52 protein-coding genes, 1 tRNA gene and 1 pseudogene (1 of these 54 running past the window's edge) are annotated in these 57,399 nt (G+C 63.5%); 20 read left to right on the forward strand and 34 right to left on the reverse strand.

Annotation, left to right across the window (positions count from 1 at the left end):
• The first annotated feature begins 6 nt into the window (after nt 1-6).
• Nucleotides 7-549: a hypothetical protein gene (locus VLT15_07175; GenBank protein HSR44996.1), complete on the forward strand. Its 543-nt coding sequence runs from the start codon at nt 7-9 to the stop codon at nt 547-549.
• Nucleotides 550-631: 82 nt separating this feature from the next.
• A complete protein-coding gene (locus VLT15_07180; protein HSR44997.1) occupies nt 632-2,212 on the forward strand; it encodes a diguanylate cyclase in 1,581 nt (526 codons plus the stop codon).
• 22 nt (nt 2,213-2,234) lie between these two features.
• On the opposite strand, the gene mgtE is transcribed toward VLT15_07180, so the two are convergent.
• Both mgtE and greA read right to left on the reverse strand, forming a co-directional pair.
• A complete protein-coding gene (gene mgtE / locus VLT15_07185; GenBank protein HSR44998.1) occupies nt 2,235-3,641 on the reverse strand; it encodes a magnesium transporter in 1,407 nt (468 codons plus the stop codon).
• Between the two features lie 145 nt (nt 3,642-3,786).
• On the reverse strand, nt 3,787-4,263 hold the full coding sequence (gene greA, locus VLT15_07190; GenBank protein HSR44999.1) for a transcription elongation factor GreA: 477 nt from the start codon (nt 4,261-4,263) through the stop codon (nt 3,787-3,789).
• 19 nt (nt 4,264-4,282) lie between these two features.
• On the opposite strand from greA, the gene VLT15_07195 reads away from it, so the two are divergent.
• The 5 genes from VLT15_07195 to VLT15_07215 all read left to right on the forward strand — a co-directional run bounded on the left by VLT15_07195 (nt 4,283) and on the right by VLT15_07215 (nt 9,196).
• On the forward strand, nt 4,283-5,179 hold the full coding sequence (locus VLT15_07195) for an EamA family transporter (protein HSR45000.1): 897 nt from the start codon (nt 4,283-4,285) through the stop codon (nt 5,177-5,179).
• 399 nt (nt 5,180-5,578) lie between these two features.
• A complete protein-coding gene (gene selD, locus VLT15_07200) occupies nt 5,579-6,625 on the forward strand; it encodes a selenide, water dikinase SelD (protein HSR45001.1) in 1,047 nt (348 codons plus the stop codon).
• A 27-nt stretch (nt 6,626-6,652) separates the two neighbouring features.
• Complete coding sequence (locus VLT15_07205) at nt 6,653-7,834, forward strand: MFS transporter (GenBank protein HSR45002.1); 1,182 nt, start codon at nt 6,653-6,655, stop codon at nt 7,832-7,834.
• Between the two features lie 7 nt (nt 7,835-7,841).
• Nucleotides 7,842-8,291: a ferredoxin gene (locus VLT15_07210; GenBank protein ID HSR45003.1), complete on the forward strand. Its 450-nt coding sequence runs from the start codon at nt 7,842-7,844 to the stop codon at nt 8,289-8,291.
• On the forward strand, nt 8,288-9,196 hold the full coding sequence (locus VLT15_07215; GenBank protein HSR45004.1) for an alpha/beta hydrolase: 909 nt from the start codon (nt 8,288-8,290) through the stop codon (nt 9,194-9,196). Before VLT15_07210 ends, VLT15_07215 begins: the two co-directional genes overlap by 4 nt.
• 131 nt (nt 9,197-9,327) lie before the next feature.
• On the opposite strand, the gene VLT15_07220 is transcribed toward VLT15_07215, so the two are convergent.
• The 4 genes from VLT15_07220 to VLT15_07235 all read right to left on the reverse strand — a co-directional run bounded on the left by VLT15_07220 (nt 9,328) and on the right by VLT15_07235 (nt 14,351).
• Nucleotides 9,328-9,840, reverse strand: coding sequence for a DUF1684 domain-containing protein (locus VLT15_07220; protein HSR45005.1), 513 nt, complete (start codon nt 9,838-9,840; stop codon nt 9,328-9,330).
• Nucleotides 9,841-9,923: 83 nt separating this feature from the next.
• Entirely contained in the window at nt 9,924-10,805 is an 882-nt protein-coding gene (locus tag VLT15_07225; protein HSR45006.1) for a hypothetical protein, read from the reverse strand.
• Between the two features lie 137 nt (nt 10,806-10,942).
• Nucleotides 10,943-13,459 carry a penicillin acylase family protein gene (locus VLT15_07230; GenBank protein HSR45007.1) on the reverse strand — a complete coding sequence of 839 codons (2,517 nt, stop codon included), beginning with the start codon at nt 13,457-13,459 and terminating at the stop codon, nt 10,943-10,945.
• A gap of 37 nt (nt 13,460-13,496) precedes the next feature.
• Nucleotides 13,497-14,351, reverse strand: coding sequence for a PfkB family carbohydrate kinase (locus tag VLT15_07235; protein HSR45008.1), 855 nt, complete (start codon nt 14,349-14,351; stop codon nt 13,497-13,499).
• Nucleotides 14,352-14,456: 105 nt separating this feature from the next.
• Here VLT15_07235 and VLT15_07240 point away from each other — a divergent pair, with 105 nt between their 5' ends.
• Entirely contained in the window at nt 14,457-15,554 is a 1,098-nt protein-coding gene (locus tag VLT15_07240; GenBank protein HSR45009.1) for a hypothetical protein, read from the forward strand.
• A 61-nt stretch (nt 15,555-15,615) separates the two neighbouring features.
• On the opposite strand, the gene VLT15_07245 is transcribed toward VLT15_07240, so the two are convergent.
• From VLT15_07245 to coxB, 5 genes are read right to left on the reverse strand one after another with little or no spacing between them, the layout of a single operon-like run.
• A complete protein-coding gene (locus tag VLT15_07245) occupies nt 15,616-15,987 on the reverse strand; it encodes a VOC family protein (GenBank protein HSR45010.1) in 372 nt (123 codons plus the stop codon).
• 5 nt (nt 15,988-15,992) lie between these two features.
• Nucleotides 15,993-16,307 (reverse strand): cytochrome C oxidase subunit IV family protein, encoded by a 315-nt coding sequence (locus VLT15_07250; GenBank protein HSR45011.1) that lies wholly within the window; start codon nt 16,305-16,307, stop codon nt 15,993-15,995.
• Nucleotides 16,308-16,316: 9 nt separating this feature from the next.
• Nucleotides 16,317-16,916 carry a heme-copper oxidase subunit III gene (locus tag VLT15_07255; GenBank protein HSR45012.1) on the reverse strand — a complete coding sequence of 200 codons (600 nt, stop codon included), beginning with the start codon at nt 16,914-16,916 and terminating at the stop codon, nt 16,317-16,319.
• Nucleotides 16,913-18,883 (reverse strand): cytochrome c oxidase subunit I, encoded by a 1,971-nt coding sequence (gene ctaD / locus VLT15_07260; protein HSR45013.1) that lies wholly within the window; start codon nt 18,881-18,883, stop codon nt 16,913-16,915. Before ctaD ends, VLT15_07255 begins: the two co-directional genes overlap by 4 nt.
• Entirely contained in the window at nt 18,883-19,908 is a 1,026-nt protein-coding gene (gene coxB, locus VLT15_07265) for a cytochrome c oxidase subunit II (GenBank protein ID HSR45014.1), read from the reverse strand. Before coxB ends, ctaD begins: the two co-directional genes overlap by 1 nt.
• 313 nt (nt 19,909-20,221) lie before the next feature.
• On the opposite strand from coxB, the gene VLT15_07270 reads away from it, so the two are divergent.
• The gene (locus VLT15_07270) at nt 20,222-21,127 is read left to right on the forward strand and encodes a heme o synthase (GenBank protein HSR45015.1); all 906 of its coding nucleotides are present in this window, start codon (nt 20,222-20,224) and stop codon (nt 21,125-21,127) included.
• A gap of 287 nt (nt 21,128-21,414) precedes the next feature.
• Here VLT15_07270 and VLT15_07275 read toward each other — a convergent pair whose 3' ends face one another.
• From VLT15_07275 to VLT15_07285, 3 genes are read right to left on the reverse strand one after another with little or no spacing between them, the layout of a single operon-like run.
• The gene (locus tag VLT15_07275; GenBank protein HSR45016.1) at nt 21,415-21,816 is read right to left on the reverse strand and encodes a hypothetical protein; all 402 of its coding nucleotides are present in this window, start codon (nt 21,814-21,816) and stop codon (nt 21,415-21,417) included.
• Entirely contained in the window at nt 21,813-22,535 is a 723-nt protein-coding gene (locus tag VLT15_07280; protein HSR45017.1) for an ABC transporter permease, read from the reverse strand. The genes VLT15_07275 and VLT15_07280 overlap by 4 nt, the downstream gene beginning before the upstream one ends.
• On the reverse strand, nt 22,532-23,440 hold the full coding sequence (locus VLT15_07285) for an ABC transporter ATP-binding protein (GenBank protein ID HSR45018.1): 909 nt from the start codon (nt 23,438-23,440) through the stop codon (nt 22,532-22,534). Before VLT15_07285 ends, VLT15_07280 begins: the two co-directional genes overlap by 4 nt.
• Before the next feature lie 114 nt (nt 23,441-23,554).
• On the opposite strand from VLT15_07285, the gene VLT15_07290 reads away from it, so the two are divergent.
• Nucleotides 23,555-24,403 (forward strand): alpha/beta fold hydrolase, encoded by an 849-nt coding sequence (locus VLT15_07290; GenBank protein HSR45019.1) that lies wholly within the window; start codon nt 23,555-23,557, stop codon nt 24,401-24,403.
• 250 nt (nt 24,404-24,653) lie between these two features.
• Nucleotides 24,654-25,706, forward strand: coding sequence for a bifunctional 3-deoxy-7-phosphoheptulonate synthase/chorismate mutase (locus tag VLT15_07295; GenBank protein ID HSR45020.1), 1,053 nt, complete (start codon nt 24,654-24,656; stop codon nt 25,704-25,706).
• Between the two features lie 41 nt (nt 25,707-25,747).
• Here the strand turns inward: VLT15_07295 and VLT15_07300 are convergent, their stop codons facing one another.
• From VLT15_07300 to gnd, 12 genes are all read right to left on the reverse strand, one after another.
• Entirely contained in the window at nt 25,748-26,665 is a 918-nt protein-coding gene (locus VLT15_07300) for a universal stress protein (GenBank protein ID HSR45021.1), read from the reverse strand.
• 13 nt (nt 26,666-26,678) lie between these two features.
• Nucleotides 26,679-27,740, reverse strand: coding sequence for a calcium/sodium antiporter (locus VLT15_07305; GenBank protein HSR45022.1), 1,062 nt, complete (start codon nt 27,738-27,740; stop codon nt 26,679-26,681).
• 26 nt (nt 27,741-27,766) lie between these two features.
• Nucleotides 27,767-30,316, reverse strand: a complete 2,550-nt coding sequence (locus VLT15_07310) for a M1 family metallopeptidase (protein ID HSR45023.1) — start codon at nt 30,314-30,316, stop codon at nt 27,767-27,769.
• A gap of 284 nt (nt 30,317-30,600) precedes the next feature.
• Nucleotides 30,601-31,629 carry an SIS domain-containing protein gene (locus tag VLT15_07315; GenBank protein HSR45024.1) on the reverse strand — a complete coding sequence of 343 codons (1,029 nt, stop codon included), beginning with the start codon at nt 31,627-31,629 and terminating at the stop codon, nt 30,601-30,603.
• 27 nt (nt 31,630-31,656) lie between these two features.
• Nucleotides 31,657-33,234: a glycoside hydrolase family 3 N-terminal domain-containing protein gene (locus VLT15_07320; protein HSR45025.1), complete on the reverse strand. Its 1,578-nt coding sequence runs from the start codon at nt 33,232-33,234 to the stop codon at nt 31,657-31,659.
• Complete coding sequence (locus tag VLT15_07325) at nt 33,231-34,130, reverse strand: carbohydrate ABC transporter permease (protein HSR45026.1); 900 nt, start codon at nt 34,128-34,130, stop codon at nt 33,231-33,233. The genes VLT15_07320 and VLT15_07325 overlap by 4 nt, the downstream gene beginning before the upstream one ends.
• Complete coding sequence (locus tag VLT15_07330; GenBank protein HSR45027.1) at nt 34,127-35,530, reverse strand: sugar ABC transporter permease; 1,404 nt, start codon at nt 35,528-35,530, stop codon at nt 34,127-34,129. The genes VLT15_07325 and VLT15_07330 overlap by 4 nt, the downstream gene beginning before the upstream one ends.
• Nucleotides 35,531-35,597: 67 nt before the next feature.
• Entirely contained in the window at nt 35,598-37,067 is a 1,470-nt protein-coding gene (locus VLT15_07335) for an ABC transporter substrate-binding protein (protein ID HSR45028.1), read from the reverse strand.
• 50 nt (nt 37,068-37,117) lie between these two features.
• Nucleotides 37,118-37,975, reverse strand: a complete 858-nt coding sequence (locus VLT15_07340) for a PIG-L family deacetylase (protein ID HSR45029.1) — start codon at nt 37,973-37,975, stop codon at nt 37,118-37,120.
• Nucleotides 37,975-39,384 carry an ROK family protein gene (locus VLT15_07345; protein ID HSR45030.1) on the reverse strand — a complete coding sequence of 470 codons (1,410 nt, stop codon included), beginning with the start codon at nt 39,382-39,384 and terminating at the stop codon, nt 37,975-37,977. Before VLT15_07345 ends, VLT15_07340 begins: the two co-directional genes overlap by 1 nt.
• Nucleotides 39,384-40,559: an ROK family protein gene (locus VLT15_07350; GenBank protein HSR45031.1), complete on the reverse strand. Its 1,176-nt coding sequence runs from the start codon at nt 40,557-40,559 to the stop codon at nt 39,384-39,386. The genes VLT15_07345 and VLT15_07350 overlap by 1 nt, the downstream gene beginning before the upstream one ends.
• Before the next feature lie 192 nt (nt 40,560-40,751).
• Nucleotides 40,752-42,221 (reverse strand): decarboxylating NADP(+)-dependent phosphogluconate dehydrogenase, encoded by a 1,470-nt coding sequence (gnd, locus tag VLT15_07355; GenBank protein HSR45032.1) that lies wholly within the window; start codon nt 42,219-42,221, stop codon nt 40,752-40,754.
• A 75-nt stretch (nt 42,222-42,296) separates the two neighbouring features.
• Between gnd and VLT15_07360 the strand changes: the two genes are divergently transcribed.
• The 3 genes from VLT15_07360 to VLT15_07370 all read left to right on the forward strand — a co-directional run bounded on the left by VLT15_07360 (nt 42,297) and on the right by VLT15_07370 (nt 44,281).
• Complete coding sequence (locus VLT15_07360) at nt 42,297-43,022, forward strand: ROK family protein (GenBank protein HSR45033.1); 726 nt, start codon at nt 42,297-42,299, stop codon at nt 43,020-43,022.
• 165 nt (nt 43,023-43,187) lie between these two features.
• A complete protein-coding gene (locus VLT15_07365) occupies nt 43,188-43,559 on the forward strand; it encodes a hypothetical protein (protein ID HSR45034.1) in 372 nt (123 codons plus the stop codon).
• Nucleotides 43,556-44,281, forward strand: a complete 726-nt coding sequence (locus tag VLT15_07370; GenBank protein HSR45035.1) for a hypothetical protein — start codon at nt 43,556-43,558, stop codon at nt 44,279-44,281. Before VLT15_07365 ends, VLT15_07370 begins: the two co-directional genes overlap by 4 nt.
• A gap of 29 nt (nt 44,282-44,310) precedes the next feature.
• Here VLT15_07370 and hflX read toward each other — a convergent pair whose 3' ends face one another.
• Together hflX and VLT15_07380 are read right to left on the reverse strand one after the other, a co-directional pair.
• The gene (gene hflX, locus VLT15_07375) at nt 44,311-45,624 is read right to left on the reverse strand and encodes a GTPase HflX (protein HSR45036.1); all 1,314 of its coding nucleotides are present in this window, start codon (nt 45,622-45,624) and stop codon (nt 44,311-44,313) included.
• Entirely contained in the window at nt 45,621-45,917 is a 297-nt protein-coding gene (locus VLT15_07380; protein ID HSR45037.1) for a hypothetical protein, read from the reverse strand. Before VLT15_07380 ends, hflX begins: the two co-directional genes overlap by 4 nt.
• Before the next feature lie 203 nt (nt 45,918-46,120).
• On the opposite strand from VLT15_07380, the gene VLT15_07385 reads away from it, so the two are divergent.
• Nucleotides 46,121-47,098, forward strand: coding sequence for a LysR family transcriptional regulator (locus VLT15_07385; GenBank protein HSR45038.1), 978 nt, complete (start codon nt 46,121-46,123; stop codon nt 47,096-47,098).
• 14 nt (nt 47,099-47,112) lie between these two features.
• Here the strand turns inward: VLT15_07385 and VLT15_07390 are convergent.
• A tRNA-Sec gene (locus tag VLT15_07390) sits at nt 47,113-47,204 on the reverse strand.
• Nucleotides 47,205-47,267: 63 nt separating this feature from the next.
• Here VLT15_07390 and VLT15_07395 point away from each other — a divergent pair.
• Entirely contained in the window at nt 47,268-47,981 is a 714-nt protein-coding gene (locus VLT15_07395) for a helix-turn-helix domain-containing protein (GenBank protein HSR45039.1), read from the forward strand.
• A gap of 392 nt (nt 47,982-48,373) precedes the next feature.
• On the opposite strand, the gene VLT15_07400 is transcribed toward VLT15_07395, so the two are convergent.
• The 3 genes and pseudogenes from VLT15_07400 to VLT15_07410 form a co-directional block, all read right to left on the reverse strand.
• Nucleotides 48,374-49,525, reverse strand: coding sequence for a cystathionine gamma-synthase (locus tag VLT15_07400; GenBank protein ID HSR45040.1), 1,152 nt, complete (start codon nt 49,523-49,525; stop codon nt 48,374-48,376).
• 11 nt (nt 49,526-49,536) lie between these two features.
• A pseudogene (locus VLT15_07405) lies at nt 49,537-50,478 on the reverse strand (pyridoxal-phosphate dependent enzyme).
• Nucleotides 50,475-51,095, reverse strand: a complete 621-nt coding sequence (locus tag VLT15_07410; GenBank protein ID HSR45041.1) for a hypothetical protein — start codon at nt 51,093-51,095, stop codon at nt 50,475-50,477. The pseudogene VLT15_07405 and the gene VLT15_07410 overlap by 4 nt, the downstream one beginning before the upstream one ends.
• 97 nt (nt 51,096-51,192) lie before the next feature.
• Here VLT15_07410 and VLT15_07415 point away from each other — a divergent pair, with 97 nt between their 5' ends.
• A complete protein-coding gene (locus VLT15_07415) occupies nt 51,193-52,107 on the forward strand; it encodes a COX15/CtaA family protein (GenBank protein ID HSR45042.1) in 915 nt (304 codons plus the stop codon).
• Between the two features lie 53 nt (nt 52,108-52,160).
• Here the strand turns inward: VLT15_07415 and VLT15_07420 are convergent, their stop codons facing one another.
• Entirely contained in the window at nt 52,161-54,173 is a 2,013-nt protein-coding gene (locus tag VLT15_07420; GenBank protein HSR45043.1) for a thioredoxin domain-containing protein, read from the reverse strand.
• A 46-nt stretch (nt 54,174-54,219) separates the two neighbouring features.
• Entirely contained in the window at nt 54,220-55,056 is an 837-nt protein-coding gene (locus VLT15_07425; protein ID HSR45044.1) for an NAD(P)-dependent oxidoreductase, read from the reverse strand.
• Between the two features lie 101 nt (nt 55,057-55,157).
• Between VLT15_07425 and VLT15_07430 the strand changes: the two genes are divergently transcribed.
• From VLT15_07430 to VLT15_07440, 3 genes are all read left to right on the forward strand, one after another.
• Nucleotides 55,158-55,772: a VOC family protein gene (locus VLT15_07430; GenBank protein HSR45045.1), complete on the forward strand. Its 615-nt coding sequence runs from the start codon at nt 55,158-55,160 to the stop codon at nt 55,770-55,772.
• 171 nt (nt 55,773-55,943) lie between these two features.
• A complete protein-coding gene (locus tag VLT15_07435; protein HSR45046.1) occupies nt 55,944-56,969 on the forward strand; it encodes a sigma-70 family RNA polymerase sigma factor in 1,026 nt (341 codons plus the stop codon).
• Between the two features lie 200 nt (nt 56,970-57,169).
• Nucleotides 57,170-57,399, forward strand: the 5' portion of a protein-coding gene (locus tag VLT15_07440) for a CBS domain-containing protein (GenBank protein ID HSR45047.1). Its footprint extends 160 nt past the window's final position; 230 of the gene's 390 nt are visible here — the first part of the coding sequence; its start codon is at nt 57,170-57,172; the stop codon falls past the right edge of the window.

Below are 57,399 nucleotides of genomic sequence, written 5' to 3' on the forward strand. Positions count from 1 at the left end.
AGGGTCATGCGAACTCGAATTCTGATTCTGGGCCTCAGCGGATTGCTCGTGCTGGCCGCGTGCAGCGGTGACGGCGAGGAAACCACCACGCTTCCCGAGGACGGGTCGACAACCGCCACCAGCCCGGCAAGCGGCGGAGACTCCTCCGCAAACGGATCGGCGGACACGCCCGACACGACCGAACCGGAGGACACGACGACCACGACCTCGGGCGAGGCATCGCTGCCGAAGTACGACATCGCTCACAGGAGTCCCGGAGACAACGGGGATCTGCTGGTGGTCGTTCTCGAAGGTGTCGGTGATGGTGTATCCGACCACGATCTGGAACAGGTCATTCTCGACGTTGTCGACACCTTTGGACCCGTTGCAGAAGCACACATCATCGATGATGCGTCTGTTCTCGATCTCGTGCTGGCCGATCCGGCCGATCTGTCGGACGAGCAGAAGGCAGATCTGGATGCGCATTATCTGCTGAAGCTCGTCGACGGGACGTCTGTGTCCTTCCAGGGACCGTTCCAGGATATCCCTGGTTACGAAATCGGTTCGTAGAGTTCCTCAAAGAAGAGCCGGTTCGCGCCGATAGTCATGTTGAAGCTATCGGACGCGGAGGGCCGCTCTGGACATTCGAGTGATGATCGTCGACGGCGATGCTACCGCCCGTGCAGCCACGGCAAGTGTGCTGGTCGGTTCGGGGTTGGATGTTGTCGTTGAAGCCTCCACCGGTGAGGAGGCTCTGCAGCGGGCGCGGGTCATGTCCCCGACTGTGGCCGTCATCGACGTATCCCTGCCCGGAATGGGGGCCGTCACTGCCGCCAGACGGCTGCGCGATCTGTCGCCGCACCGGCTCGAAATAGTGGCCATAGCTTCCTTCGGCGATGTGGCGCGCTTGGGAGAGATGGTATCGACCGGAACCGCCGCCTACGTGGTGAAGGGCAAACCGGCCGATCTGATAGGGGCAATTCGCGCGGTGGCCAGCGGGTCGGGGCTGCTCTCGGCCGAAGCCAGTCGGCCCGTCCTCGAGGAGATCAGCCGCCTCTACGAGCGTGAGCGGGAGCGCAACGAGGAACTCGAACAGTCGGTCACACAGCTGCAGGCTCTGTCCGTGACGGATTGGCTCACCGGCCTCAAGAACCATGGTTATTTCTTCGACCGGCTCGGCGAGGAACTCGAACGAGCCCGCCGCTACGACCGCCCGCTGGCGGTGGTGATGGCCGACATCGACGACTTCAAAGCGATCAACGACAACTACGGCCACAGCACCGGCGACGCCGTGTTGCGAGGCATGGGTGAGGCATTCCGACGGCAGATTCGAGAAGTCGACATCGCCTGCCGTGTCGGGGGTGAGGAGTTCGGGATCATCATGCCCGAAACGGATGCCGAGGGTGCCATCCAGGCTGCCGAACGGATCCGGCTGGCCGTTGCCGACCAGCCGATGCCCGGTGTCGGCAGGGTGACCATCAGCCTCGGGGTCTCGGTGTTTCCTCACGATGCCCAGTCGGCCAAGGACATCGTCGAAGCATCGGACCGTGCGCTCTACTCGGCGAAGCGCGCAGGCAAGAACTGCACCAAACTCGCCGGCGGAGCTCCGGCGTTCGCCGGGTCGGGCCGAGCTCTGGCATCGATCACACCGGTAGTGGGAACGTTGCTGGCCGCTCTGCGCATGCGGGCACCATGGCTGGCCGACCATTCCGTCCGGGTTGCAGAGCTGGCCACGCAGATAGGCACCATTCTCGAACTGCGGGTCTTCGAACTCGAGCGCCTGCGGTTGACGGGACTCCTGCATGATGTCGGGATGCTCGCCGTTCCGGATTCGGTGCTGCTCAAGACCGATCCACTCACCCCGGCGGATTGGGCGACCATCCGCTCGCACGCCACCAACGGATTCCAGCTCATCGCCGACGCGGTCCACGAGGATGTGGCCGACGGGGTGTTGTGCCACCACGAGCAGTTGGACGGCGAGGGATACCCTCGCAAGCTGTCCGGCGATGACATTCCCCTATTCGCCAGGATCGTTCTGGTGGCCGATGCATACGATGCGATGGTGTCCGAACGGCCGCACCGACCTCCGCTGACCTCCGACGAGGCTCTCTCGGAACTGCGCGCCAACGCGGGCGGACGGTTCGACCCTGAGGCTGTGCGGGCGATGATCGAGGTCGACCGGCAGATGAACACGACCGCCACCGTCTTGGAGTTCCCGGGCAAGACGGGCTGAGTTCCGCCGGCAGTTGCGGTATCTAACCCAGCAGTAGTGCGGCGACGGCCAGGAAGCCTCCGAAGCCGACGATGTCGGTGATCAACGTGAGGAAGATGCTCGACGCCTGCGCGGGGTCGAAACCCAGCTTCCTCATCAACAGTGGGATCCCCGATCCTGCAAAGCCGGCGATCGTGACGTTGCCGAGAGCCGCGATGCCCACGGCCAACCCGACCAGGATCGATGAGGAGGTCGATTGGAAGACGCCGGTACCGAGCAGCAGAATTGCCAGGGCGCCGGCGGCAACCGCCAGGGCGGCACCGTTCATCACGCCGATGGCCAGCTGACGGCGGAGCACCGGAAGAACCTGTGTTCCCGGCACATCATCGGTTGCAAGCGCCCTGATGACGACGGCCAGGCTCTGGAACCCGCTGTTTCCCCCGAGTAGGGCGATGACCGGCATGAGCGCGGCCAACACCGGCTCGTCCTCGATGATGCCGGTCTGTGCCTCGATCACGAACGTGACCACCAGTGCGAGCATGAGATTGAGGCTGAGCCAGGGCAGCCGCATGCGAACGGATCCGAGAACCGAGCTGAACACGGTCTCGTGCGCTCCGGCACCGGTGGCGAGGGCGAAGTCCTCGGAAGCTTCCAACTGGATTGCCTCCATGATCTCCTCGTTGGGGAGCCTGCCGAGCAACCGGCCCTTGTCGTCGACAACCGGAAGGCTGTAGAGGTGGTAGCGCTGGGCCAGTTCGACTGCCGTCTCGCGATCGGTTAGCGGGGTGACGGCGACGGGGTCGGGGATCATGACCTCACCGAGATCGGCACCCGGACGCTTGAACACAAGTTCTCTGAATGACAAGACCCCAAGCAGCTTGCCGTCGTCATCCACGATGTAGACGTAGGACAGATCCTCGAGTTCCTCGTTCATCTGACGGATCCGCTCTATCGCTTCCCCGGCCGTAATGCCGATAGGAAGTGAGGCGAACGAAGACGTCATATGGCCGCCGGCGGTGTCTTGCGGATACTCGAGGAGCAGCCGGACCTCATCGGTGAAGAACGGCTCCAGTTTCTCGATCAGCTCTCGCTGCGCGTCCGGCTGGAGCCGGTGGATGATGTCGGCTGCCTCATCGGCAGGCATTTCCTCGAGCAGGTCGGCGGCGTCCTCCGGGTCGAGCTCCTGGAGGATGTCGGCGGCGAGGTCGTCGTGCATCTCTTCGAGGACGTACGCCGCGTCGTCTGGGTCGAGGTCGGCGATGAGGTCGGTGGCTGCTTCCTCGCCGAGTTCCTCGAGGATGTCGGCTGCGTCGTGCGGATCGGCTTCGGCCAGCGCCTCCCACTCTTCGTGGTGGGTATCGAGGTACTTCTCTACCTCCTCCGGACTGCGGCGAGCCAGAAGCCTGAGTCTGGTGGCGAGTTCGCGCGGACTATGAAGGCGGAGTTTCATGCTGGCCTCGGGGCGATGGTTGGATCAGTTGTCAGGCTAACCCGGCAGGGAATCGGCAATTGGCAATTCGGGCGGGGCTGCTTCCCCGACGGCGGGGGAGCGGACCAGTACCCAGAACTCAGAGTTGAAGTTGTACCTCTGAGAGCTACCCCTCGAAAGGTCTGACCGCCTCGACCCGCATTGTGAAGACTCCCCCCGGAGCCTCGTAGCTGACCTCATCGCCTATGGCGGCCCCGAGCAGGGCGCTGCCGAGCGGGCCGGATGGAGAGGCCAGCAGGAAGCCGGGAACTCTGTTCTCGGTCGGTGCAACGAAATACTCCATCGAATCGCCGTCGGAGTCGACGACCGTAACGATGGTGCCGACCTGTACAACTCCCGTGTCCTCGGCCTCGCGAACTTCGGCGGTGTCGAGCAGGTGCCTGATCTGACGTATCCGGGCTTCCATCATGCCCTGCTCGTTCTTGGCCGCGTCGTAGTCGGCGTTCTCGCGAATATCTCCGTGGGAGCGTGCTTCGGCGATGCGCTCCTCGATGTGGATCCGGCCTTCGGTTGTGAGGTATTCGAACTCTTCTCGCAGCTTCTTGTGTGCCGCAGGAGTGAGCCAAGTGGTCTGATTGGTCATGGCGGGGCAGGATAGCCCCATGCAGAGGACTAACAACAGGGGTTCGGCCTTCGCGCTGGCCATAAGCGCAGCATTGCTGTTCGGCATAAGCGGGGCAATTGCGAGCGATGCGCTGTCGGTCGTGAGTCCGGCGCGGGCGGCTCAATCGAGGGCGATGGTCGCCGTGGTCCTGTTGTTGCCGTACGCCTGGTACCGACGCAAGCTGGCGAGCCGGGGGCCGTGGTCGGTGCTGCTCCTGTTCGGGGCAAGCCTGACCGCGGTCAACGTCGCCTACTACGAGGCCGTGGATCGAATCGGGGTAGGACCGGGCATGACCTTGCAGTTCCTCGCTCCGATGATGGTGCTCGTCTGGATGCGGACCGCAGAACACAGATCGATTCTCCGGTCGGCCTGGCTGGCTGCTGCCGTTGCCGTCGCCGGCACTGCGCTGATTGCGGATGTATGGCAGGGGAGTTCGATGGATCTAGTCGGCGTCGGGGCCGGCCTGGCGGCCGCGGCGACCTTCGCCGTCTATCTAGTGATCGGTGAGCGGCTGGGAACCACCATGGCTCCGTCCGGCATCATGGCCTACGGATTCACCATCTCGGCGCTCATGTGGGCAGTAATCCAACCCGTCTGGTCGTTTCCCACGGACCTCCCGGTGAAGGTCTGGGGAGAACTGATCTGGATGGGGGTTCTCGGCACTGCGATCCCGTTCATGCTTGAGTTGCAGGCCCTGCAGCGGGCTTCCGCCGGCTTGGTGGGGGTCATCGCCACCGCCGAGCCGGTGATTGGTGCCGTTGCGGCGCTGCTGATGTTCTCGGAGAAGATGGCCCCGGTGCAGGTGGTCGGCATGGTGCTGATCGTTGGTTCGGTCGCGTCCGTCCAGCGCCGTGGGGTGGCGGAGGTGGAGGTGCCGCTGGATGCGGGAAGATGAGGCGAGGAGGCAGTTGGCGGCTCGCGCACTGCGAGAAGCACCGGGCCACAGGCGAGGAGACTGTGCTGCGGCAGAGCCCGGTGGTCCCCCTTCCGCCGGGCCCCAGACCGTCTAGCGATAGCCGTTGTGCGGCGACCACTGGTGGCTGATTATCTGCAGTTCGCCGTCCACCGACTCAGACAGCACGAAGGTGGAGAACCCCTTGATTTGCCTGCACCTCTGGCTCTCCTCTCACTATTGGAGAGCCCCGGGTCCGTCGAATTGGTGACATGGCATCACCAGGTTCTCGAGGACCGGAGAACACGAACAGAGTCGAATGACCGCGGAACTCTGTGATCCTGCAAAACTGTCACGCTGACCGGCGATTTGCGATTCGCCAATCCGGAAGGGGGTGAAGTGATGAGCGATACACCGCGTCTGACGCAGTATTCCCACGGCAGCGGCTGAGCATGCAAGCTCGGTTCTGACGAGCTGACGCAGGTTCTGCGCCGTTTGCGAAACTCACCGGTCACCCGCCATCCGGATCTTCTGGTCGGCCTCGAAACCAACGACGATGCCGGCGTCTACGTCGCGCCCGGCGGGACGGCCCTCGTGCAGACGGTCGACTTCTTCACGCCGGTCGTGGACGGCCCCTACGACTGGGGCCGGATAACAGCCGCCAACGCCCTCTCCGACGTATACGCAATGGGCGGAACGCCGCTCACCGCGCTGCAGCTGGTCGGCTGGCCGCGCGACACCCTCTCGTTCGACCTCCTCGAAGAGGTCATCGCGGGTGGTGCGAGCGTGATGGAATCCGCCGGCTGTACCATCGTCGGGGGACACTCGATCGACGATCCGGAGCCCAAATACGGTTTCGCGGTCACCGGAATCGTCGAGCCGGACCGACTCGTCACCAACGCAGGCGCTCAACCCGGCGACGCGCTCGTTCTCACAAAGCCGCTGGGGACCGGCATCATTGCCACGGCAATAAAGAGAGGCACGGTCGACCCCGACGTTGAGCGTGCCGCCATCGAGGTGATGGCACAGTTGAATGAGGGCGCTTCTCGGGCAATGACCTCCGTCGGCGTCAATGCTGCGACCGATGTGACCGGTTTCGGCCTGCTCGGGCACCTGGCCGAGATGATGGATGCCGCCGGAGTTGGAGCGGAAGTCCAGGTCGGTGCCGTGCCGCTGATCGATGGAGTGGTCGACCTGGCGAACCGCGGCCTGCTTCCCGGTGGCTCCAAGCGAAACTTGAAATCGATCGCCACCAAGGTCGATTTCGGCCGGGTGGGTTCCCCGCTGCGCGAGATACTGGCCGACGCTCAGACCTCCGGCGGTTTGCTGATCGCCGTCCATGCTGATCGCCTCGACTTCCTGCTCGCTGCTCTGCAGGCCGAGCGCACCGAGGTATCTGCGGTTATCGGCTCCGTTGTCTCCGGAAACGGTATTCGCCTTCTGAGCTGAGCGAAACCCCTCCTACACTGATCGGCCATGCCTTCCGCCGACTCCCGCCAGGTCTGGGTCATCGCCATCGGTGTCGGCTTCGTGATGGCAGGTCTCACTCTCGTTGCGCCGATCCTCCCGCTCTATGCATTGGAGTTCGGTGTCTCCTACACGGCCGCCGGAGCGCTGATCACAGGGTTCGCGGTTGCCCGGCTCTTCTTCAGTGTGCTCGGCGGCGTCGCCGGTGATCGGTGGGGAGCCCGAAGAGTCACCGTGTTCGGTACCGCGCTCCTCGCCGTGTCGAGCGTTACCGCCGCCCTTGCTCCCAACTACGCCGTCTTGCTTGGTTCGCGGTTCATCGAGGGTATCGGGTCGGCCGTATTCGCCACTACGGCTTTTCAATACTTGTTGCAGATAACCCCGAAGGAACGACTCGGCCGTGCCACCGCAGTCTTCCAGACCGGTTTGCTCGTTGGTGTGGCCGTCGGGCCGCTCGTCGGCGGGTTCCTCGCAGAACTCGGCGATTTCAGGACTCCCTTCTGGGCCTATGCCGGGCTGGCCGGCTCTGTATCCGTCATGGCCTGGTTCTTCATCGAGGATCTCCCCTCCCGTGGAACCAGCGCCAGGCAGGTGTTCTCGGCTGCAGGACGGTTGATCCGCTCGCCCTCCTTCCTGGCTCTGATGCTGGTGGGGTTCTCGATGATGTTCATGCGAGCCGGCGCCCGGGTGACACTCCTGCCGCTCTACGCGGAGCAATCGCTCGGCTTCGGGGCGGGCGACATCGGCATCCTGTTGTCGGTCTCGGCCCTCACCAACCTGCTCATAGTGAACCCGGCCGGGCGCCTAATCGACACCGTCGGACGCAGGCCGGTGGCCATGATCGGATTGACCACCGCCGGCATAGCCACGGCCGGATACGGACTCTTCGAATCGTTCACGGGGCTGCTCATCGTCTCGATGGTGTTCGGTCTCACCTCCGGCCTTGCCAGCATTGCCCCGCCGACGATGGTGGGCGATCTGGCGCCGGAGGGAGCAGAAGGTTCTGCAGTCGGCGTCTACCGGATGGCCGGAGACCTCGGCTTCGTGGTGGGCCCGCTCGCTCTCGGCGCTGTGGCGGATGCCGGGGCCTTCACGGCCGGCTTCTTCATCACCGGAGCAATAATGATCCTGGCCGCCGCGATACTCTCGTTCATGCCCGAAACGCGGCGCAGTATTCAGCCGGTATCGTGAGCCGCCAATGACCGATCGCTCCCCTCACCTCGACGAACGTCTCGAGAAGATCGCCTCGGCCCTTTCTATCGGAGGGCTGCGTCGACATTTGTTTCTGTGCGCCGAGCAGACATCCCCTCGGTGTTCGACTTTCGAGGAGTCGTCGGAGGTCTGGACCTACACCAAACGAAGAATGAAAGACCTGGAACTGGCGAGCCCACCACCACGGTGGCGGGGATTCACCGATCAGCTCCCACCGGCGGATTCCTCCGAGGGCGGAGCGATTGCCCTGCGGACGAAGGCCGACTGCCTGCGCATCTGCGAGCAAGGGCCCATCGCCGTCGTTTATCCGGACGGCGTCTGGTACCGCTCGGTCACAACAGAGGTCATGGAGCGGATCATCCAGGAACATCTCATCGCCGGACGGCCGGTCGAGGAGTTCGTCTTTGCCAGAGACCCTTTGGACGGAAGGTCATGAAGGGCTGGCTGAAGAGGCTCATCCTCATGTGGCTCGGTTGGAGAGTGTTCGGCCCCGAGCCGCAGCCCAAACCGCCCGAGGATCAGGAACATCCATTCCGCCTACCAGGCCGATCGGTGTTCGTCGGGGACAACGAGTTCTTCGTCCGGGAAGCAGGCAACGCCGACGCTCCTGCCTTGTTCCTGGTGCATGGATGGGGGGACCACAGCCTGGTCGTCTGGTGGAAGCTGATCGGCAAGCTGGCGGCGAGATATCGGGTGATCGTGCCGGACAGCCGCAACACGGGGAAATCCGACCAGTTGCGCCATCGCTACGAGATCGCCGACATCGCCGACGATCTGGCCGGGATCATGACCGCGCTGGGAATCGATCGAGCCCACGTTGCGGGTTACTCGATGGGCGGTTTGGCAGCGCTCGAACTGGCGCACCGTCACCCCCATCGGGTAGACAAACTCGTTCTGGCCGGGACATCTGCCGGGCCTGCGCGATCGACCATCGAGCGGCTTGTCGGTGGGTTCGTGATCGTCGCCGCGCGTGGATTCAGCCGTCTGAGCCGAACGGAGTTCTCACGGGCCAGGATCGCGTATCTGGTGAGAGTCGGAGCGGTGTTGCCGAGACACTTCCGGTGGTTCTACGAGCAGCACCACAACCGTGACCCGGACTTGTATTGGATGGCAGGGTCCGCCGTGAACCGGTTCAACGCTCGCCCCTGGATCGGAAAGGTTCGCCAACCGACGTTGGTCATCATCAACACCGAGGACCAACTGATGTTCGCGGAACTGCAATACGAACTGGCCTCACTGCTCCACGATCCTGAGGTAGTCGAGCTGGTCGGCGCCCGTCATGAGGCCCCACTGACCCACGCCGGCCACATGATTCGGGCGATGCAGAAGTTTCTCGGGTGAGACCGGACTCCGGTTCGAGCCGGACGCTCTCCGACCGGCGGAGTTCCGGGTAGTCACCCGGGCCGGGAAACGCATCACCGAAGGAGTCCGGACCGACGGTCCGAGGGAACGGGCACTACGGCCGGCTGCCGCTATCTGTACGTCTTCTCGCCGGCACGGATCGGGACGGTCAGCCAGTTCTCATAGGGCGGCAGGGCGCAGGAGTATCCGTCCGAGTATGCGCAATAGGGGTTGTATGCGAGGTTGAAGTCGACGCGGAGCATCCCGTCCACAGGCTCCTCGAGATCCAGGTACCTGCCCGCCCCGTAGGTCTCGCGACCGGACGTTCCGTCGCGAAAGGGGAGGAAGTAGCCGGGGTGACCGGGTGTCTGCAGCGCGGTCAATCGGACGAGTTCGCCGTCGATGTCGAACTCGATCCTGCCGGCCCGGAAGTACGTCCGGACCCGGCCGTCCGATGTGCCGATCTCAACCGGGGACGGCTCCTCGGGATGGAGTTCCAGCTCGAGGTCGAGGGCTTCATCGAGATCGAAGTACTTGAGACCCTCGAACCCGTGCCGCAGTTCGTGGGGCAGGGGCGATTGGCGGCTTCCTCTGAAGAACTCGTCCTTGTTGCGGCGGAACTCCGCCAACGTGTGTGCATCCATGACCGGGACCAACGCAGCACCCGGCGCCGGCATTCCGGTCGGGGTGTGAGAGGTCGTAGATCTGAGGGGAGCAGGCTCGTTCGCTACCGGCTACCGCGTCTGGTGTTGCTCCGCGGTCCGCGAAACGACGAGAGGGTCCGTTCGATACGATCGAGGATCGTTTCGTGGACGCGATTGACCTGGGGGAGACGGATGGCGTCGAGTGCTCTCCTCAGGCCTTTGCGGACGCGGCTCGTCCACAACCGCGCCGTTGTGAGGGCGATACCGCCGAAGAGGGCGAGCGTGCCGGCACCGCCCACCGGTGCCAGCCAACCGGCTCCAAGGATGCCGAGTACGACGCCCAGCACCACGGACAGTCCTGCACCTGCTGCCAGCAGGACCTTGGCCGTCTTGCCGATGATGCTGGTGTCTGCTTCGAGGGTGACGAGGTGCTTGGCCGGCTCGAGACTGTGTATGTGGTGGATGACCGGGCCGACCGCCCGCATCGCACCGCTGCCTTTGCCGACCCCGAAACCCATTCGCAGCGAAGCTACCGGGGAAGGATCCTTCTCCCAGACGACACCGTGACCGTGCAGACGTCGTTTCTGAAGTCCCTCGTGTTTCTCGAGCCACGTATCGACTGTGTTGGTGACGTCGGCGAGGTTCCCTTCGACGATCGTACGCTCTTTCATTCTGACGGGGGCGAGGAACCGGTCGAGCGGCGTCATCTCGACTTGTTCGGAGGCGGTCGCTTCTTCGAACAGTGCCCGCCGGACATGAGCAGCACTGATGCCGATCTCCTCCGCGATTCTTTCGATGTGCTCCGGGTTCAACCGGTCCGGGCCGTGCTCATCGTCGAACTGGAGCTCGATGGCGCGTCGAAGCACCCGTTCCACGGACTCCATGTTGAGAGAGTCGAGCCGTGCGGCCAGATCGGACGCACCATCGGCTTGCTCTTCCGGTTGTCGAGATCCGAACTCACGCACCTGCCAAGTATGGCGCATCGAGGAGGCTGGTGGATCCGGGCTACCGTCCGGCTCTGCCGCCGAGCATGGAGTTGGTGTTTCACCCGGAGCGCATGGAGGGGAGAGTCACCCGGCTCCGGCGCTCCTGCCGCCGGAGCTCAGGGCCTCAGAACCAGGGTTCCCTCAGCATCGGCTGCGATGGCGTCGTGCTCCCAGTGCATCGGGTGGAGATCGTTGGCCACCCACGATTCGGCCATGTCTATGTAGTGCTCGTGAAAGATGTGGCCGGATTGCCCGGTGGGATGAATCGAACGGGATCGTTCGAAGTTGGAGAGGTCGATGATCATCCGCATGGACGGAACCGCAACGACTTCGTAGCTCTTGGAGGCATCCCAACTCGTGGCGTTGACGATCGAGGATCCTCCATCGACCTCATACGGCCCGCGGTTGAACAGCCATTCGAGGGGCGCGATTCCGGATTCACCGAATGTGGCGTTGCGGAAGGTGGCGGTGTGCAGGTCTCCCCACCGCCAATCGGCCGGATCGTCCCCCAGCTCGTCCGTCAGCTCCGCAATGGCTGCCAGCAAGGACAATTCGAGGATGTCGTCGCGGCTCTCTGTGGTCGAAGTTGAAGTGATGTCCCACCATTTGTTGCCCGGCTGGTCGAGCAGATCGGCGACGACCTCCGACCAGCGGCTCCCTCCGGCCGGCCAGAAGCGTTCGGGCAGCTCATCGTGGAACGTCAATCGGAGTATGTGTCGCCAGACGGACGCATAGAGGGCGGCTCCCGGTAGTTCGGCGCGCTGCTGGAACGCGTCCTCACCGCCGGCCCACTCCCGAAGCAGATGCTGAGCGTCACCGACGACCGGCTTGTCGGTCTGCAGTGACAGGAGTGACGGGACGACCAGCTCTGCATTGAGGTTCCGGCTGTCTCTCTGCAACTCCTCGATGAAAGCGAAATCGACGCCGACCGCACCGTCCAGCACATCGACGATGCGGTCGCCGCGATAGCCGTAGGCAAGATCGAAAGCCAGGAAATAAGGAAAGGAGGAGTCGGCGACGTGCTGGTTGGCGCTGTGCAGGAATCCCTCCGGCGGGTTGAACACGGTCGGCATGCTCTCGAAGGGGATGAAACCCGTCCACTCGGTTGAGCCTTCCCAGCCGGATGAGGGCCAGCGGCCGTCGCCGGAGGCGCGGATGGGAACCAACCCGGAACTCTGGTAGCCGATGTTGCCGTCGATGTCCGCGTATACGAAGTTCTGTCCGGCAATGTCCCACATTCCGACGGCCGTTCGGAACTCGTCCCAGTTACCGGCCTGGTTTACTCCGAGTACGGCTTGCACCAGACGGCCGGGCTCCAGCGCCGTCCATTGCAGGGTTACTGCATAGTTGATCGGGACCTCGATCCCCGCTTCCGTCCCGAAGTCGTCCAGGGGACCGTATCGATCGGAGATGATCGGCCCGTGCCTCGTGGACCTCACCTCGATCCGTTTCGGGTTCGTTCCGGCGATTTCGATCGTTTCGGTGCGGACCTCGAGATCAACCCAATCCCCCTCGAACTCGTATTGATTGGGGTTGTCCGGGTTCATCCGTTCGACGTACAGGTCCTGGGTGTCTGCGGCGAGGTTCGTGACTCCCCAGGCGACGCGATCGTTGTGGCCGATGATGACGCCGGGAACGCCCGCGAATGAGAAACCCACCACATCGAACGGACATTGCCCGTCGCAGTGAAGACCGATCTCATACCAGATAGAAGGCATCTGGATGCTCAGGTGCGGGTCGTTGGCCAGGATCGGCAAGCCCGTCGACGTCTTCGATCCCGCTACCACCCAGTTGTTGGAACCGATGTCTGCACCCGGCTCCCCAACGACCTCGTTGAGTGTTGCGACCCGGTCGGCGGTCGGGCCCAACAGTGCAGCCAGATCGAGGTCCCCCACCGCCGCGGTCGGATCTGCACCGACCGCCGGCCCTCCTCCATACGGAGAAGACTGCGGCAGGATGAAAGGCCGATCGGACGGGTAGGGAGGGAACAACTCGTCGACCCGACTGCGAGGAAGGGATCCTGCGAGGATCGCCCGCTCGATCTCGCTGCCCATGTTGGCGCCGAGATCCCAGGCCATCATCCGCGCCCACGAAAGCGTGTCGACCGGATCCCACGGCTCAGGCTCATATCCCCGTGTTTGCAGGACGAGCGTCGCGTATTCGAAGGAGAGCTTCGTGCCGGAGTGATCGGCCAGGTAGGCATTGACCCCTTCCGAGTAGGCCTCGAGAATCGCCCTCGATTCATCGTCTAGTTCTTCGAACTCGACTTCCGAGAGTTCGGTGAACCCGAGCGAGCGAAGGAAGATGTCGTTGTCCACCTGGGACGAACCAAACAGCTCAGCCAGACGACCCTGTCCGATATGACGCCAGAAGTCCATCTGCCAGAAGCGATCCTGTGCGTGAACGTAGCCCTGGGCGACGAACAGGTCGTGTGTCGTCGATGCAAAGATGTGCGGAATCCCGTTCGAGTCTCTGATGATCTCCACGGGAGCGTCGAGACCGGCGAGGCGTACCTCACCGTCCACCAGGGGGAATGATCGTCGAACGAGGTACAGGCCGATCACTCCGACCACGAGTCCGGCGATGAGGAGGAAGGTGATCAACCGGAAGAGAGTTCGACCTACGGCGCGCATGCCGAGCAGAGTAGACGCCCGAGCGCTTCCCGGACGTTCAGTCGGTAATGGAGTTCGCCAGAGCCGTTATCGCCCCCAGGTCGGAGACCGGATCTCCTCGTTCGAGTCCCACCGACAGCGAAGCGGCGGAGACGGCCATCCGGAGGGTGCGGTGAGGGTCCCAACCTGATCCGACTCCGAATGCCACCATTGCCGCCAGAGTGTCGCCGGCTCCGGTCGGGTCGATCGGGTCGACTTCCGGTGGCCGTACTTCGAATACCACCTCTCCCCCGGAACACCAAGCCGCCGCCTCGCTTCCGCTCGTGAGCACGACGTCCGGGCCAGACCGGGACAACGCCAGTGCATCCTCTCTGGCATGCTCATGGCTCGACCACACGCAGACCTGCAGCGGCGCCGAGGCGCGGCCTGCCACATCGATTCCCACAACGGGAACCCCTGCTTCGGAGGCCTGCCGGATGACTTCGGCCCCCCATCCAGCCGAATAGGCATCGACAACTGCTACCGAACGTCCGAGCCAGGCATCGGGAGCAAGTGACTGCCAGATGGCGTTTCCATATCCGCTCGAGATGATCGTTCTCTCACCGTCCTGCCCGACCAGCACCACACAGTGGGGGGTCGTCGCCGAAGGCGAGATTTCGATCATGGAAATGTCGACTCCACGGGCGGCGAGGTCATCGACCAGCCAGCGCCCCAGCGGATCATCGCCGAGCGCGTTGCCGACGACGGCGGTCGTCGCCCCCCAGGCGGCCAGCGCGACTGCGGGATTGGCACCGCCGCCGCCGTAGGTGATCCGGGACCCGATCGAGCGCACATCGTCTCCGGGTTCGGGGAACTTGGCGATCCGGTGGGTGAGGTCCGGATTGAGCGATCCGTAGCAAATGGCAGAGATCATGGTTCTCACAGGTTCTGGGTTCGACGTTTGTCCAGTCCAGATTGGCACAGATCAAATGCGCCGGCCGCAGCCAACGAGAGCTCACTCCACTATCATCCCGGCCTCATGAGTGAGTTGCTGTCCGCGGTTGCGGCCACCCTGGGGGCCCCTGAAGAGCTTATACGCCGTTCGGCCGACGCTCGCGCCGCTGCGCAAGGTGTCGAAACGGAGCAGGTCTTGCAGGCGTGGGCGGGTGGTTCGGCTCCCGTCGCCCCTTCACGGCCGGCGCCTCCGCCCACCCCTGCCGAGGAACCATCGTCGGCCGTGGAAGCCGCGCCGGCCGAAGAGCAACCGGAACCTTCGGTGCCCGTAGTGACAGCCGCCACCGCAGTGCTGGAGCCTCAGGCCCCGGTCGAGCCCGGGGTCGAGCCGGCGCCTCTGTCGAAGCGGGTCGGCCTGCCGGCCGCGCTGGGTGCGGCACTGGGCGTCGGGTTCGGTCTGGTGACAGCCGCGTATTCGGCCGTCTTCTTGGTCGACAACGCGTCCTCTGTTGAGCGGGCGGATGGGTTCGGGGCGGCAGTGGAGCTGCAAGTCCTGCCCGTGGTGATCGGGATGGCGGCCCTGTGGGCCGTCTTCGGAGGTTTCCTGGCGGTTGTCGGCCGGCGGGCTCCGGCGTTCTTCCGTGCCGACCTGGCCGTTCTCGGAGGGGCCGGAGTCTGGATCGGGGCGGTTATCGGAGCGGTTCTCGGGGCGAGTGGTGGGGGTTTGCTGGTGGGCGTTCTCGGGATCGAGACGATCAACGAGGGAATCGTCGCCGTCCCGGTCTCTTCGGCGCTCTGGTGGTTGGTGATCGGCGGTGCGATTCTTGGAGCCGGAACAGCGGTGCTCGCACACGTGACCGCGGTGCCTGCCGGCCTGACCGCCGGAGATCGTGCTGATTCGAGCGAGGTGCGGACCAGGCTGAGCAACTCCTTGATGGTTCCGCTGGTGTCGCTGCTGACCCTCGTTGCGGTGATCGCAGTGATTGCGACACTCTTCGTCATGTTCCACGAGGCGGCTTCGATGCTGGCGATCGTCATCTCCGCCGGGATCCTGCTGTTCGCATTCCTGGGTGGCTACCGCCCCAGCATCAAACTCCGCTATACGGAGGTCATCGCCGCACTCGCGGGGATAGCGACCGTCGTGATCGCCATCGTGATGGTCTTCCTGGTTCGCGGGCACTGAACTGCGGTGTTTCAGCTGAAGAATGTGAGTTATCCGGCGGGTAATTCCAACGGCTGCCGGTTCAGGCTTCCACCCGCATTATGTCGAACTCGTTTCCCTCGGGATCTGCGAATGTGATCCATGAATACTCGTCCCACGTTTGAGAAGCGAGCTTGCGGCCGCCCATCGAGAGGATCCGGGATTCTGTGGCCTCGAGATCGGCGACGGCCAGGTCCAGGTGCACCCGGTTCTTGACGGTCTTGTCCTCGGGAACCTTCTGAAACCAGACCGTCACCTTGCGATCCGGAGCGTAGGCCAGGAATGCCCACTGCTCGTCCCGGTGGGTTATCTCCACGGACAACAACGATGCCCAGAAGTCTGCCAGCCCAAGACTGCGGCAATCGATGGTGACCGCGGCGAGAAGCGGTATGTCGTTGCCTTGAAACGCGGGCACGCCGCTCAACCGCCGATGGCGGACAACACCCCGAAGGTGCCGAGCACCACCGTATAGAGCATCAGCGCCCCGACGAAACCCACGGTGAAGAAGCGGCTGATGATCCCCTTCTCGTAGCGGGTATGCATGTAGAAGGCGACGACGATGACGAACTTCAGGATCGCCAGGATGATCAGAGTCGGATAGACGACGATTTCCGAAACACCTGCTTCTTCTATGTAATAGAGGGCGACTTCGACGGCGGTGAGGACCGCCAGCAGGACTGCTATCTGTACGTACTGTTTGGGAGATGGATGCGCTTTGGTCTGTGCCCCTGCCATTGCCGATTCCTACTTGATCAGGTAGACGACCGTGAAGATCACGATCCAGATTATGTCGACGAAGTGCCAGTAGAGCGCAACGTTCTCGAGATTGAGGCCGGTCGCGGTCGACAGTCGCCCCTTGCGGAACGAGATGCCGACCAGGGTGAGCAGCATGATCACTCCCACCAGCACATGTGTGCCGTGGAACCCGGTGAGCGTGAAGAAAGCCGATGCTGCGGGGTTGGTGGAGATCTTCATGCCTTCATCCACTACGAAGGTCGTGAACTCATAGGCTTGCCCGGCCAGGAACACCATGCCGAGCAGGGCGGTGGCGATGAGCCACGTTCTGGTGGAGCGCTGGTCATCGCGGTGGATGGCGTGGTCGGCGAGGACCATCGTCAATGAACTCATCAGCAGCACGAACGAACTGACCGACGTGAACGGGATGTCGAAGATCTCGGCCGGGTAGGGCGCCGTGTATCCGACCCGCCCCTTGAACAGCAGGTAGTTGGTGATGAGGGCCCCGAAGAACATGAACTCGCTCGACAGGAAGACCCACATGGCGAGTTTTCTGGTTTCAACGCCGGTGCTCTCGTGCACATGCTCTTCGTGAGCGACATCGCTCATGCGTGCACCTCCTCGTGTTCCTCTTCGAGTGGTTCGAGTGACCAGCCGATCAGCGAGGAGAGCAAGAGAACGACGCCGAAGATCAAGAGAGGCAGTCCCCAGCCCCGAGTGTGATAGATGACTCCATATCCGACGGCGAGGAACGATGCGCCTGCGAAGAACGGGAAGTACGAAGGCGTCGGCAGGTGGATAGGTGCCGGCGGGTTCACGCCCTGATCGTGGAACAGGGCGATCGTGGAATCGGCATCCGGCCTGCGCACCGGACGACCGTCCTCATCCTCGTCGTACTTGCGGTGCCACCAGTCATCGAGCGAATGCACGTCGGGGTTAACGCCGAAGTTCCACTCGGGGGTGGGGTTGGGGATACTCCATTCGATCGTGCGGGCGTCCCATGGGTCCATCCCGGCTTCGACACCTCTCCGCTTCGACTTGGTCCAGTTCAGCATGAACACGAGGATCGACGAGGCGATGATGAAGGCACCGACCGTCACCACCATGTTCCAGGTTCCGAAGTTGTACTCCGCCGGGTATTTCCAGGTCCTCCGCACCATGCCCTGCAGTCCCAACCAGTGCATCGGACCGAAGGTCAGGTTCATTCCGATGAACATGAGCCAGAAATGCAGCTTGCCGAGCTTCTCGGACATCATGCGGCCGGTGAGTTTCGGGAACCAGTAGTAGAGCCCGGCGAAGATCCCGAAGATGGCGCCTCCGAACAGCACATAGTGGAAGTGCGCAACGATGTAATAGGTGTCCGTCTGCTGCCAGTCGGCCGGAACGATCGAGTGGGTCACCCCGGACAGTCCGCCGATAACGAACAGGGCAACGAATCCGAGTGAGAACAGCATCGGAGTGGTGAACTTGATCTTCCCCATCCACATCGTTCCCAGCCAGTTGAAGATCTTGATGCCGGTCGGCACCGCGATCGTCATCGTTGCCAGTCCGAATGCCGCCTGGGCTACCGGCGTGATACCGGAGGAGAACATGTGGTGAGCCCACACACCGAATCCGAGGAAGCCGATCGCGGCACCGGCGAAGACCACGGCCGGATAGCCGAACAGAGGCTTGCGAGAAAAGACGGGCAGGGTCTCCGAAACGATGCCCATCGCCGGGAGGATCAGGATGTAGACCTCGGGATGGCCGAACAGCCAGAAGAGATGTTGCCAGAGAACGGCATCACCCCCCTGGAACGTGTCGAAGAAGAGCGTTCCCAACTGACGGTCGAAGGTGACCATGAAGAGAGCCACGGCGATGATCGGCAAGGAGAAGAGGAGGAGGAAGGCGACGACCAGCGTCATCCAGATGAACACGGGCATGCGCAGGAGCTTCATGCCCTTGGCTCGCATGTTCAGGATCGTCGCAATGAAGTTGACGGCCGAAATCAGCGACGCCAGGCCGAGGATCTGAAGTCCGATTGCCCCGTAGTCGAGGACCGTGCCGGTCGAGAAGCGCGGTCCGGCGTTGGGCTGGTACATGAACCACCCGCCGTTGATCGTGCTGCCGAGCCAGGAAGCATCGGTGGCGCCGCCGGGGAGGTTGCCGCCCGAGGGGGGTCCGGTCGTGCCGAACAGGAACGACGAGTAGAGGAAGATTCCGCCGAAGATGAATATCCAGAAGCTGAGTGCGTTCATGCGCGGGAACGCAACGTCCCGCGCTCCGATCATCAGAGGCAACAGGTAGTTGAAGAACGCCGCGCCGACCGGCATCACGAACAGGAACACCATGGTGGTTCCATGCATCGTGAACATGGCGTTGTATTCGGCCGCATCGAGAACTGTTCCGTCGGGGCCCGCCAGCTGCAGCCTGAGAATCAGGGCCTCGAGACCTCCGAGGATGAAGAAGATGAAGGCCGAATAGCCGTACATGATTCCGATCTTCTTGTGATCGACCGTCGTGATCCAGCTCATCCACCCGGAGGTTTGCCTGGGCCGGCGGAAGATGGTCGACGCGGGAGATGCCGGGGTCGCCATCAGTTCTCCTTCGTCGGATCGAGGCTCTGCAGAAACGCCACCAGCTCATCGATTTCATCGGCAGTCAGGTTCAGGTTCGGCATGAAAGAGCCGGGCTTGATGGTTGGGGGGTCGGCCAGCCAATCGGCGAGTTCCTCTTCCGTTCGCTCGAGTGAGGCGCCCGCGAAGACATTTCGGTAGGGATCGGCGAAGTGAGTGAGGTTTGGCCCGATCGGGTTGTCGAGCTGGTTCACGCCGTCGATCACGTGACAGGTGCTGCAGATCCCCTTGAACTGATCCAAACCCGCTTCTGCCAGACGTTCCTCCGGGTTCCTCCCTGCGTCGGGGAGTTCGGCGGGCTGCTGCATTCTGGCAACCCAGGCGTCGTAGTCCTCGACGTCGACGGCGCGCACCCGGGCCCGCATGAGGGCATGGGACAACCCGCAGAACTCTCCGCATTGTCCCCAGTACTCGCCGGGTTGATCGGCCTCCAGCGTCAAGACGGTCTGCTGGCCGGGCACGAGGTAGCGCTTGCCGTTCAGTTTCGGAATCCAGAAGTTGTGAAGTACGTCCTCGGAGGTCATGTTGAGGCAGATCTCTTCGCCGGCCGGAATCACCATGACGTTGGCCGTCGTTATGCCTTCCACGGGATACCGGTATTCGAACCACCACTGATGGCCGATGACGTCAACCTCCATGGCGTCGTCGGAACACTCGGTGAGGTCGAAGATCGTCTGCACGGTCGGCACTGCGAGTCCGGCCAGCAGCATGATCGGAATGGCGGTCCAGACCACCTCGAGCACCGCGTTGCCGTGGATTTGCCTCGGCTCTGCCTGGCCGTGATCGCGGTAGCGGATGATGGCGAAGAGCATGCCGCCCAGGACGATGGCGAGGATGATGCCGGCGATCAGGAAGACCGGGTTGGAGAGCTCATCGATCTGCCGGGCGGCCGGCCCCTGCGGGTCCAGCGCATCGAGAGGTGAGTCGGCAATGCAAGAAGTCAGGCCGAGAATGAGACTCGCAGAGAGAGCGAGCTTCAGCCACATTCGTGGTGCCCCAGACGACACGGTGCGTAGTCCTCCCCGCGGATTCTGCCGGTACTTACGGTCGGGACACTCTAGACGTTGGGACTCACTAACCGCAAGGTAAGGACTTTCGCCTCTAGCGGAGAACGGATGTTCCGCAAATGGTTTGTACTCGATTGGCGGTCGGTCCAGGGCGAACCACGATCCGGGTCGACCCGGTGCGGTTCCTCGCCCTGATCGGGTGTCCCGTAGCAGGGCCTCCAGCCCTCAGCCGGCGTACTTCCGTGTAACCCCCATTTCGACCACATGCTCTTCCAAGTAAGCTCGGTGCTTCATGGATTCCCCGTCTGTCTCGTTTACCGACCCCGACGCGCACCGTTCCGGCTGGCGCGACATAATCGGCGCGTACATTGGTCTGACCAAGCCTCGCATCATCGAGTTGCTGCTCATCACCACCGTTCCGGCAATGGTGCTGGCGGCGCGGGGGTGGCCCGGGACGTGGCTGGTCTTCGCCACGCTGATCGGCGGGACCCTTTCGGCCGGTGGGGCCAACACCCTCAACAACTACATCGATCGCGACATCGATCGGCAGATGAAGAGGACCTCGCGGCGGCCGCTGCCCCGGCATCGGGTCGATCCGCATAGCGCCTTGTGGTTCGGGATCGTTCTCGGAGTCGCCGGGTTCTTCGTGCTGTGGGCGACCTCGAATCTGCTGGCAGCCTCGATCTCCACCGCCGCTCTGTTGTTCTACGTGTTCGTCTACTCGCTCACTCTCAAGCGCATGACTCCGCAGAACATCGTCATCGGCGGGGCGGCGGGGGCTGCACCGGTGCTGGTCGGATGGGCCGCCGTGACCGGCACGCTCGACCTGTCGGCCTGGATCTTGTTTGCGATCGTCTTTTATTGGACCCCGCCTCACTTCTGGGCGCTGGCGCTCAGATACCGGGACGATTACGCAGCCGTGGAGGTACCGATGCTTCCCGTGATCGTCGGACCGCGCAAGACTGCGCAGCAGATCATTGCCTATTCCGCAGTGCTGGTCTTCGTGACCTTCTGGTTGGTCCCGGTGGCGGAGCTGGGTTGGATCTACACCGCCTCCGCCGGGGTACTGGGCGCCTGGATGCTGTTCGATTCGGTCCGTTTGCTGCAGAAGCCGGAAACCGCGATGAACCTGTTCCGGACGTCGACGATCTACCTGTCGCTGTTGTTTGCCGCCGTTTGGATAGACGTCGTCGTCTGAGTTCGAGCGACGGACGCTGGGCGCTGTAGGTTGCGGGGTCGGCGTCTCTCGCGGCCACCGCGCCTCGCCGTCTACGTCCTTGCCGGCTTCGCGCCTGGACCGAAACCTTCGACCAGAAACCAACCCGCCGGGAAGAGCTCATTCGCGACTGCCGGCAGCTGGAGAACCATTGCCGGCTCGAATCCCCGGGTCGGGAACGGCCGGCAAGTTGGCCGCTTTCAACGAAGCAACGGCGAGGAGAATCCAGATTGCGATGAGAGCAGGTGGTTCCGGGTGCCGGAGGGCGCCTAGTTCCCTGAGACTCCTGTGCGCAGCCTCTTGATACCGGCGCCGAAGAGAACCATCCCGAGCCAGATCGAGATCAGTGCCAGAACGACGTGAACGAGCTTGAACGCAACGCCTTCTTCACCGGACAGGGTGGACACCGAGGAACGGATCCAGATCACGACCGTGAGCACGGCGAAGCCGATCAACGCATTGGCCATCCACCTCGAATACGGGCGGCCCCTGAACAGGGAGGCGGCAACCGCCGCCAGAGCCACTCCGAACAGAAGTGATCCTCCGACGCGAATCCACGTCCACGGCTCTGCGGCCTCATCCCCGGAGAGAAGACCGATGCGGTTGCCCCAGGTGACGAAAGTCCATACTGCTGCCGCCGCCGTCCACCAGGCGACTCGGCGCTCCGTCACTTCTCTTCCCAGCTGAATAGGCGAACTGCCAACATCGGTGCTGCAACTGCCCAGAACATGAGCACCCACAGGCCGTGACCGACCGAATCGGAGAAACCCGTGGCCCATCGAAATGCCTCCGACAATCCGGCTGCGGGCAGGATGTCGGCCACTGCCGCCAGCGGGCGGGGGAGGTTTTCGACTGCGAACATCACGCCGCCGAGCCCGAAGAAAGCCACGAACAAGCCGTTCACAACGGCCAGCGTCGCTTCCGCGCGCAGGGTTCCAGACAGCAGGAAGGCAACTCCGCCAAAGGCACAGGTTCCGAGCACGACGGCGAGCGTCAGCGCCCACCAACTGACGGACGGCCGGTAGTCGAGGATGAGCCGCGCCGCACCCAGGATTATCGAGAGCTGGAGAATCTCCAGGAACAGAGTGGCGGCCATCTTCCCGGCGAACAGGACCCAGCGGGGGAGAGGGGTGGCACCCAAACGCTTGAGCACCATGTATTTGCGCTCGAAGCCGGTAGCTATCGCCAGGGCCACCAGAGCCGAGGACATCACCGAAAGCGTGAGGAGACCGGGAACCAGGAACCCGAGTTCGATCTCGAACAGGTTCGTAGCCCCGAAGAACAACAGGAGAGAAACCGGGACGATCAGCGTCAGCAACACGGCTTCGCCGCGCCGCAACGTGAGCCGCAGCTCCATTCTTCCCTGCTCGAAGAGCATTCGGCCGATCATCGGTTGTTCTCCTCGGTCAGCGCGAGGAACACTTCCTCGAGTCCACCGGCTCCAACCCGCAACTCGGTGATCATGGCGTCATGGCCGGCAAGCCACGCAGTCACCTGAGCCACGAGAACCGGCGTCGGTGCGTCGGTGGTCACGACGTAGAAACCGGTGCGTACCTCGCGGACGTCTATGCCGATCTGTTGGGTCAGCTCCTGGACGGGGAGGTTCGGGTAGGAGACGAACGACACGTCGCCACGGGCATGGATCAGTTCCGCCGGCGACCCCTCGGCCACCATCTTGCCGTGATTGACTATCCCAACTCTGTCGGCCAGCCGTTCGGCTTCGTCCATGAAGTGGGTGGTCAGCAGAATCGTCGAGCCGTCCGCCTGGAGGCGCTCGATGATCTCCCAGGTGGTGCGCCGTGCGACCGGGTCCATGCCGGCGGTCGGCTCATCGAGGAAGACGAGTTCGGGCGAGTGGACCAGGGCCATCGCCAGCGACAGCCGTTGCTTCTCGCCACCCGACAACCGCCTGTGCAGTGTTGTCGCCTGCTCGGTCAGTCCCACGAGTTCGAGAAGCTCGTCGGTATCCCGGGCACCCGGGTAGTAGGCCGTGAATAGAGTCAGAACCTCACGGGCTTTGGCTCCTTGATAGACCCCGCCTTCCTGCAGCATCACGCCGATCCGGCGTTGCAGCCGGGTGCGATCTGAGATCGGATCCAGTCCGAGGACTTCCACCGTGCCGGAATCTGCGCTGCGCAGCCCCTCGAGGATCTCGACGGTGGTGGTCTTGCCCGCTCCATTCGGGCCGAGCAGCGCGTAGGTCTCGCCGACGGCGACGTCGAGGCTGAGGCCGTCGACGGCGGTGAACGCTCCGTAGCGCTTGGTCAGATTGTCGAGGTGGATGGAACCGGGCACAGCGGACGATGCTAACTGAGCTCCGCGCGCAGAAATGCGACGCGGGGCCGCGGACACGGCTGCCGGACTGATTCGGGCGTTCCAACTAGCGCAGGGCTCTCATAAAATGTCCCGATGCTCAAACGTGTACTCCTCCCCGCCCTGCTCGTGATGGGGGTGGCGAGGCTCATGCCCGAGGTGCTCAAGCGCACGCTCGCCCCTCCGCAACGGGAGCAGCCGCATACGCCGGCCGATCTCGGCCTCCCCGAGGAGGAAGTCGAGTTGGTGAGCAGGAACGGGACCCGCCTCAAGGGCTGGTTCCTGCCGGTTGCCGGCAGGTCGCCCGCAGTGATCGTTCTCCACGGATGGGGTGCCAATGCTTCTCTGATGTTGCCGCTTGCACCACATCTCCACCGTGCCGGTTTCCATGCTTTGTTCCTGGATGCTCGCAATCACGGTCGGAGCGAGCACGACGATTTCGTTTCGATGCCGAGATTCGCCGAGGATCTCGACGTGGCGATCGAATGGCTGCGTGAGAGGAAGGACGTGTCGTCCATCGGTGTGATCGGCCATTCCGTGGGAGCCGGCGCCGCCATCCTTGCGGCGTCGCGGACCGACCAGATAAACGCAGTGGTTTCCGTCTCGGCATTTGCGCATCCCGGGGAGGCCATGGCCGAAGGTCCCCCCTTCAGCTTCCTACCCGGTCCGATGCAGCGAAGCCTGTTTCGCACCATGGAGAGAACGATCGGGTTCCGATTCGACGACATCGCCCCGCGCGAGCGGGTGGCTCTCGTCGATGCACCGGTAATGCTCGTGCACGGAGGGGCAGACACCACCGTTACCCCCCGGCACTTCGAGGAATTGGCCCGCCGTGTCCCCGACGCGGAGACCCTCTTCGTCGAGGATGCCGCACATGCCTCGTTGGACGCATTCGAGCCTCACATGCATCGGATCCTGGGGTTCCTCGCCGAACACCTCAGGTAGATTCTCGAGTGGGTTCCAGGTCTGGTGCAGGACACCGGAAACCCGGCGCCCCTTTACATGTCGGTCGATCTCCGATACTGTTCCCGGCACATGACTTCTCGAGTCTTCTTTGCGTACTTCGGTTTTACCGGGCGGAGCGTCCGGGCCGAAGGTGCGCGCATCTAGCAAGACCGCAACACCGACATCAGGCCCGGAGCTCAACGGCTCCGGGTTTCTCATATCTGGAGCCTTCCGGTGGAAGGAAAACGACATGATTCGCAAAGCTGAACGCAGTGAAACGGGCTCACCCAACACGATCGTGGAGGTCGGCGAGGTGCGGTTCGGTCATGACCCGTTTCCCGTCATCGCCGGGCCCTGTGTCATCGAGAGCGAGGCCCAGATAACGGAGACCGCGGAGGTAGTGGCGGCGGCCGGCGCGTCGGTTCTACGAGCGGGAACTTCAGTCGCAGGGGCCTCCCCATATGAGTTCCGCGGCCTGGGGAGCGAAGGGTTGAGGATGCTCCGTGCCGCCGGTGACGCGGTCGGGCTTCCGGTTGTGACCCAGGTGATCGAGCCGGCAGGCGTGCCGGAAGCGGTTGAACTCGCCGACATGATCGAAATCGGTGCAGGCAACATGCAGAACTTCGAGTTGCTGCGTGAAGTGGGTCAGCAGAGCCGGCCGGTGTTGTTGAAGCGTGGCCCGTCGGCAACCGTCGACGAATGGCTGTGGGCCGCCGAGTACATTCTGGCCGAGGGAAACGACCAGGTTGTGCTGTGCGAGCGCGGAATCCGGACGTTCACCGATGACGACACTCTCGACATCAGCTCCGTTCCGATCGTGAAGGAACGCACGCATTTGCCGGTGATCGTGCTGCCGAGCCACTCGGCAGGCAGCCGGGCACGTGTCGTTCCCCTGGCGATGGCCGCGCAGGGCGTCGGCGCCGACGGACTGTGCGTGGAGGTGCACCCGACTCCGGAGTCTGCCCTGGTCAATGTCTCCGGCCAGCTGGCGGCTCCCGAGTTCACGCAGCTGATGGAAGCGCTGGGAATCAATCGGATGAGGAAGGCGATCGACCTCGTGGACCGCGACATCGTCCGAGCTCTGTCACGACGACGTGATCTCGCTCTGGAGATCGGTCGTGTCAAAGCCGAGCGCGGGATGTCCGTGCGCTCGCCGGCTCGCGAGGCGGAACTCATTGAGATCATCCGCGAAGAGGCGGTCCTGCAGAACCTGGACCCGGAACAGGTCGAAGCCGTCTTCCAGGTGATACTCGCCGGATCCCGTGCCGAGCAACGCCGCCTCCGCTCGGTTGGTGAGCTCTAGAACAACCGGAAGAACAGAGGGGCCGATCTCGAGTCGGGCGTCTATCTGACTGCCAGTACCGAGCGGCAGGAGTGGTGAGCGACTCTCGGCGTCACCGAACCCAGCAGGAATCGCTCGACGGCTCCTTTTCCCTTGTGACCCAAAACGATCAGGTCGGCCGCCGACGCATCACCGGCGGCGAGGAGGGCATCGCTGACGTCGGCTGCCTCGACAAGTTCGGTCGTCACATTGGTGATTTCGCGGCGCAGCCGGTCGGCCGCCGCTTCGAGTGCCGCCTTCTCCGACTCCTTCTTCTTCTGCCAGATCAAGTCCATCTCTTGTCGAATATCCTGACGGAACATGTGGACCATCGGGAGCACCGCAAGCAACCTCACCTCGGCCCGACCGCCGAGGTCCAGCTTGCGGCAGAAGTCGACGGCTGCGTCAGACGGCTCCGACCCGTCGTATCCGATCAGCAACCGCCAGGGATGCCCGTCGGCAGCCGGCGGGCCGGCGCGACCTCCCTCACACCCTTCCTCCGCTTTTCGAACGATCAGCACGCTCCTCGTTGCAGATTGCAGCACCTGATTCGAGACACTGCCGAGCAGGAAACGTCTGAAGCCGGTGGTGCCGTGCGAACCGACGACGATGAGGTCGACTTCCTGAGTGTCGGATTCGGCGATGATCTCGTCGGCAGGATGGCCGGAAAGTATCTCGGTCGAGACGTTCAGGCCGGCGGCGGTCAGCACGGCCGCAGTTCGAGAGAGGTTCTCTGCTGCCTCCTCGGCCCTCTCACCTCTGGCAGTCTCGAAAGTGCTCCACTGTTCCGGGGTGAGGGCGGCGATCTCCTGGTCGCGAAGCACACTTGCGATCACCGTTACGATTCGCACCTCTGAACCAACGGGGAACGGAAATCCGGCGACGAAATCAGTGGCGGCCTCCGCCGTTTCCGACCCGTCGGTTGCCAGCAGCAATTTCATCGCACTCTCCAGTTCAATGTGCAGCTCCGACGTTCAGGATGTACTGCAGTGCTACGTATACACCGTACACCCCGAGCAGCCATGCCCCTTGCCAGCGACGGAAAGTCGACTTGTTCATGCTGATGAAGAAACGGAACGAGATCAGGATGATCATCATTGCCGGGAAGTGGAAGAAGTAGAAGTTGTCGGGGATCTCCAGCGGTGCGGCGACTGCTGCAGCCCCGATCACGAACAGCACGTTGAGAACGTCTGCTCCAACGATGTTGCCGACTGTGATCTCCGGGTGGCCCTTGCGGATTGCTGCGATTGCCGTCATCAGTTCCGGAAGCGACGTTCCGAAGGCGACCAGCGTTGCGGCGATCACGTCCTCCGGAACTCCGGCCCGGATGGCGATCTCAGATGCGCTCGGCACAAGCACCCGTGCTCCGGCCACTACCAGCGTGAGGCCGCCGACGACCATCAGCCAGGACTTCGAGAGAGGCATCGGTTCCTCTGTCGAGATCTCCTCTTCATGAATGAGTTCCCCGCCCTGGGTTGCCCAGCGATAGGTGATGAAGAGGTATCCGGCGAGCAGGACCAGGAAGAACGCGCCCACCCAGCGGTTGAGCGTTGGTTCGCCTCCGCTTCCGGCCGTTATCAGGGCGACGCCGGCGATAACCACCAGCAGAGTCGCCGAGCCAACCTGCACCCAACCGGTCCGGTTCAGTATGAAGCGATTGACCGGGACCGCGACAAGGACGCACGTCACCCCGAAGATCAAGCCGGTGTCGGCAATGATCGACCCGACGCCATTCCCCAGAGCAAGGCCCGGGTTCCCCAGAAACGCAGCCATTACGGAGACGAACGCCTCGGGGAGGGTCGTGCCCAGGGACACGACCGTGGCGCCGATGACGATCTTGGGCAATCCCGTTCTGCGTGCAAGATCCACGACACCGTCGATCATCCAGTCCGCGCCTTTCGACAGCAGCGCAACCGAAGCCGCGATGATCAGGAGCAGCAGAAGGAGGGGCAAGCCGGAGACGAAGTCCTGCAGGACCGTCTCGTCGGCGATCCACTGAAAGATGCCGTTATCCACCCAGCTCTACTCCCGCGCCGTGAAGGTCATTCGCTCAGGAAGGCGTCTAGACGTTCTCTCTCACGCAGACCCAGCGAAACCATTGCCCGCTGTAGCTCGAGTTTCTGCGAGAGAGACTTGGCCGCAACGGGGAACCCCGTCTCTGCGAAGAACGCCTCAACCCGTCTTGCGAGACCGGGCTCAACCATTGCCGGAAGGCTGTGCACCAGGTATCTCTGCGTGGCAGGTGGAAGGAGGCTCGTGAGGGTCGTCCACTGTTCGGTGACCCGATTCCAGATGTGGTCCGTCGTCGACTGGTTGGCCAGCAGGCCGGCGATCACCCATGCCCCGTCCTGCCCGCGGATTCGCCCGTTGAGCGTCATCTCGAAAGTCCGGTCGGCGGCGTCGAGCCCCGGGAAGTAACCGAGCGCCCTCAGGTATCGAACCCGGAGCTGAGGGTTGGAAGACGACTCGTACGCCTCGACGACGGCCTCGTAGTCGTCGTAATCGCCGAATGTCGCGGAGATAGCCAGGACGGCAAGTGCCACTTCGGCGTCCACGGCTGCCGGATCGGCGAGCACCGCCGAGAACAGACTCTTGGCTCTCCTGATCGTCTCAGGCTCTTTTCCGAGGCAACCGTATGTGGTGAGAACCTGGCCGCGCAGCCGGCGGGTCAGATCGTCTTCTCCCTCTACCGGATCCCAACCCAGCCGGTCGGCGGTCGGGCCGACGAGGCGCCGGATGAAATCCGCGAATCGATCGTCGTTCGGGACGTATCGCCCCAGCTCGAGGAGATGGGTTACCAGCATCTGCCACACGGCATGTTCCTGCTCGTCCCGGAACGCAGCGGCAAGGACGGCAAACTCACCGATGGGAACCGACCCTTCAACGGCGAACGCCCATGTGTCGTCGAGAAGGGTGAAGCGCTCCAGCGGGTCGAGTTCCGCAAGCCGCGGCTCGAGCGCACCGAGGAGGGAGGCTTCATAGCGAACACGGTAGAAACCGTGGCCCCCTGCGTTGGCGATCACCCAGTTGATCGGGCCTCTCACGGGAATCACCTCAGATTCCACGGTGAGCAGATGCTTGATGATCTCCTCGCCGTCCGCCGTTCCGACCCGGATCTGCATCGGAATCCGCCAGAGGTTCATTGCCTCCACATCCTCAACGTAGCGGAACTGCCTCTGGGTGATTCGCAGACCTCCACTGACCCTCTCGGCGGTGACCTCCGGGTAGCCGCCCTGGAGGATCCATGTGTTCATGATCTCCCCGACCCCGCCCTCGGAGGCGCTGTCGAGTCCCCTCCATAGGTCCTCGGTCTCGGTGTTCGCGTAGGAGTGTTCGCGCAGGTAGTTGCCTACACCCTCGCGAAAGACCTCGACGCCCAGGTACTGCTCGATCATCCTCAGGAGTGCCGCGCCTTTGCCGTAGGTGAGGGGGTCGAACATCTCGTTCGCTTCTTCCGGGGATCGGACTTCGAATTCCACTGCCCGTGTGCTGGCCAGTGCATCGATGTCCATCGAGTCGGTTCGCTCCGCGCCCGGGTCCACGGCGAAAGCCAGCCAGCGCCTCCAGTCGGGTCTGTAGGCCTCGACGGTCTTCATCTCCATGAAGGAGGCGAAAGCCTCGTTCAGCCAGATACCATCCCACCACTTCATCGTGACGAGGTCCCCGAACCACATGTGGGCGAGCTCATGGGCGATGACGTCGGCGACGCGCCGCTGCTCGTACTGGCCGGTCGTGGCCGGGTCGATGAGGACCGCATTCTCCCGGTAGGTGATCGCTCCGAGGTTCTCCATTGCACCGAAAGCAAAGTCGGGGATGGCGATGAAGTCGACCTTGTCGCCGGGATAGGGGATGCCGTAGTAGTCGGAGAGCCAGCGAAGGGCGTATTCCCCGATTTCGAGAGCGAAATTCGTGAGATGTGCTTTCCCCGGTGGAAAGACGATCCGGAGGGGGACCCCATCGACGTCGACCGGGTCGGTTATGTCGAGCCGGCCGACCACGAAAGCGACGAGGTAGGTCGACATGATGGGTGAGTCGGCAAACCGGACGATCGACTTGCCGTCAGACCGGACGGTGCGGCCGACCTCGGACATGTTCGAGATGGCAACCAGGTCGCTCGGCACGATCAGGGTGACCGAGAACGTCGCTTTGAACTCGGGCTCATCCCAGCATGGGAAAGCACGTCGGGCATCGGCAGCCTCGAACTGCGTGGTCGCGATGGTCTGCTCCTCGCCGTCCTCGTCGGTGTAGGTGCTCCGGTAGAACCCGCGCAACCGGTCGTTCAGGACTCCCGCGAACGCGAGGTTGAGCTGCCATTCGCCTGGGTCAATGGGTGCCTCGGGCGTGACCGTGATTCGTTCGTTGGCTTCGTCGTAGTCGATCGTTGCCGGATGGATGCCCCCGCCGTCGTCGACCAGGGAGGCCTCGCTTATTTCGAGTTCGATGGCGTTCAGGTTGAGGCCGGTGATCTTCTCGCGAACGTCGATTGTGACGGTCTGGGTCCCGGTGAACGACGCGGTGGGGATGTCGGGTTCGATGGTGATCTGGTACCGGCGCGGAACGGCGCTGTTGGGAAGTCGGTGTTCGTTCGACACGGTGCTCCTGGAGGCGAGTTTGCGGCCCTCGATGGTAGCTGCGGGAGCATCAGCTTTTCCAGATCGGGGGTCTCGGTTGTTTAATGCGCCCTTAACCGATGCTTGCGGTTCCTTTTGCCGGCCGTGGCATACCGTTCCGGTAGAGGTTGTGGTGTGATGCCGCAGGTTGGGTACGAACCCCCGCTTGATACCTCGAGGAACGTACGACGGCGGTGGTCCCCAGCCTCCCCAAGTTGCACCGCCGTCGAACGTTCCGGAAACCCTCACCGCCGCCCAGGGCTGGTCTACGTCGTCTTCGTCACCTTCGACAGGCCGCGCGGGTGGTCTGTGTCGAACCCCTTGATCTTCCCGAGGTGGTAGGTGAAGAGCTGGGCGGCGACGATTATCGGCATCGGGCTGAGCCACTCGGGCGTGGTCCGGGGAAGTGCAATCCCGTAACGGCTTGCCTCCAGGGCCTCATCCCGGTTGGAGATGGTCAGGGTTCTGGCGTGCCGTTCATTCGACAAGTCCTCCAGCAAGGCCAGCATGTCGCCGAAGAGCGGGCCGTCCGGCGCGGCGGCCATGATCGAGAATCCGGGCTCGACAACGGCAATAGGGCCGTGCCGGAAATCCGCGGTCGAGTAGGGATGCGCGAGGGCGTACGTCACTTCCTGCAGTTTGAGCGCCCACTCGAATGCGGTCGAGTGGTTGAACCCGCGGCCGAGGATGGCACATGAACGAAGGTCGGCGAAGTCCCTTGCGATATCGCCGACCAGGGGTTCGGTTCGGAGAACATCCGCCATGAGATCCGGCGCTCGCCGGAGATCGTCCGAGATCGCCCCCATTCTCATCGTGTCTGAGAGCATCGCAACGGCGAGAAGCTGCGCCGTATAGGTCTTGGTGGCTGCCACCGCATACTCTTCGCCTGCTTTGATGTCCACGATGTAGTCGGCGTTGGCCGCCAGTGGAGAGCCGGGGCGGTTGGTGATTGCCAACGTCGGCCTACCCTGCCTCCGGCCTTCCGCCAGCACTTCCACGAGATCCGGCGATTCACCGGATTGGGATATCCCCACGACCAGCGCATCCTTGAGGTTGGGTGGGCTCTGATACGAGGTGAACAGCGACGGGGCGGCGAGTGCGACTTGCAGTCGATTGTGAGCGCCCCACAGATACTTGGCGTATCGGGCAGCATTGTCCGATGTGCCGCGGGCTGCAATGACCACATGACCGAAACTCACGTCGCGCAGCCGGGAAACCACCTCGGAAATGGGCGTGGCGTTGTCCCGCAGGATCTCGCTGAAGACGTCCGGCTGCTGGCGGATCTCGTTGTGCATGCCCATGGTTTTGCCCTCCGTCGCTGTTCAGAGTCCGAATCCGGCCGGGAGTTCCTGCGAGACCGAAACCGGAAGCCGGCCCTCGGCTTGACCTGCTCCGAAGATGATCGAAGCCAGGGCGTTCATCGACGGCTCGAGGATGCTGTATGTGCATAGGTGGGTCTCCGAAGCCGGGTATGCGGCGAGGTCGTATGGGGTACGCAGAGCCACGGTGATCATGGGAACCCCACAAGCGACCAGTTCATCGACGAGCCGAACCTGCGCGTCGTCCATCGAAGCCGAAATAGTGCCGAGCACGAGGGCCGCGTAGGACTCGGCCCGCTCGCGCAGGTCCGCGATCTCGTTGGGCGCCGGCGGGTGGGAGAGTATGAACTCATCGACGTTGGGGAAGTGCCGGCGCAGTGCCGCGGCCAGGCCCGGGGTGACGGAGGACGATGTGTCGGCGGGTGTCAGATCCTTCGGCCGGGGCATGATCGCCGCAATACGGGCGTCGGCGGGCGGGCGGAGCGGCAACAGCCCTGCGTCGTTCCTGAGCAGAGTGATGGAACGCCGGGCAACCTCGTCGGCGAGCGCCCGGTGTTCGGCAGAACCGACCCGGCCGGTATCCGTTGCTCCCGGGAACCCGAATCGCTTCCGCAGCCTCTGGTTGCGTGCAACGGCATCCTCGAAACGACCGGCGGGGATGACCCGTCGCTTGACGGCAAGGGCCAATCCGGCTTCGAGGCGGGCCTGACCCTCCGGCGTATCCTTCAGCAGCAGCAGATCGACGCCGGCCCTCACCGCCGCGATCGAATCGATGATCTGGCCCACACCCTGTGAGATGGCCCCCATGTCCAGGGCGTCTGTGATCACGGAACCGTCGAACCCAAGCTCACCGCGCAGGAGGTCGGTGAGCACAGCGGTTGAGAGGGTCGACGGAAGGTCGTCGGTTTCGGTGAGGCCGGGAATCGCGAAATGCCCGGTCATCACGAGCGCCGCGCCGGCATCGAGACCCGCCCGGAAAGGGACCAGCTCCCGCTCGTGCAGGCCATCCCTGTCGCGCTCGACCACCGGCAGGACGAAGTGGCTGTCCACCTGGGCTTCGCCCTTGCCCGGGAAGTGCTTCAGCGTCGCGGCGACGCCCTCCTGCTGGAGGCCGGCGACCATGGCCGCGACGTGTGCTGCCGCGCGTCCCGGGCGATCCCCGAAGCTTCGAGTGCCGAGACCCGGATTGCGCGGGTTGGTGTTGAGGTCGGCGACCGGCGCGTAGTTGATCGAGATCCCGAGCGCCCGAAGCTCCCGGCCCAGCGCCCGGGCCACCTCCCGAGTCAGTCTCTCGTCGTCGATCGCTCCCAGCGCCATGTTTCCGGGGAAGTACGTACTCCCGGGCCCGAGCGCCAGAAACTGGCCTCCCTCCTGATCGATCGCGATCAGGAGCGGAAGATCCCGGGGGTTGGCGGCATGCAGCGCGGCAGTGAGTTCGCCGACTTGGTCGATCGACTCGACGTTGTCGGAGCGAAAGAGTGTGAATCCGGCCGGTGGGTCAACCCGAATGCGGTCGAGTACTTCGTTCGAAGGCGTGGTGCCTTCGAACGACATCATCAGCAGGTCGGCGGTAGACGTCACCCCTTGACGGATCCGGCTAGCAGGCCCCGCACGAAGTAGCGCTGGAGCGAGAGGAATACCACGAGGGGCACGATCATCGTGACGAAGGCGCCTGCAGTCAGCACATGCCAGGCTTCGCCTTTGGTGCCCACCAGTTCGTTCAGGGCGGCAGTCAGGATGGCCACTTCGGAACCCGTTCCGAGAAACACCAGCGCAACCAGCAAGTCGTTCCAGACCCAGAGGAACTGGAATATCGCGAACGAAGCAAGAGCAGGCATCGAAAGCGGCAGCACAAGTCGCAGGAAGGCCGTGAAGTGGGATGCTCCGTCGATGAAGGCCGACTCGAATAGATCCTTCGGCAGCTGCGATATGTAGTTGTAGAGGAGATAGATGGCAAGCGGCAGTCCGAACCCTGTGTGCGCCAGCCAGAGACCCAGGAAGGTCCCGTTCATTTCGAGATCCGTGTAGATCCGCAGTATCGGAATCAGAGCCATCTGAAGTGGCACGACCAGCAAGCCGACTACGAGGGCGAAGAGCAGGCTTCGTCCCGGGAATCTCATCCATGCGAATGCATAGGCGGCGAATGCGGCCAGCGTGATCGGTATGACCGTGGCGGGGATTGTGACGACCAGGCTGTTCACGAAGGCATTCAGCATGTTGTCGGAGGTGAGCACATCGGCGTAGTTCTGAATAGTCCATTGCGCGCTCTCGAACGGGTGGACGAGGGCCGTCCACCAACCTGTTCCATCGATGGCGTTCTTGCCCCGCAGCGAACTGATCAACAAGCCCACGGTCGGCAACGACCAGAGGGCTGCGATCAGGACGACCGCCACTTTGACGGGGGTTGATCGGGTTGCGTCCGCCAGCGACCTCTTGCGGGTGCTCCGGCCTCCCGAGACGGTGTCGAGGGTACTCATGCGCCGATCCCTTGCCGTCGCAGGTTGCGAATGTTGACGACCATGATCGGGATCGTGACGACGAGCAGGACGACCGCGAGGGAGCTCGCTCTGCCGAAGTTCCGGAACTTGAACATCTCGCTGAACATCCGGTTGGCGACCACCTCCGTGTCGAACCGGCCCCCCGTCATGACGAATACGATGTCGAACACCTTCAGGATCGCGATGAACACCGTTGTCGCCACGGTGATGATCGATCCCCGGATGGACGGAACGATCACTCTGAAGAACAGTTGAAACTCGTTGGCTCCGTCGATGCGGGCGGCCTCGACGATCTCGTTGGGAACGCCCTTGAGGGCGGCCGACAGGATGACCATCGCAAAGCCGGTCTGCAGCCAGATCATGATGACGATCAACGCCATCGTGTTCAGCGGCGGAGTCTGAACCCAGGCAGTCGGCTCGCCGCCGAGGCCGGTCTTGACTGCGTTGAGAAGACCGATCTGAGCTTGCCCGGGCGGTCTCCAGTAGTACATGAAACGCCAGATGACGGCGGCGCCGACCATGGAGATGGAGAGTGGAAGGAATACGAATGTCTTGGCCAGTGCTTCGCGCTTCACCCTGTCGACGAGAGTGGCGATCAACAGGCCGAGAATCACGGACCCACCCGTTCCGATCACCAACCACAGGAGGTTGTTTCTGAAGGCGATCCGCATGTCCTTGCTCGTGACCGCAAAACCGTAGTTCTGCAGTCCAAAGGTCCGGATCTTGCCTCCGGAGAGGACGAGCAAGGCGCTCGAGTCGCCCTCTTTGCTGGAAATGACGGTGACCCTGGCGATCTCGAAGCTATCTCCGTTGATCCAGTACGAGCCGAACTCGACCCGGTCCTCGCCCTCGGCCATCGTGGCGAGGATGTCGGTGGCTCCGGCCAGCTCGACCGGCAACTCGGCGGGGAAGTCCACGATGTCTTCGGTGAGGCTGGTGTAGATCGTGTTGATGGTGGGAAACACCAGAAAGAACCCGAGCAGCGCGACGGCAGGGCCGACGAATACCCACGGACGAACCCGTGCTCGCCACAGGAAGGGGAGCCTGTCGACCAGCGCGTTGGCTGCGAGAAACAGTGCCCACACTCCCGCGATCCCGACGATGAGCGCGACGACCGCGATGATTGCTTTGTTGGAGGCCGGGCTCAGGCCACTGGCGCTGATTGCCTCGGCTGCCCGGTCGGCTCCGAAGAAGGCGTAGATCCGGGCGATGGTGCGGGCGGGGGCATCGAGATCGCGAAGGAATCCGAGGGCCCAACGAAGCACGATGAAGACGGCTGCTGCTCCCGCCAGGGCGCCGACCCCGCGGACGATCCCGGCGCGGCGAGCCTCCCACCAGGTCCGTCTGCCGATCTCTGGATCCTTCAGGTCGGTCACCATGGTCGCTCCACTATATGAGTGGGAGGCGCGCCGTTGCGGCGCGCCTCCCGTAGTTTCCTCTCGTTGGCTAGCTCTCCGGCCAGCTGTCTTCGATTTCCTGGAAGATGTCTTCTGTTCCTTCGCCGTTGGCGGCGACCCAGTCGACCATGCCGGACCAGAACGTTCCCTGTCCGACGTCGGCCGGCATCAGGTCCGACGCATCGAACTGCAGCGTGGTCGCAGCGGCGAGGATGCTCGCAATCTCCTGGCCGGCGTAGGTCGTGTACCAGTCGACCGGAACCGAGCTATTCGGGGAGATCAGCGATCCTGCGGCGATCCAGCCCTTCGCTGCGTCGGCGGTCGCCATGTACTCCATGACTGCACGGACCTCGGGACGGTCGTTGAACATGACGAACATGTCCCCACCGCCCAGCACCGGCCGCCCGGACGCTTCTTCGATCGGAGGCAGGTAGAAGAACTTGGCGTCTTCGCCGGCCTGGTAGAGGATCTCGTTGCCTTCTGCATCGGTTCCTCTGGTCGGATCGGCCGGGAAGAATCCGGAGATCCAGGAGGCCTGACGGTGCATCCAGCAGCTCGGGCCGCCTTCATCGAACATCGGCTTCGGTGTATCACCTACCCAGGTGGCGTTGATACCGATGTTGCCGCCCAGGACGTAGTCCGATTCGAACCAGTAGTCCTTCATTATGGCGGCGGCTTCCATCACCTCGGGGTGATTGAAGGGGATCTCGTGGGCGATCCACTGCTCGTAGACCTCAACCGGCGCTGTGCGCAGGAGAATATCCTCGAGCCAGTCGGTGGCAACCCAGCCGGAGGCGTCGCCGTGCTCGATGCTGATGCACCAGGGCTTGCCGCCGTCTGCGACGATCTGGTCGCTCAATGCGGTCAGCTCATCCCAAGTTTCGGGGATCTCATAACCGGCGTCGGCGAAAGCCTGAACCGGATACCAGACGAGCGACTTCGTGTCACCCTTGAAGTACACGCCGTAGGTGCTGCCGTTGTAGCTGGCCTGATCGGTCCACGCCGAGCTGTAGTCGCTGAAGAGCTGGTCTTCATTGATCCACTCACTCAAGTTGACGAGGACGCCCTGTTCGGCGAACACGTTCATCAAACCCGGTTGGGCGATCTGGGCGAGGTCCGGGGTGTCGCCACCCTCGACCCTGACCGTCAGCACCGTCTCGTAGTCGGTGATTCCGTCGTAGTTGATGTTGATTCCGGTGCGGGCTGCGAAGTCCGCCAGCGTGGCCTCGAAGGCCTCACCTTCGGCCTCTATCCACTGAGCCAGAATCGTCACCTCGGTGCCCGAGTACTCGCCGGCTTCTGCGCGAGCAAGGTGCTCATACGGGCCCTCCGGGGCAGGCTCGGTGCTGTCCGTTGGGGCCTCGGTGGTGTCGGTTGTTGCTGCTGTTGTTTCCGTTGTCGGCGCGGTGGTGTCCGAGACATCCGCGGCCGTCGTGGTGGTTGCGTCGCTATCGGCCGCACAGGCGGACACGATGAGCGCGAACACCACCAGGAACGCGACGAGAATTCGTCGATTCATGGTTTGCTTCCTCCGTGTTGTTGGGCTTGTTGTTGTGCGGGGTGAGCGCATCACTTGCCCCCCAGGAGGGTTGTGATGCGCATTGAAATCTCGAGTTGCATCCTTTCGATGTGCGAGCGAACGAAGTCGTCGATGTCGCGATATGGATCTTCGACGAGTGGTGTCAGATCCATGCCGTAGATGAGAGCTTGGGCGGTGTCGACCGAGTGGCTCTCGGAGAATGTGGCATGGGCAAGACGTCTTCCGGCAGTGGCCAGGTCGTAGCGCTTGCCGCCGCTGATCTGCGAGTCGTAGACACCGAGCACGGCTGCCGCCAGGTTCTCGTGTGCCGACACGTCGAAGGCGATCTTGTCTGCGTCTGCCAGCCAGTCGAGGTCGCGCCACACTTCGCATCCGTAGACGGCCGACGGCCTGGCCTCTCGGGGGAGCGATCGCAGCGCCGCGATGGTCCGGAGGGCCACCGCGACATGGGTGTCGTGTTTGTCGGCGAGGTTGTGGGTGTAGATCACGTCCGGATGGGCGGCGGCGATCAGGTGAGCCAGTTCGTCGGCGACGCTCGCGTCGGCGGGGTTCTTGACGGCCGAGCTCGGATAGTCCAGAAGAACGGCCGCGCCGTACTCGCCGACATGAGCCGCTTTCTTTTCCTCGATGATGCGGACTGCCTGCATCTGCGAGTCGGTGTAGTCGCCGTACAGGCCTGCCCGCGGGCTTCCCGCCCCATCGGTCACGGTGATGCCCGCGAACCAATGATCATCGCGACCGAAGCATTCGAGAATCCCGTGGTGCGCCATGATCGGGATGTCGTCCTGGTGGGCGCCGATGGCCATGTGTGTCGTTCTGGCGATAGCCTCATCGGTGTCTGTGCCGTCGGGGACATAGATCTGTGCTCCACGTCTGGTCAGGATCATTACGAGCCCCGGTTCGAAATCAGGGGGAGAGACGCAGCTGCCACCGACTGGCCGACTCGCTTCATCTTCTCGTCCGGTACGTGGAGCCGGATCGCCAACTCGGGAAACTCTGCGGTGAGCACGCGTTCGGCGGTTCGGACGATGATCTCACCGCCCATCCCCGAAGTGACTCTGCCGAGGACCAGGACGTGTTCGACGTCGTAGAAATCGGCGTAGTGGGCGACGGCATATCCAAGCCACACTCCGATTGTCTCGTATATCGGAGGGACTCGATCGTCGCCCTCTCGCATCAGATCCTGGATGGCCTCCAATTTCTGCGCCGGCGTAAGGCGGGCGTCGATCGAGATCCCGGCCCTCTCGGCCAGTCGGATGACCCCGGTCTGACAGAGATACTGGACCCCGCACCCGACATCGCCCGACCACTCGTCAGCGGGTGCGCCCGCCTGGTAGTCGATCGGAGCGAAGGCAAGCTCGTTGAGCCAGCGCGTGATGTTGCCGTCGCCCGTCACGTATCCCGCCGCCTCGCTCGAGCCCATTGCGATGCCGAGCACCGCGTTCTGTTCGAGGCTCATCGAACCGGCAAGCGCGGTGACCTCCCCATCGTTGACGACGTTGAGGGGGACATGCCATTCGTCGCGGATCTGCACGAACAGGTTCCCGGCTTCCTTCTCGAACGCTTCCTCGGGGATTCCCCTGAAGAGGGAGGCCGCCCTCACCTGATCGTCGATCCATACTCCTGCGGAGCTGCCGCCTATTGCATCGACTCGGGGAAGGTGCTCGGCGGCTCTGCGGAGCCCTGATGCGATGTGCTCGTAGTGGTAGGCAATGTCGGCTTCATCCCTGGGATGCCAGGGGAACTCGTCCGAGTACACGCACATTCCATCGATCACGGCGCTGATCTTGTAGTCGCTGGCCCCCAGATCGAATCCTATGCGACATCCCTCCAGATGGCGGCCGAGCGGTACTGTCGGTTCGCTTGCGGGAGGCATTTCATCCACGTCGATCACTTCGACCCGGAAGGGCGTGTTGTAGATCTTCGACATGAACTCGAAGTCGAAGGACCGTGCACCGTCCCGGGAATAGACGGAGTCGAGGTGTTCGCCGATGTAGCCGGGCCCGCCGATCAAGAGCCTGCTGGCCCCCCGCTGCCACAGCAAGAACTTCACGAGCCGCTCGGCGTAGTAGAGGCTCTCGGCGCGCTCGTTGGGGGCCGACCCGTCGTGCACGATCGTTTCGTAGGTCGAGAGCGAACCGTCGGGTCTTGCCAGCCCGACCACCAGTCGTGTCGCCGAGCCCGACCGTCGGATCCCGGCGAGACACGACCTATTGAACAACACGGCAGGGAGGAAACCCGGATCCAATGGTGGGGAGATACGAGGTTTGATCAGGAGCTCGGGGGTTGGCGACATCAGAGCACTCCAAGCTGATCGTTGAGCACGGAGGCAGCTGCGCCGAGACGGACCGCTCGGTCTCCGGTTCTTCCGTAGCTGAGATGCAGCTTCCCGGCCACGGCGGGGAGTACGCGTCGTCCGATCTCGCTGTGCAGGCGAGCGAGGAACGGCTTGCCGAGTCCGGCGATCGGTCCGCTGAACACAACTTCGTGGATGTCGAGGATGGCCACAGTCGTCGAGAGCACTACCGCCAGATTGCGGCCGGCTCCGTCGAGCACCTCCTGCACCTCGTCGTTTCCTTCCGCGGCCTGTGCGGCGGCGGCTTTGAGCAGATCGGACGGCGCGGGGGGCGGGTCGAGCAGGAGACCCCTGAGTGTTCTTTGCAGGTACGGCACGGCCGCAACCGTCTCGAGACAACCGGACTTGCCGCAAAAACACGCCGGTCCGTCGGCGTCGACGACGACGTGTCCGATCTCTCCGGCCGCAGAGTCTTCTCCGGTATGGATGCGGCCGTCCATCACGACGCCCGCTCCGATACCGTTTCCGATCTTGATCACAACGAGGTTCTCGGCACGACGACCCCCGAACGAGTACTCGGCGAGGGCGGCGGCACGGCTGTTGTTCAGCACACATATGGGAACGCTGTATCGCTCGGCGAGGAGGTTTCGCAGTGGGACATTGCGCCAGCCGAGGTTGGAGGCTTCGATGATCGTCCCCTCGGCATCAACCACGCCCGGGGTCCCCACGCCAACACCTAGAACGGGCGCCGTCGCCGCCTCGATCAGCTCGTCAACAGTGTCGAAGAGCTGCTGCAGTCCACCCTCCCCCCCTGCGAACGGGAGGGGCGGGGCAGTCAGTTTCGTCTTGGTTCCCTTGAGGTCGAGGACGGAGCCGGTCAATGTGCCGTCGCTCAGATCCACGGAGATCAGGTTCCGTGCTCCGGCCTTCAAGTCGAGCAGCGTAGGTGGCTTGCCACCGGCAGACGGCCCGGTGCCGGTCTCGATCACAAACCCTTCATCGATGAGTTCGGCGATGAGGTGAGATACGGTCGCCGGAGTGAGGCCCGTGGCCCTGGCGATGTCCGCGCGCGTAGTTGTGTGTTCGTTGAAGACGCGCTGTAACACCAGGCGCCTGTTCTGGTTCCGGGTGTCCTGCCTGGTGGCTTTCCGTTGGACTCGAAGTGGAGCGGTGATGGTGGCTGTCCCAGTAAACTATATTCAGTAAACATACTAAGTATTCGAAACCAAGTCAACCCTGGATTTGGACAGAAGAAGAGTGCCGCTCGCAGGCATCCCTGAGTGTGGTGGCACCTGCCGGAACGAGGATTCAGGCAGGTGCCCGGTGTGAGTGATGATGGCTCTCGCCACCGTTCCGGCGGGCCTTGCTCAGGCGTCGTAGGTCCCCGCCGTGGTGTCGCCGCCCCTCCCGGTCCAGTTCGTGTGGAGGAACTCGCCGCGCGGCCTGTCCGTTCGTTCGTAGGTGTGGGCGCCGAAATAGTCGCGCTGAGCCTGGATCAGGTTGGCCGGCAATCGGCCGCTCCGGTAGCCGTCGTAGAAGGCAAGTGCCGAGGAGTAGGCGGGGACGGGAATCCCATGGGAAACGGCGGTGGTCACCACGAGACGCCATCCTTCCTCTGCCTGTGCCAGAGCCGAAGCGAAGAAGTCATCCAGCATCAGGTTGGTGAGATCAGGATCCGATTGATAGGCCGCGATGATGTCGTCGAGGAAGGCCGCCCGGATGATGCAGCCCTCCCTCCAGAGTGAGGCGATTCGGCCGTAATCGAGGTCCCAGCCGTATTCGACTGCAGCAGCCCGAAGAAGCATGAAGCCCTGTGCGTAGGAAACGATCTTCGACGCGTACAGAGCATCCCGGACGGCCTCGACGAAGCGACCCGCGAAGCCGGCATCCGCCACATGGTCGATAACCCGCCTGCTCGAGCCCAGCACGTCCTGTGCGACAACTCGCTCGTCTTTGAGAGCCGAGAGGATGCGGGCGAAGACGGCTTCGGCGACCAGCGTGACGGGCACACCGAGATCGAGGGCGGAAACGGCCGTCCACTTCCCGGTGCCTTTCTGCCCGGCAGTGTCGAGGATCTTGTCGACCAGCGGGTCTCCAACCTCATCCCGATAGGCGAGGATGTCGGCGGTTATGTCGATGAGGTACGAGTCGAGCTGTGCGTTGCCCCAGGCCCGAAATACTGAACTCATCTCGTCGTGGTCCATTCCCAGGCCGGCCTTCATCAGGTGGTAGGCCTCCGCGATCAGCTGCATGTCGCCGTACTCGATGCCGTTGTGGATCATCTTGACGAAGTGCCCTGCTCCGTCCGGCCCCACCCAGTCACAGCACGGTGTCCCGTCGGCGACCTTGGCGGCGACCGATTGGAATATGTCCCTCACCCACGGCCATGCCGCACTGCTCCCGCCCGGCATGATCGAGGGCCCGTGCCGAGCCCCTTCCTCACCTCCGGAGACACCGGTGCCGATGAATCGAAGACCCCGCTCCTCGACGTGGGAAGTCCTCCGAATCGTGTCGGTGAAATGGGAGTTCCCTCCATCGATGATGATGTCGCCTTCGTCGAGCAGCGGGATCAGTTCTTCGATGACCGCATCGATTGCGTCTCCTGCCTTGACCATCAACATGACACGGCGCGGCGCAACCAGTGACCCGGCCAGTTCTTCGAGTGAGTGTGTACCGATCACCTTCGTTCCTGCAGCAGGGCCCGCCAGGAACTCGTCCACCTTCGAAGTGGTGCGGTTGTAGACCGCCACCGTGAAGCCGTGATCGTCCATGTTCAGCACGAGGTTCTGCCCCATCACCGCGAGGCCGATGAGGCCGATATCTGCTGTTGCTGGCATGGTTGGCTCCCTGACTCGGCTTCGTACGGCAGGCTAACTGCATCAAGTACAGTCTCGTCCGTGGAACGTTTCGTGATGGGCATCGACATTGGCGGATCCGGGATCAAGGGTGCGCCTGTTGATCTGGCCGCCGGCGAGCTGGCCGGGCGGCGACATCGGATAGACACTCCCGTCCCGTCGACCCCGGATGCGGTCGTCGGTGTGGTCGCAGAGATCGTATCTTCCTTCGGATATGAAGGACCCGTCGGCTGTACCCTGCCCTCCGTTGTCAAGCACGGCGTTATTTACACGGCGGCCAACATCGACGAGGCGTGGATCGGTGTCGACGGCCGGCAGGAGCTGGAGCGCCGACTTCGCATGCCCGTCGTGTTGTTGAACGACGCAGACGCGGCCGGAATCGCCGAAGCCGCCTACGGAGCGGCGAGGGACGTGCCGGGCTTGGTTTGCCTCCTCACTCTCGGGACCGGCATCGGCAGCGCGGTGTTCTTCGATGGTGTGCTTGTTCCGAACACCGAGTTCGGTCACCTCCAGTTCAAGGGTGGCGATGCGGAGGACTATGCGTCGGCCAGGACTCGCAAGGATGAAGCGCTTTCGTGGGCAGACTGGGGTGCGCGGGTCGGTGAATATCTCCGCTACGTGGAGCGGGTCGTGTCTCCGGATCTCTTCATCCTCGGCGGTGGTGTGAGCAGGCGGCTCGATAAGTTCGAGCGGTACCTCGAATGCTCCACGCCGATTGTGCCCGCCGAACTGCGCAACGACGCAGGGATAGTGGGCGCGGCGCTGGCGGCAACCAGCCTCTAACGTCCCAGCCGCGCGGCCCGGACTCTTCCCTGCAGCCGCCGGCCGGCGGGCACCCATTCGTGATCCACGACTCGCTGACCCTTCTTACACACTTCTTACCTCTACACAACAGCCGTCTGATCTCCCACGCCGATGCTGTGGGCACACGGACACGGAAGGAGTGCAGTGAAACCAGTCCTGGCCCTGATAACAGTCGCAGCGCTCACCGCCTGCAGTGCGGCAGACCGGTGGGCTGGGCCCGGGGTCGACGAGTCGGCGGCGGCCGTCCGGGCCTCGATCGATATCCCGGACGGACCCTTTGCGGAGACCGTCACGACCATCCCGAACCCGGCGGCGGACACTGTGCCGGAGCCGGTAGCGCCCGCCGAGACCACGACCGCTCCGGTGGCGGCGCCGCCATCAACCACCACCACGACAACCGTTCCCGAGATTGATCTTGATCTCTCTGAGCTCGACGAGTTGGTAGGCGAGCTCGACCGACTTCTCGGCGATCTCGGTGCGGCAATGAATCAGACGGAAGGAGAATTCACGCCATGAAGACACTCTCGGTAACGCTGGTAGCGCTGCTCATCGTGAGTCTGGTGCCTGCTGGTGCCGTCGCCCTGGAAACACCGGCCGGGCCGGAGGCAGCCGGTGAGCGAACCATTGAGAAACTGAAAGATCGCGCAGAGCAGGCCGTGGAGAGGCGGCTCGACACTATCGACAGGGTGATCCGCGCCCTCCAGGGTGCCGGGCATCTCACCGACGACCATGAGCGAATCTTGCTCGGGGAACTGGAAGCAGCCGCCGACGGTCTGTCCGCGCTCGGCCGCGAGATAGAAGCGGCCGAAACGATCGCGGAGTTGCGGAACCTCATCCCGTTGATATTCGAGGACTACCGCATATACGCGCTCGTCGTCCCGAAAGCGCATCTGGTCGTGGTGGCCGACACGGTCGGCGCGGTGGTCGATCGGGTCGAGATCGTTGCCGGGTCGCTGCAGGATGCGATCGACCGCCTGAACGGCGCCGGGTACGACACCGCGGAGGCCGAAGAGGCCCTGGCCGGGATGGTCGAGTCGCTGCGGCAAGCAGACTCGTTGGCAAGTGCCGTGCCCGACTCCGTGTTGCCCCTTCTGCCTGCCGACTGGCCGGACCCTGCTCGAGGGATTCTCGAGGGTGCCCAGGCGGACTTGCGGTCGGCGCGCGAGCAACTGGCTTCTGCGGTCCGTTCGGCCCACCAGGTGGGAAGGATCCTGACGGACCTCCTCAAAGGGGGATAGGCGATGCGCCGCCCGACCTGCCCATCGCGCTACTCGGAGTGCTCGTCCTTCACGGTCCAGTCGGCAAACTGAGCCGCCATATCGCCCCGCAAGCGGGCATCCACCAGGGTGCCCGCTTCGGTGTGCGACTCGTCCAGCACGGCCCCGCTTCTGTGCAACAACGCCATCAGGTCTCCGCGGTCGTAGGGGATCTCGAGAGAAACCCGGTAGTCGGTGGAGGTGAGGGTGTGCTCGATCACCTCGAGTAATTGCGGCAGTCCCTCGCCGTCGCGAGCAGAGATCGCAACACCCTCATGCATGGCGACGAGCCGGTCGATCGCCGTGGAGTCGGCCTGGTCCCGCTTGTTGATGACGAACAGTTCGGGAACCTGCTCCGCACCGATCTCTCCCAGCACGGCCCGGACGGCTGCTATCTGCGCGTCGGCATCGGGATCGGACCCGTCGACCACATGTAGGAGCAGGTCGGCGTTGTGCACTTCGTCGAGGGTCGACTGGAACGCCTCCACGAGCTGGTGGGGGAGGTCCCTGATGAATCCGACGGTGTCGGAGAACAGTGCCGGAGTTCCCCCCGGCAGCTCGGTTCTTCGCACCGATGAATCGAGGGTTGAGAAGAGCTGATCCTCCACGAGAACGTCGGCGTTCGTTATCTGATTGAGAAGGGTCGACTTGCCGGCATTGGTGTATCCCACGAGCGCGACCAGGGGCAGCTCGGATCGAACCCTTGCCTTGCGCTGAGTCTGGCGGGTAGCGGAGACTTCCTTCAGCTCTCGCTTCAGTCGTGCGATCCGCTGGAGGATCCGGCGCCGATCGGTCTCGAGTTTCGTTTCACCCGGGCCGCGTGTGCCGATTCCGCCGGCCTGACGGCTGAGCTGGACACCCTTTCCTCGCAAGCGCGGGAGGTAATACTGGAGCAGCGCGAGCTCCACCTGGAGCATCCCAGCCCGGCTGGTTGCGTGTTGGGCGAAGATATCGAGGATCACCGCCTGGCGGTCGACGACGTCGCATTCGAAAAGGTTCTGAAGGTTGCGTTGCTGCGCCGGACTGAGCGAGTTGTCGAACACAACGACGTCGATGTCGAGTGTGTTGCTGAGCTCCACGGCGCGCTCGGCCTGGCCTCTACCGATGAGCAGCGCCGGTTCCAGCTCCGAACGGACGAGCAACTCGCTGAAGACCGGGTCTGAGCCTGCCGTGGTCGTCAACCGCCCGAGCTCGGCGAGTGAACGGTTGGCAGACTCGCCGGCGGCGGATGAGGTGGCAACTCCGATCAGGTAGGCCCGCTGCCGTTGAACCTCTAGATCCGTGACCGTTGCGGTGAGCCGGCGCCCGCCCCTGCCCGTCGTCACAGGTAGTGGCCGTTCTCGGAGTGTTTCTCGTCGGCCTGCTGCTCGGCGATGATCTGAGATTCGCGGACGGCCACCACGACTTCACCGGTTGCCGGCCACAGGAAACGCCAGGCCCCGGAGGGAACCGCCCAGAACTGGAGTCCCGAATCGACGTCGACGAGAGCCAGGGCGTCGTTCGATTTCTCCGATCCGGCCGGAACCAGGAGTCCCGAGCGCGTTGCGGATTCCTCCAGCAGATGTCCGACTCGCCAGCCGGACATCACCTTGTAGCCGTTGTCGTGACTTCTCGTCATTACCCCATGGTGCCATTCATGAAGGCTTAATGGAACTCGGTTATCTGTGCGTTGGGCGGCGCGGCAAGGGGTTGGCCGCCGGCAGCTTCTGACCCGGGCGATCCGCAGCTACGGGCCATCTGCCAACGGCAAGGGGTCAAAGGCCATTGCACGGCTCCCACAGGTGCACATATGCTCGGATCATCGCTACGTAGGACCGGGTCATGTTGACAACCAACGAGCTGCAGGTCTTCATTGCCGCCGCCGAAACTGAGAACTTCTCGGAAGCCGGGCGCCGGCTGGGTGTGTCTCAGCCGGCGATAAGCATGCAGATCAAAGCGCTGGAGGAGCGCCTCGGTTTGCAGCTCTTCGAGCGCGCCGGCCGTCACATCTCCCTGTCGGAGGCCGGACGGACACTGATGCCGATGGCCCGTGAGACGATCGACCGGGTTATCGGGATCGAGGAAACGATGGCGTCTCTCCAAGGCGACGTGGTCGGTCTTCTCAAGCTGGCGTGCAGCACGACTGCGGGGAAGTACGTTCTCCCTGCTCTGCTGTCCGGCCTGATGGCCCGTCATCCCGAGGTGGAGGTCGTCTGTCAGGTGACCCAGAGGGCGGCCGCCCTGGATACGCTGCGCCGCGGCGACGCACACATTGCTCTGAGCAGCCTGCGGTTGCCTTTCAGGGATGTGGAGTACCGTCCGTTCCTGACCGACAGCATCGTGCTCGTGGTTCCTCCTCAACATCGGTGGGCGAACCTGTCGGAACCGATCCTTCCCGAGGATCTGCTCAAGGAGCACTTCATCGTGCGCGAGTCGACTTCGGGCACGCTCGACGCGCTGCGGCAGGGACTCGAATGGCACGACCTGAGCCTCGATCACCTGCACAAAGTGATGACCCTCGGAAATGCCGAAGCTATTCGAATGGCGGTCCAGGAAGGCATCGGGATAGCGTTCGTGTCGGCGATGGTCGCGCTCGAAGCTGTTGAGATGGGCAAGCTATCCGTTGTTGAGGTCGAAGGCCTGGAGCTCGAGAAGACCGTATACATGGCGCGCGACACAGACCGGCCGGCAACGCGGGCGCAGGCGGCGTTCTGGGACTGGGCATTCGACCCCGCCAACGAGAAGATCCGTGAGCGGCCGACACTGCGAGCTGGCGAACGGCAGGGCGGCCTCCAGCCGCAGCCGCCGGCTGATAGCTAGAGGCCCGCCCATCGCGGAGGCGGACGGGAATCGAACCCGCCAGGCGGCTTTCACCGCCTCAACGGTTTTGAAGACCGTGGAGCCCACCAGGCGCTCGGTCGCCTCCGGGGGTGAGGGTAGCCGTCTTCATGGGTGAACCATCCGGTGCAGTAATGTGATTGTTGAGCCCATGCCGGAATATCTCTCCCTTGGTGATTTGATGCAGCGTCGTCGTGCGGCGCTTGGTTTGACACAGGCGCGCCTTGCCGAGCTGGTCGGCCGGTCACCGTCGACCATCCGGAGCTGGGAGCGGGATCGCTCGGTTCCAGCGGAGCCCTCGGCTTATGCGGCTCTCTCCGCCGTGCTCGGATTGACCGATGAAGAGATCGAATCTGCCATCAGCGGTGGGCGATCTCAGACCCCCGCACCGGACGCCACGGATCTCGAAGGGTCTCTGCCCGGCGATCCGGATCCCACAGGGGCTTCAATCGAACCGCCGCCGGCCGGAGGAAGTCCGGAGCTCGAAGCAGATCGAGGCGACCGCCCTGCGGATGGCCGGCCACTTGCGGCGAGGTCCGGCGAGACGGGTTCGACGCCGGCACCGAGCGGTTCGCCGGGAGGGGATCGACGAGACCCACCGGAAGCCGGGCCGGCCACCCCTGCCTCCCGGGCCGATGAAACCGTGCGAACAGAGGCGGCGCCCCCCGAACCGGCTGTCTCCCGGGCGGTATCCAGATTGCCCAGAGTTCCCTCCTATCTCGACGATCCCGCCGAGGTGCGCACGTACCGGGCGCGAACGATCCTGACCGCCGTCCTCCTGGTGCTCATGCTCATGGTTCTCGTCTGGGCCTTCGGCGAGGCCCGCGAGGCCCTCGGATCGCTGTTCGGCGACCAGGCCCTCTGACCACAGCCGGGTAACACCCCCAGCTCCAGCCCGATCGGTTTCCGACGGATCGTGCTCCTGGTCGAGACGCGGTCTCGGGGAACCGGCAACAAGGAAGCGGGCTCCCGGAGGAGCCCGCTTCACATCGAAGAGCCAGAGATACTTCATTCGCCACGAGAGGACCAGCTCGCGGATCCCTTAGCCCCGGTGGTCCGGGTTGGTGTCGCTACCGGTAGCGAGACGAATGCCCCGCCCAAGCGGCACCGATGGCCGCTTAGCGCCCGGCCACCTCCAGAGTCCTACATAAACCTTCTAACAAGTCGGACCACCTCCTTTCTCTGGTAGAAGAGATGCTGCCACAGATCGCGCGATTGCGCTACGACTTTTCTCGAAGAGGCACCGGAGCCGGGAGTTCAGAGTTCGGCGTTCAAGGCCTCGTCGAGATCCTCCAGCAAGTCGTCTACGTGTTCGATGCCGACCGACAGGCGGATCAAGTCAGGAGGGACCTCCAGGGCGGTGCCGTCCACCGATGCATGGGTCATGGAGGCGGGGACTTCGATGAGCGACTCCACGCCCCCGAGACTCTCCGCCAGGAAGAAGAGCTTCGTTGCAGTGGCAACACGGTTGGCCGCCTCGATACCGCCGTGCGGCCGGAAAGAGATCATCCCTCCCCCGGTGAGCATCTGCCGGGCGGCAAGGTCTCTTTGAGGGTGGGATTGAAGGCCCGGATAGTGGACGGCCGCCACTGAAGGGTGAGCCTGCAGGAACTCGGCGATCCGCAGGGCGTTCTCCGAGTGTCGTTGCATCCTCACCGCAAGAGTCTTCAGTCCGCGCAACACGAGCCAGCTGTCGAACGGACCCGCAACCGGCCCGGCGGCATTGATCAGGTACTCGAACCTCGCAAAGCAATCCGGATCCTTGGTCACGAGCGCTCCGCCGACGACATCCGAATGGCCGCCGAGATACTTGGTCGTCGAGTGCAGCACCACGTCCGCGCCCAGCGCGAGAGGTTGCTGCAGGAACGGCGTGGCGAAAGTGTTGTCGACCACGAACAGCGTGCCGGCTTCCTTGGAGATTTCTGCAACCGCCGCGATGTCCACCAGTCGGAGCATCGGGTTCGTCGGCGTCTCCGCCCATATCACCCGAGTGTTCGGGCGCACGGCCGTTCTCACGAGTCGTTGATCCGTCATGTCGACGGCGGACCACTCCACGCCTTGCTCGGCGAGAACTCGGGCGAAGAACCGGAAGGTACCCCCGTAGGCATCATTCGGCAGCAGAACATGATCACCGGGTTTCAGGGTGTAGCCGATGATCGAAGTGGCCCCCATGCCGGAGGACGTGGCAACGGCGCCCCCGGCCGACCCCTCTCGGACTCCCTCGAGTGCGGCCAGCGCGATCTCAAGCGCCCGCCTCGTAGGGTTACCCGTACGGGAATACTCGTATCCGAGGTGGACGCCCGGGGACTCCTGGGCGTAGGTGGAGGTTGCGTAGATGGGTACGACGACGGCTCCGGTGGTCGGGTCCGGCTCTTGTCCTGCGTGTATAGCTTCGGTTTCAAATCGCATCAATCCACCTCGAATCCGTTTGCCTGCATCCAATCGTCGTTGAAGACCTTCGACAGGTAGCCCCGACCCGAGTCCGGCAGGATCACAACCACGAGTCTGGCCGGATGTTCGGCGGCCAGCTGCATCGCCCCGTAGACGGCCATTCCGCCGGAACCCCCGACCAGCAGGCCCTCCTCACGAGCCAGGCGGCGCGTCGTCGAGAACGATTGAGCATCCGAGACCATTCTGTACCCGTCTACTACTTCGGGGTCCAAGGTATCCGGCCAGAAGTCCTCACCGACCCCCTCGACCGCGTACTGGTGAACCGCATCGTCCGCAGGCGCGGTGAAGACCGAACCCTCCGGGTCGATACCGATGACGAGAACCTCCGGGTTCATCTCCTTCAGGAAGCGTCCTGCTCCGGTGATCGTCCCGCCGGTTCCGACGCCGGCGGCGAGGATGCCGACCAGACCGTCCGTCTGGTCCCAGATCTCCGGACCGGTGGTCCGGTAGTGGGCCGCGGGGTTGGCGGGGTTCTCGTACTGATTGGGGGAGTAGGCACCGGGGATCTCTTCTGCGAGTCGGCGGGCCACGCCGTAATAGGAGGCAGGGTCGTTTGGGAGGAGCTCGGTTGGGGTCTCGATGACCTCGACGCCGTAGGCTCGCAGCAGATCCTGCTTCTCTTTCGAGACCTTGTCGGGGACGGTGCAAATGACTCTGTAGCCGCGGACGGCGCCGACGATGGCGAGGCCGACTCCGGTGTTGCCCGAGGTGGGTTCGACGATCGTCCCACCCTTGGTCAACAGCCCCAGTTCCTCGGCGCGATCGATCATCGAGACGGCGATCCGTTCTTTGATAGATCCACCGGGGTTCATGTACTCGACCTTGGCAACGAGGTTGCCCGGTGGGTGGATTCGGGAGAGCCGGACAAGCGGGGTTCGGCCGATGGCGGAGAGTGCGTTGTCGGATATCACCCGGGCAGTGTATTGCCGGATGTGTTTTCCGGGCCTTCACCGTGCCACCGGGCTTGCCGCACCGGAAGGTTGGCGAGATGCTCGGTCCTGTCTTGCGATCTCTTGCGGTCCCGCCAGGATCGCGCAGGCACCGCCAGGCAGATGAGCAACCCGGCCGCCAGAGAGAGGCCGCCCATGAACTCGACGAAGGCGGCCAGGTCGTCGGCGATTGCGTAGTTGTTGAATGCGGTCGGTCCGAGCAGGAAGGCCCAGTCGTGGTCACCGCCGATGAGTTGCAGCCGCTCGTACGGTGCGTCGGCGATGTAGACGCTCGCGTCCCACGCGGAGGTACCGGTCCAGGCCAGCATGAGGCCGCCGGCTACCCGATCCTTTCGCCACCACAGGAAGTAGACCGCCAGCCCCGCCGGGACGGCGATCTGGGTGATCGAGCCAAGCGCAGCCGTGAGTATCTCGGAGACGGGAAAGACGTAGCCGACCAGATGGCCGAGTTCGTGGAATCCGAGATCGACGAAGCCGAGCAGTGGAACACGGGTCTCGAGCACAAACGGGAAGAGAGCCATCACGAGGATGAACGAAGATGCGGCCAAGGGACGCCAGAGGGTTCTCCAGTCGGTCACGAAAGGTATATCGGCAAGTTCGGTCGGCCTGTTGAGTTTCTATCCGCGTATAGGGGTGACGGGCATTTCGCGACGCCAGACTGGCTACCCTCCCCATATGTCACGCCTCGCCAAGTTCGCATGGGCCACGCTGGTCGTGAACGTGGCGGTTGTCATCTACGGGGCCTTTGTGCGCGCAAGCGGATCGGGCGCCGGATGCGGGCCCTCTTGGCCCACCTGCGACGGCGAGATCATCCCGGGAGGTCTCGACGGTGCGCGCGCCGTCGAGTTCACGCATCGGGTGACGAGTGCTCTGGCGGCTCTCATGGTCGCAGTTGTCGCCATCTGGGTGCTCCGAACTTTCGAGAAGGGGCAGCAGATCCGAACGGCAGCCTGGTTGTCTGGGATCTTCATCATTTCGGAGTCGCTGGTCGGTGCCGTTCTCGTGCTGGCCGAATGGGTGGCCGACGATGCTTCCGCGGCCCGCACGGTGATGGTTCCCGTCCATCTCGTCAATACGTTTGTGCTGCTCGGTTCGCTGGCGTTGCTGGCCTGGTGGGCTTCCGGACGCGGCCCTGTTCGAGTGGCAGGTGCTCGCGGATTCGTTTGGTACTTCTCCGCTTCGGTGCTGGGGATGATCGTCGTTTCGGCGACGGGTGGCGTCACTGCTCTGGCGGACACCTTGTTCCCGCTGGAGTCGGTCGGGGAAGGTCTATCGAGTGCGACTGCGGACGCCGAGCACTTCTTGACCAGATTGCGGGTCATCCATCCGGTCGCGGCCATCGCAATAGGAGCCTTCACCGCCTGGATGGCCTGGACGTTCGGCGCCGGAGCGGAGAAACGGCTGACTCAGCGCCTGGCCGTTGCCATCGTGGGCATCGTGGTGGTGCAGTTCTTCGCCGGCATGACGAATATCGTGCTGGGAACGCCCGTGTGGCTGCAGCTCATTCATCTCGCGCTGGCGGACCTGCTGTGGCTGGGTCTGGTCTTCTTCGGAGCCTCGACGCTGGAAACGGAACCCGTCCCCGTCTGAGTTTTCTCAGCAATGCTGTGGTTGCTGGAGAACATCAGTATTGCTGAGAAAACTCAGCGGAGCTGGGAGCGGAGGGCCACCGGGTCCGACACCGGCAGCTTGCAGGCGAACCCTTCGCACACATAGGCGAGTGTTCCGCCGTTCTGCGCTCTGTTGGCGAGCAGCGGGACGATCGCGCCGTCGGCATTTGCACGATCCAGCGCGATGATCAGCTCGGGCCGGAAAGCCTCCCAGACGACCTGGTGGAGAGCCCCGGCGTCGGGGCCAACGATGGCGACCTCCCGCGGACCGATATCGAGAGAAGTGAGAACCGAGAGCAAGTGGCCGACGGCGCTCGGGTATTGCTCGACGAGCGCGGCACTGTCGCGAAGCGCCCTCTCCGCGGCCAGGCGGAGTTCCGAATCGCCCGTATACAGCGACAGCCACAGCAGCGCCTCGGCGGCGAGTGAAGTTCCAGACGGGAGTGGATTGTCCATCTGGTCCATCGGTCGTGTGATCAGTTCCTCGGCGTCCGCTCCCGTCGAGTAGAGGCTGCCGCCGTCGGTGAACAGCTCCAGCATCGTTCGGGTGAGCCGCTCCGCTTCGGTGTACCACTCCACCTCACCGGTCGCCTGGTAGAGGGTGAACAACCCGACCGCGTAGCCCGCGTAGTCGTCGAGGAAACCCAGGATCTTGGCGGTGCCTTGCCCCCAGGACCGCAGCAGCCTCCCGTCGTCCGTTCGCAGATTGTCCAGAACGAATCGTGCATTCCGTCTTGCCCTCTCGAGCAAGCGCTCGTCTCCCAGGATCACTCCCGCCTCGGCGAAGGCTCGCAGGGCGAGGCCATTCCAAGCTGTGATGATCTTGTCGTCGAGGCCGGGCCTCACACGGTTTGAGCGTTGGTGCAGCAATGCTTCCTTCGCTCGGTCGAGGATGTCAACGACGTCCTCGACCGGCATGTCGAACCGGCCGGCCAACTCGTCGGGAGCGACCGCCTCGTGGAGGTGATTGGCCCCCTCGAAATTCCCCGACCCGGTCACTCCGAAGTGGGCGCCTGCCACTTCTGCGCCGGTTCCGACCAGCAGGTCAAACTCTTCCTTCGCCCAGGTGTAGAACTTGCCTTCTGCTCCTTCGGAGTCGGCATCCTCGGCCGAGAAGAAGCCGCCGTCCGGATGAGACAAATCGCGGAGCAGGTAGTCGAGGGTCTCGACGGCTATGTCGCGAAACCCGGATCTGCCGGTCACCTGCCAGGCCCGGAGATAGAGACGGGCCAGCTGGGCATTGTCGTAGAGCATCTTCTCGAAGTGGGGAATGAGCCAATCCGCATCTACCGAGTAGCGGGCGAACCCGCCCCCCACATGGTCGCGGATACCGCCGGATGCCATCCGCGCCAGAGTTGCCTCGACCATATCTTGCGCTCTCGGTGCCCAGGGCTGTCCGGCGGCACGCAAGAGGAACTCGAGAACCGGCTGCTGGGGGAATTTCGGAGCACCACCGAATCCGCCTCGCCGATGGTCGAAGGATGCCTCGATCCGGAGATATGCGGCGGCCAGGGCGTCCCGGCCGGGGACCGCGTCGGCCACCGGCAGCCGGCGGGCGACGGCCGAGGTGAGGTGATCGGCCTGATCTTCGACGCCGTCTCGCCGCTCCGACCAGGCCTCTGCCACAGACGTCAAGACCCGGCGGAACGACGGAAGGCCGTGGCGGTCATCCGGTGGGAAGTATGTGCCGGCAAAGAAAGGCTTCCCCGCGGGTGTCAGCCAGACTGTCATGGGCCAGCCTCCGCGGCCGGTCGTCGCCTGGACGGCACTCATGTAGATGCCGTCTACGTCGGGCCGTTCCTCACGATCCACCTTCACATTGACGAACAACTCGTTCATGACCGCGGCTGTTTGCGGATCCTCGAAGGACTCGTGTGCCATGACGTGGCACCAATGGCATGCCGAGTAGCCGACCGACAGAAGGATGGGCCTGTCCTCGACCCGGGCTCGCTCGAAAGCCGCTTCTCCCCAGGGGTACCAGTCGACGGGGTTGTCTTGATGCTGGCGCAGATACGGGGATGTTTCGTCGGCGAGGCGGTTCGGCATGGCGGCCACCGTAGCGAAGCCGTGGATTTGTGTTTCCGGCTGAGTCCTAGCCGAGCTGTTCGCGCCAGGCGTAGCGAGGCTCGTAGCCCAGCAATGCCCGTGCTTTGGCGATCGACAAAAGGGTTTCGGATCCCTCGACCGGCCGGGTAACGGGAACGTTCGGGAAGACTTGCTCCATCAGTTCCATGCTCGGGCGAACCATGCACGTATCTGCTGCCGCGATCAGGAAGTTGTCCGCCGAGTCGAGTTCCGACTCGAGTGCGAGCCGAGCTGCCTGAGCGACGTCGCGCGCGTCGACGTACCCCCAGAGGTTCCAGCTGCGGATAGTCGGGTCGTCCTGCCACCCCTGGAACCGTTGGTAATCATGCGGCTCCATGATGTTCGAGATTCGAAGTCCCAGGTAGGGGATTCCGTGCCACCGGTTGAACTGGCCGGCAATGACCTCCCCCGCCAGTTTGGAGAGGGCGTAATGGAACTCGGGCAGTCGCGGGTGCTGTTCATCGATCGGGGCGTACTCCGGGTCGCGTCGTTTGAACGGGATGCCGATCAGAGTCTCCGACGAAGCCCAGACGACCTTTTCCAATCCGAGCGTTGCTGCTGCCGAAAAGACGTTGTACGTGCTCATCAAGTTGATGCGGAAGGTCTCGCCGTCGGGTAGTACGTTCGGTGCGGGAACAGCCGCGAGGTGGACAACGGCGTCCACGGCAGACAGGACCTCGATCGTCTGTCCGAGATCCGTCAGGTCGGCGATCAGCGCCGGTTCGTCCGGATCCCGCGACGCGGCGATGTCGATGTCGATCACGTCGTATCCGTGTTCACGCAGTTCGGCGACGCAGGCGCGTCCGGCTTTGCCACTTCCACCGGTCACGGCGATCTTCCGCACTTCTGCTCTCTTCCTCTGGATATGTCGACTCTACGGCGTCGTTCGCCCCGGTGAGCCTCGATCCGAGCCGGGCCGCTGCCGGGCGGCGTAGCATCGGGACCATGTTGCGATTCGATCATGCGATCTTGACGGTCGCCGACCTCGATGGCGCCGCGCAACGGTTGCTCGATGAGCACGGGCTCGACTCGGTGCCCGGTGGTCGTCACGCCGGCCACGGCACTGCGAATCGACTTGTTCCACTCGGTCACGACTACGTCGAGCTGGTGGCGGTGGTGGACCCGACCGAGGCGGCGGAGAGCCCGTTCGGTCGGTGGGTCGGGATGCACGCCGTCGGTGACCGTCCGGCCGGAATCTGCCTCCGCACGACCGACATCGTCGGCCTCGGTCGACGCCTCGACCTGGCGCCGGTGCGGATGTCGAGGGTGCGACCGGATGGAGTCGAACTCAGCTGGCGGCTCCTTGGGCTGGAGGTGGCACTTGGTGCGGGCCTGCCGTTCTTCATCGAATGGGACGTGCATCCGGGGGATTATCCGGGGAGATCGGGCGCAGCTCACCTCGTCAATCCCCGGGGGATTTCTTGGGTCGAGCTCGGCGGAGACGCCGAGCGTCTCGACGGCTGGCTGGGTGCGCACGACCTGGATCTGAGGATCGTCGACGGATCTCCCGGCGTGCATCGGGTTGGGATCGATACCGACGCCGGCGTAGTCGTCCTCTGACCGACTTGCACCGCTCATCCTGCCGTACCGTATGGGAATTGGTGGATGACCAGGGGAAATGCTGAACTCGATCGATCGGAGAGCCCTCAAAGAAAGGGGGTTCACAAGACGGGCGATGTATGTCATAGTGCAGCCTGATAGCGGTCAGAGTCACACAACACTCGCCGCCCGATGGAGGACACCCCCAACATGCCCCCTGCCGAAAAGACGCGTCCAGCGCGAACAAAAGCAGCAGATGCTCGAGCCAAGCGCGAGCGTGACCGTGCAAGCAAACTGACGGATGAACGAGGACGGCTCACCACCGATCTCGTCAGCCAGTATCTCACCGCAATTGGCGAATACGACCTGCTCACGGCCGAGCAGGAAGTCGAGCTGGCGCAGCGGATCGAAACCGGCGAAGACGCGTCCGTCAAGCTCGAGAACAAAGAGTTCAAAGGTAAGAAGGAAGAGCTCGAACTCCGCCGCAAGTCCCGCAAGGGCAAAGAGGCAAAAGATGCCTTCCTCACTGCCAACCTCCGCCTGGTGGTGGCCAATGCCCGCCGGTATGCCAACACGTCCGGAATCGACTTCCTCGATCTGATCCAGGAAGGCAATCTTGGTCTCATCCGTGCAGTCGAGAAGTTCGACTGGCGAAAGGGCTTCAAGTTCTCCACGTACGCCACCTGGTGGATCAGGCAGGCGATAACGCGGGCCATCGCCGACAAGTCCAGGACCGTTCGTATCCCCGTGCATCTGCACGACACGCTGGCGGCCGTGCGCGCCGCTCAGGCCAGCCTGAAGGCCGAGCTGGGCCGTGACCCCAAGCCAGAAGAGATCGCCGAAGAGGCGGGCGTGACCGTCGACAAGGTCGAGCTGGCCCTCGGCGTCGCCGACACGGTCTCGCTCGAACAGCCGGTCGGTGAGGACGGCGCGCAGCTCGGCGACTTCATCGAAGACGAGGATGCCGCTGATCCTGTGCAAATCACCGAAGAGATGGACGTCGCCAACAGCCTGCGACGCTCGATCGAGCGGCTCCCCGACCGGGAGGGTCGCATTCTCGCTCTCCGGTACGGCTTCTACGATGGAGTCCCCCGGACGCTCGAAGAGATCGGTGAGGAGTTCAATCTCACCCGGGAGCGGATCCGTCAGCTCGAGAAGCTGGCACTGTGCCGTCTTCGCCATCCTTCGTTCGGAATCCGCGAACAGGATCTCGTCTAGTCGCGAGTCGCGAGTTACTCGTGGCGAGTCTCAGCATCAAAGAGGAGCGGGTCACCGGCCCGCTCCTCTTCTCTTGGACGTGACGCCTCTCCCGGGGAGATGGATAGCCTGATCGACGCGTGAGGCGCCCCCTCAATCGGCCGACCGGCGGTACCGGGGTTCTAGTTCATCGCTAGCCTCAGTGGAGAAGGAGGCGCGCTGTGAAACTGGCAGATCTCATCTCGACCCCGCCGGAGATGTGCGGGTCCGACATCACGATGGCCCAAGCTGCAGCGGAGATGGTGTCCGCGGGTGTCGGGTCGATGGGCGTCATCGACGAAGGCAAGTTCGCCGGCATAGTCACCGAACGCGATGTCCTCGAAGCGGTTGCCAAGGGGCTCGACGTCGATTCAGAGCCGGTCCGTTGTTGCATGACGCGCAGCCCGGATGT

It is taken from the genome of Acidimicrobiia bacterium (assembly GCA_035471805.1).
Classification (GTDB): Bacteria; Actinomycetota; Acidimicrobiia; order Spongiisociales; family JAHEDJ01; genus JAHEDJ01.

What these genes read in the sequence shown, in the direction of transcription:
- VLT15_07175 (HSR44996.1), top strand. Translation starts at nt 7, where the DNA reads ATGCGAACTCGAATTCTGATTCTGGGCCTCAGCGGATTGCTCGTGCTG.
- VLT15_07180 (HSR44997.1), top strand. Translation starts at nt 632, where the DNA reads ATGATCGTCGACGGCGATGCTACCGCCCGTGCAGCCACGGCAAGTGTG.
- mgtE (HSR44998.1), bottom strand. Translation starts at nt 3,641, where the DNA reads ATGAAACTCCGCCTTCATAGTCCGCGCGAACTCGCCACCAGACTCAGG.
- greA (HSR44999.1), bottom strand. Translation starts at nt 4,263, where the DNA reads ATGACCAATCAGACCACTTGGCTCACTCCTGCGGCACACAAGAAGCTG.
- VLT15_07195 (HSR45000.1), top strand. Translation starts at nt 4,283, where the DNA reads ATGCAGAGGACTAACAACAGGGGTTCGGCCTTCGCGCTGGCCATAAGC.
- VLT15_07205 (HSR45002.1), top strand. Translation starts at nt 6,653, where the DNA reads ATGCCTTCCGCCGACTCCCGCCAGGTCTGGGTCATCGCCATCGGTGTC.
- VLT15_07210 (HSR45003.1), top strand. Translation starts at nt 7,842, where the DNA reads ATGACCGATCGCTCCCCTCACCTCGACGAACGTCTCGAGAAGATCGCC.
- VLT15_07215 (HSR45004.1), top strand. Translation starts at nt 8,288, where the DNA reads ATGAAGGGCTGGCTGAAGAGGCTCATCCTCATGTGGCTCGGTTGGAGA.
- VLT15_07220 (HSR45005.1), bottom strand. Translation starts at nt 9,840, where the DNA reads ATGGATGCACACACGTTGGCGGAGTTCCGCCGCAACAAGGACGAGTTC.
- VLT15_07230 (HSR45007.1), bottom strand. Translation starts at nt 13,459, where the DNA reads ATGCGCGCCGTAGGTCGAACTCTCTTCCGGTTGATCACCTTCCTCCTC.
- VLT15_07235 (HSR45008.1), bottom strand. Translation starts at nt 14,351, where the DNA reads ATGATCTCTGCCATTTGCTACGGATCGCTCAATCCGGACCTCACCCAC.
- VLT15_07240 (HSR45009.1), top strand. Translation starts at nt 14,457, where the DNA reads ATGAGTGAGTTGCTGTCCGCGGTTGCGGCCACCCTGGGGGCCCCTGAA.
- VLT15_07250 (HSR45011.1), bottom strand. Translation starts at nt 16,307, where the DNA reads ATGGCAGGGGCACAGACCAAAGCGCATCCATCTCCCAAACAGTACGTA.
- VLT15_07255 (HSR45012.1), bottom strand. Translation starts at nt 16,916, where the DNA reads ATGAGCGATGTCGCTCACGAAGAGCATGTGCACGAGAGCACCGGCGTT.
- ctaD (HSR45013.1), bottom strand. Translation starts at nt 18,883, where the DNA reads ATGGCGACCCCGGCATCTCCCGCGTCGACCATCTTCCGCCGGCCCAGG.
- coxB (HSR45014.1), bottom strand. Translation starts at nt 19,908, where the DNA reads ATGTGGCTGAAGCTCGCTCTCTCTGCGAGTCTCATTCTCGGCCTGACT.
- VLT15_07270 (HSR45015.1), top strand. Translation starts at nt 20,222, where the DNA reads ATGGATTCCCCGTCTGTCTCGTTTACCGACCCCGACGCGCACCGTTCC.
- VLT15_07280 (HSR45017.1), bottom strand. Translation starts at nt 22,535, where the DNA reads ATGATCGGCCGAATGCTCTTCGAGCAGGGAAGAATGGAGCTGCGGCTC.
- VLT15_07290 (HSR45019.1), top strand. Translation starts at nt 23,555, where the DNA reads ATGCTCAAACGTGTACTCCTCCCCGCCCTGCTCGTGATGGGGGTGGCG.
- VLT15_07295 (HSR45020.1), top strand. Translation starts at nt 24,654, where the DNA reads ATGATTCGCAAAGCTGAACGCAGTGAAACGGGCTCACCCAACACGATC.
- VLT15_07300 (HSR45021.1), bottom strand. Translation starts at nt 26,665, where the DNA reads ATGAAATTGCTGCTGGCAACCGACGGGTCGGAAACGGCGGAGGCCGCC.
- VLT15_07315 (HSR45024.1), bottom strand. Translation starts at nt 31,629, where the DNA reads ATGCACAACGAGATCCGCCAGCAGCCGGACGTCTTCAGCGAGATCCTG.
- VLT15_07325 (HSR45026.1), bottom strand. Translation starts at nt 34,130, where the DNA reads ATGAGTACCCTCGACACCGTCTCGGGAGGCCGGAGCACCCGCAAGAGG.
- VLT15_07330 (HSR45027.1), bottom strand. Translation starts at nt 35,530, where the DNA reads ATGGTGACCGACCTGAAGGATCCAGAGATCGGCAGACGGACCTGGTGG.
- VLT15_07335 (HSR45028.1), bottom strand. Translation starts at nt 37,067, where the DNA reads ATGAATCGACGAATTCTCGTCGCGTTCCTGGTGGTGTTCGCGCTCATC.
- VLT15_07340 (HSR45029.1), bottom strand. Translation starts at nt 37,975, where the DNA reads ATGATCCTGACCAGACGTGGAGCACAGATCTATGTCCCCGACGGCACA.
- VLT15_07345 (HSR45030.1), bottom strand. Translation starts at nt 39,384, where the DNA reads ATGTCGCCAACCCCCGAGCTCCTGATCAAACCTCGTATCTCCCCACCA.
- gnd (HSR45032.1), bottom strand. Translation starts at nt 42,221, where the DNA reads ATGCCAGCAACAGCAGATATCGGCCTCATCGGCCTCGCGGTGATGGGG.
- VLT15_07360 (HSR45033.1), top strand. Translation starts at nt 42,297, where the DNA reads ATGGGCATCGACATTGGCGGATCCGGGATCAAGGGTGCGCCTGTTGAT.
- VLT15_07370 (HSR45035.1), top strand. Translation starts at nt 43,556, where the DNA reads ATGAAGACACTCTCGGTAACGCTGGTAGCGCTGCTCATCGTGAGTCTG.
- VLT15_07380 (HSR45037.1), bottom strand. Translation starts at nt 45,917, where the DNA reads ATGACGAGAAGTCACGACAACGGCTACAAGGTGATGTCCGGCTGGCGA.
- VLT15_07385 (HSR45038.1), top strand. Translation starts at nt 46,121, where the DNA reads ATGTTGACAACCAACGAGCTGCAGGTCTTCATTGCCGCCGCCGAAACT.
- VLT15_07395 (HSR45039.1), top strand. Translation starts at nt 47,268, where the DNA reads ATGCCGGAATATCTCTCCCTTGGTGATTTGATGCAGCGTCGTCGTGCG.
- VLT15_07400 (HSR45040.1), bottom strand. Translation starts at nt 49,525, where the DNA reads ATGCGATTTGAAACCGAAGCTATACACGCAGGACAAGAGCCGGACCCG.
- VLT15_07415 (HSR45042.1), top strand. Translation starts at nt 51,193, where the DNA reads ATGTCACGCCTCGCCAAGTTCGCATGGGCCACGCTGGTCGTGAACGTG.
- VLT15_07420 (HSR45043.1), bottom strand. Translation starts at nt 54,173, where the DNA reads ATGCCGAACCGCCTCGCCGACGAAACATCCCCGTATCTGCGCCAGCAT.
- VLT15_07430 (HSR45045.1), top strand. Translation starts at nt 55,158, where the DNA reads ATGTTGCGATTCGATCATGCGATCTTGACGGTCGCCGACCTCGATGGC.
- VLT15_07435 (HSR45046.1), top strand. Translation starts at nt 55,944, where the DNA reads ATGGAGGACACCCCCAACATGCCCCCTGCCGAAAAGACGCGTCCAGCG.